Raw genomic sequence first — 57,671 nt, forward strand, 5'->3', positions numbered from 1 at the left:
CGCGGCCAGCACGGCCGCCGCCTTGTTCCGCGTCTCCTGCTCCTCGGCGGCCGGGTCGGAATCGGCGACGATGCCGGCGCCCGCGCCGACGTAGGCCACCCCGTCCTTCAGCAGGGCGGTCCGGATCGCGATGGCCATGTCCATGTCGCCGGCGAAGCCGAAGTAGCCGACCGTGCCGCCGTAGAGGCCGCGCCGCGTCGGCTCCAGCGAATCGATGATCTCCATGGCCCGGACCTTGGGCGCCCCGGAGAGCGTCCCGGCCGGGAACGTCGCGGCGAGCGCGTCGAACGCCGTCCGGTCCGCCCGCAGCTTGCCGACCACCGTGGACACGATGTGCATGACGTGGCTGTACCGCTCGATCCGGGCGAACTCCGGCACCTCGACGCTGCCCGGCTCGCAGACCCGGCCCAGGTCGTTGCGGCCCAGGTCGACCAGCATCACGTGCTCCGAACGTTCCTTCGGGTCGGCCAGCAGCTCGGCGGCGAGCGCGGCGTCCTGCTCCGGAGTCGCGCCGCGCCAGCGGGTGCCGGCGATCGGGTGCAGCAACGCCGTCCGGTTCGCGCTGACCTTGAGGTGCGCCTCCGGCGAGGAGCCGACGATGTCGAAGTCGTCGAAGCGGAGCAGGTACATGTACGGACTCGGGTTCGTCGCCCGCAGCACCCGGTAGATGTCCAGCGCGTTCGCGTCGGTGGGCCGCTCGAACCGCTGCGCGACCACGATCTGGAAGCACTCGCCGGCCCGGATCGCCTCCTTCGCCTCCTCGACCGCCTTCTGGTAGTCACCGGGCGCGGTCCGGCTGACCGGCTCGCCCGGTCCCGGCCGTTCCACCGTGGACACCATCGGCGGCGTGGGCCGCGACAGCGCGGTGGTCATCGCGTCCAGCCGGCCGACCGCGTGGTGGTACGCCGCGCGCCGGGCCGCGTCGTCCGCATCCCCGGCCAGCACCGCGTTCGCCACCAGCAGGGCCGAGCCGTCGTGGTGGTCGAGCACGACCAGGTCGGTGGCGAGCATCATGCCCAGCTCGGGCAGCGGCACGTCGACGTCCGCGGTGGACGGCAGCCGCTCGAACCGGCGGACCAGGTCGTAGCTCAGGTAGCCGACCATGCCACCGGTCAGCGGGGGCAGGTCGCCCTCGGCCGGGCCGTCGGCCAGCGCCGCCACCGTCTGCCGCAGCACCTCGACCGGGTCACCGCCGAGCGGCACCCCGGCCGGTGGGGTGCCCAGCCAGGTGGCCTCGCCGTCGCGCTCGATCAGGGTCGCCGCGCTGCGGACGCCGATGAACGAGTACCGCGACCAGGCGATGCCCTGCTCGGCCGACTCCAGCAGGAAGGTGCCGGGGCCACCGGCCAGCTTGGTGTAGACCCCGACCGGGGTCTCCCCGTCGGCGAGAAGTTTGCGGGTGACCGGAACGACCCGCCGCCCGCTTCGGACAAATCCCGCTTCATCCGGAAAGGTCGCCCCGCTGGTCACTGCCCCTCCACGGAAAGCTCGTCGGTGAAAACGGAAAGCTCGTCGGTGAAACAGGTGTGAGTGCCGGTGTGGCAGGCCGCCCCGGTCTGCTCCACGGTCAGCAGCAGCGCGTCCCCGTCACAGTCCAGCGCGACCGTCCGGACCCGCTGGGTGTGACCCGAGGTGGCGCCCTTCACCCAGTACTCCCGGCGGCTGCGGGACCAGTAGGTGGCCTTGCCGGTGGTCAACGTGCGATGCAGCGCCTCCTCGTCCATCCAGGCGAGCATCAGCACCTCACCGGTGCCGTGCTCCTGGACGATCGCGGCGACCAGACCGTCGGGGGTGCGCTTGAGCCGGGCGGCGATCGCCGCGTCCAGCGAAGTCTCTGCATCTGACACGCGACGATTCTCCCGCATCGCCGCGGAACCACGGGGAGGGCCCACGATCCGGTCACAGGGGATGTGCCGGACCGGCCGGGCAGGTACCGTCGGCGGGGCGCCGTTACCTGCCTTGATGCCCCGGCGCTCGCCGCCGGTGTGTCTGCGCAGCTCCAAGCCCCGGTGGCGCGCCTCGCGACGGGAGTGGTTTACCGATGGAGCCGACGTCCAGCCCCGACAGCCCCCGACCCGCGCCCGGACTCGCCCGTTTTTGGCAGGTTCGCCCGGACTCGGAGGCCGAATCGACCTACCTGCCCTCGGCCTACCTGCCACCGGCGGAGGAGTCGATGCGGGAAGCGGAGCCGGAACCGGAACCGGAGATGGTGTCGCTCGGCTCCCGCCGGGGCGCCGAGCCCGCCGAGCTCACCCTGCCGCCGCTCCCGGTCGACCTGCTGACCGGGTCATCCGTGCCGTTCGGCACGCCCCCGGCGTCCCCGGTCGCCTCGGCCCGCGGCCCGCACGGCCCCGGCGACGCCGACGGGTTCCGCAACGATCCGGGCGACCTGCCCGGCAGCGACCCGTTCGGGCTGAACCGGGCGGCCGGCCGCGGCCCCGGCCAGGGCAGAGGTGATCGTGGTAACCGTCCGCCGGCCCGTTCCCGGCACGGCGATTCTGATCACTCGGCCCCCTCGGACCACGAGCGCGAGCCTGGCCAGGACGTAGAGTCCCAGGGGCCCGAGGCCGAGACACCGGGACGGGAGACCTCTTTCGGGGGATTCCGGCTCGGCGGCACCGGGCGGTTCCTCTTCAGCGGCCGGGCCCCCGACGCGCATCCGGGCGTCAACGGGCACGCCGCCGAGGCGGACACTTCGGCCGCGGTGGAGACCGGGGTCGCCGGTCACGGCGACGTCCAGGTCATCGAGCCCGGCGACGCTCAGGTCGCCGAGCCACCGGCCGACGAGGAGTCCACCGGAGCCACCCCGGGGGACGAGCCGGCGGACGCGACGTCGCCGGAGGCCGGCCAGGACCCCGCCGAGGAGGCGGGACCACGCGACGAGAACGGACGTGAAGACATGAACGGACGGGCAGGAGCCCCCGGGTACGCACAGCCCGGCGACGTGCCGGGCCAGGAGGAGGCGCCCGTCGCGGACAGCCCGGCCGAGGAGAACGCGCCCGTCTCGGGCTGGGCGTCGGTCCCGGTGCAGCCGCCGACCTCGGGCGGCCCGGCCGGCCCGGTCTCCGGTGCACCCGTCTCCCCGGGGTACGCGCCGGCGCCGTACCTGGCGACCGACTTCACCCCGGACCACCCGGCCGTCACGCTCGACCACCCGGCCGCGACGCTCGACCATCAGGCCGCCATGCCGGACCTGCCCGAGCCGGTGGCCGACCCGGCCGCCTCGGCCGCACCGGTCTCCCCCGCGCAGCCCCTGGCCCAGGCCCTGCCGGCCCCGACCCCGCCGGCTCCGATCAGCGGCTCGGCCCCGGCCCCTGTCAGTGGTTCGGCTCCGGTCACCGGCTCCGCCCCGGTCAGCGGTTCGGCCGCCGTCCCCGCGCCGGATCTGGCCTACCCGATGCCGCCGATCCCGCAGATCCCGGCCACCCGGGCGCCGTCCGACCTGCCGGCCGCACCCGACACCGGGTTCGCGTTCGGCTCGCCGGCCACCACCGGTTACAGCCTGGGCCGCTCCGGCGAGGCCTTCGGGGTCGCCTCGGTCACCCCGGCCGGCCCGACCGCGCCGCAGGCCGGTTCGGTCACGCCGCCGCCGCTGGAGTTCCAGCCGTACCCGGAGTCCGGCCTGGCCGGCGTCTCCATCAGCAACCTCCGGCGTGGCCCGCTCGACGAGGAACCGCGCCCGGCCGCCCGCCGCTCGGCCAGCCTGGAGGATGCCGAGCCGGTCCGCCGCCGCGCCGCCGCGGACGACGACCTCTCCGCCGAACCGGCCGCCGAGGGCTCGGTCATCCGTCCCACGGTCTGGGACGAGGACGCCGCCCGGCACTTCCGCGCCGCCTGGCACGAGGTGAAGGCCGAGTTCGTCGACGACCCGGTGAACGCGCTGACCCGCGCCCACGACCTGCTCACCGACGCGGTCAACGAGCTCACCGAGGTCCTCCTGGCCGAACGCGACGACCTCGACCCGCTGCGCGGCACCGACACGCCGGACACGGAGAGCATGCGCATGGCCATGCGCGGCTACCGCGAGTTCCTGGACCGCATCCTCTCCCTGTAACGCGCCGGCGCAACGCAGAAGGCGGGCAGCCCCCGGCACGGGGCTGCCCGCCTTCTTGCTGCCCCACTCACCGCGGCACCGGCGAGCGAGGCCGGCGGGATCCCACCACCCGACGGCGGCAGAAGGTGGGCGGCGGGATCCCGAGCCATTCAAAGATCAAATACTTCATGTCCCCTCTGGCCCGTGGTCCGGGCCGTCGCTCCCGCGGGGACCCTTCCGGTCCTCGCAGGGCCGTGGCCGGCCCAGAACGCGAGGCCCTCCAGGGCGACCTCCGTGGGTGGTCCCGCTCAGAGCAACAAACCCGTCCACGCCGCCCACCGCCGGTGCCGCAGCGGCATTCGCGGCGAGCGCTGTTCGCGCGGGTGCCGCGGCCGGGAGTGGCTGCGGCCTCGCGCGGGTGCCGCGGCCCGGAACGGCTGCGGCCTCGCGCGGGATCAGGCGGCGCAGCGGCGGCAGAGGATGGGGTGGAGCAGGTGGGCGAGGTCGTGGCGGTCCGTCACGGGGCGGGGGAAGGCCAGGCGTGCGCTGCGTGTGCCCATCCGGACGAGGAAGCCGTAGCGGTCCAGCCGGACCACCCGGGGCTCGTCGCCGGGGTGCGCGTGCTGACCGAGCTGCCGGCGCACGTAGTCGCTCATCTCGGTCATGTGGTGGTCGGCCAGATCGGCGATCAGGTCGAACTCGACGGCGCGCAGCGGGTCGGGTGACGCCTCGGCGTAGTCGTCCGGGTCGATCCCGACGAGTTTCTCGTTGCGCTCGAAGCGCACCTCGGCGACGTCCATCCGGTACAGCGCCTGAGTCTCGCCGATGTCGAGCAGGTCCCCGCAGGCGTCGGTGTCGGCGTAGTCCAGTGCCGCGGCCCGTGCCTCGTCGCCGGTGAGGCGGGCGGCCCAGCCGGAGACCCAGACGCGACCGTTCGCCGGGGAGAACGACATCGGCGGCACGTCCCGGATGTCGAGAACGAGCGCGGTGTCGTCGTTGCCCGGCTGTGGCATGAGGGCCGTGGCGAGGGCTCCGTCGGCGGGCACGAGCAGCAGCGGGCGGCCTTGCGCGTCGGTCACGTGCCGGACCGGGAGCGGCCCGGGGTGGCACGCGACGTGGGCGACGGCGGGCAGGTGACCGGCGGCGAGAGTACGCGCGATCTCGGCGGGACTGGGTTGCATGACGAGCACCTCCGGGCACCGGTTAGGCTTACCTAAGTTAGGCAAGGCTAACCGTAACAGGAGATCCGGAGTGAACAACTCGCGACCCAAAGCCAAGCTCTCCCGGGCGCTCGGCATCCCCCTCACCCGCAAGTGCGTGAAGTACTTCGAGCGGCGCCCGTTCCCGCCGGGCGTGCACGGCCGGGGCCGGCGCAAGAGCTCGGACTACCAGGTCCGGCTGCTGGAGAAGCAGCGTCTGCGCCACCAGTACAACATCAGCGAGGTCCAGATGCGGGCCGCGTACGACGCCGCCCATCAGGCCGAGGGCAAGACCGGCGAGAACATGGTCACCCTGCTGGAGCGCCGGCTCGACGCGACCGTGTTCCGCGCCGGCTTCACGCGGACCATCTACCAGGCGCGCCAGCTGGTGGTGCACGGTCACTTCACGGTGGACGGCAAGAAGGTGGACCGGCCGGGCTACAAGCTGAAGCCGGGTCAGGTCATCGAGGTCAAGGAGACGTCCCGGCAGAAGCCGCCGTTCCAGATCGCGGCGACCGGCGCGCACCTCGACGGCCCGACCGCGCCGTACCTGTCGACCGTCCTCGAGGAGCTGCGCACCACCGTGATCCGGGTGCCGCTGCGCACCGAGGTCCCGGTGCTCTGCGACGAGCAGCTCGTCGTCGAGTACTACGCCCGCTGACCCGCTGACCCCGGAAGCCGCACGCCCGCTGACCCGCTGACCGGCTGGCTGACCGGCTGACCGACTGACGCCAGGGGGCCGCCACCCCCGAAGATCGCCGCCGGTGAGACGGCAGGCGATCTTTCGACGCCCGCGGGTTTTGCGGGCGGCGGAAGATCGCTTGCCGTCTCACCGGTTACAAGGCGATCTTCCGCGGAGCGAAGCGGAGCAATCTAGCCCTGCGTCTGTTCCAACCAGCTGGCGTAGAGCTTGGCGTAGACGGAATCCGGCTCCTGGAGGAGCCGGGCGTGCGGGCCGCGTTGCACGACGCGGCCCGCGTCCACCACGATCACCTCGTCCGCGGCCTCCGCGGTGGAGAGCCGGTGGGCGATCGCCACCGTCGTCCGGCCGCGGGTGACCAGGTCCAGCGCGTGCTGCAGCCGCACCTCGGTGGCCGGGTCGACCGCACTGGTCGCCTCGTCGAGCACCAGCAGGTCGGGGTCGGCCACGTAGGCCCGGACCAGCGCGACGAGCTGGCGTTCCCCGACGCTGAGGGCCTCGCCGCGCTCGCCGACCGGGGTGTCCAGCCCCTCGGCCAGCCCGCCCAGCCAGTCGGCGAGCCCGAGCTCGATGAACGCGGTGGTCAACTGCTCGTCGGTGAGCGACGGCTCGGCGAACCGGATGTTCTCCGCGATCGTCGCGTCGAACAGGAAGCCGTCCTGCGGGACCATCACCACCCGCGAGCGCAGTGACGAGAACCGCACCGAGGTCAGCGGCGTCCCGGAGAGCAGCACCTCGCCCCCGGCCGGGTCCATCAGCCGGGTGAGCAGCTTGGCGAACGTCGTCTTCCCGCTGCCGGTCTCCCCCACCACGGCATACTTCCGCCGCGCGGCCAATTCAAGATCCACATCCGCCAGTACGACCGGTCCGCCCGGATAGCGGAACGACACGTCGTCGAATCGCACCGAGAGCGGCCCCTCCGGCAGCGCCACGCCCCGGTCGTCGGGGTCGGCCACGTCCGGCTCGACGTCGAGCACGTCGAGGATGCGCCGCCAGCCGGCCACCGCGTTCTGCGCCTCGTTGAGCATGTCGGTGGCGATCTGCACCGGCTGGATGAAGAGCGTCACCAGGAACAGGAACGCGGTGAGCTGCCCGACGGTCAGGTCGCCGTCGACCCCGAGCAGGACACCGATCACGACCACACCGGCCAGGGCCAGGCCGGCCCCGATCTCGCCGCTGGAGAAACTGGTCACGCTCGTGCGCAGGGCCTTCTGCTGGGCGACCTGCAGATCCTCGATGGACGTGTCGAGCCGCTGCTGGGTCCGGCCCGAGACGCCGTACGCCCGGATGACCGTGGCCCCGACGACACTTTCCGCGATGGCGCCGAGCATCACCCCGGTCCGTTCGCGGGAGGCCTGGTAGACGGCGCGCAGCCGCTTCTGGAACAGCCGGATCACACCGACCGCCGGGCCGAACGCGATCAGCACGACCAGCGCCAGCTGCCAGGAGTAGACGAACATCACGGCGGCCGAGACCAGCAACTGCCCCGAGGCGAGCAGCAGCTGCACGCCGCCGAACTGCAGGAACTGCGAGATCTGGTCGACGTCGCTGGTCACCCGGGACACCATCGAGCCGCGCCGCTCGGACTGCTGGTGCAGCATCGACAGGTCGTGGATGTGCCGGAACGCCCGCGCCCGCAGCGCCGCCAGCGCCGTCTCGCTGACCGTGAACAGCCGGCGGGTCATCAGGTACCCGCAGAGCGTCGAGATCAGCAGCGCGCAGAGCGTGAACAGCACGATCTCGGTGACCACGCCCAGGTCGGGGCCGCCGGCCGCGCGGATGCCGTGGTCGATGCCCTGCTGCACGGCGATCGGCACGGCCACCCGCCCGGCCATCTGCAGCATGGCCAGCACGATCGTCCCGCCCAGCCCGGTCCGCAGCTCCGGCGACAGCGCCAGGCCCCGCCGCACGGTCGCCAGGGTGCCGTCACTCATGGGGCTGCTCCGCCTTCTCGTACGCCGTGACCAGGTCTTGATAGCCCCGGTGGAACGTCATCAGCTCGGCGTGCGTCCCGGTCGCCACCACCCGTCCGCGCTCCAGGTAGACCACCTCGTCGGCGAGCGCGATCGTGGCCCGCCGATACGCCACGACCAGGATCGACGCACCCGCGTCACCCCCGCGCAGCGCACCGAGGATGGCCGCTTCCACCCGCGGGTCGACGGCGCTGGTCGCGTCGTCGAGGACCAGCAGCCGCGGCTTGCCGGCCAGCGCCCGGGCCAGGGTGAGCCGCTGGCGCTGCCCGCCGGAGAGTGAGGTGCCACGCTCGCCGACCGCGGTGTCCAGCCCATCGGGCAGGTTCGCCACGAACCGGTCGGCCTGGGCCAGCGCGACCGCCTCGCGGATCGCGGCATCGTCCACCCCGGGCCGGTCCAGCGCGATGTTGCCGCGGGCGGTGTCGTCGAAGACGAACGGGATCTGCGGGACCAGGGCGGTGGTGCCGGCCAGCGCGGGAAGCGCGAGGTCGGGCAGTTTCACGCCGTCCAGCGCGACGCTGCCCGACTCCGGGTCGACCAGGCGCACGGCGAGCGAGGCGATCGTCGACTTGCCGGAACCGGTCGCTCCCACGAGCGCCACGGTCTTGCCGGCCGGGACGGTGAAACTCACCTCGTGCAGGACCTGCGGGCCGTCGCCGTACCGAAAATCGACCTGCTCGAAGCGCAACTCGGCCGGGCCGGAACCGGTCAGCGCACCCTGGCCGTAGGCGAGATCGCCCTCGGCGCCGAGCACCGCCTGCACCCGATCCCAGCCGGCCACGCTGCGCGGCAGCTCGGCGACGACCCAGCCGATCGCCCGCACCGGGAACGCCAGCACGGTGAACAGGAACGAGACGCTGACCAGCTCGGTCACGCCGATCGCGCCGGTCTCCAGACGCCACGCGCCGAGCAGCAGCACGGCGAGCGTGCCGAGGCTGGGCAGGCTGTCCATCAGCGGGTCGAACAGGCCGCGCAGCCGGCCGACCGAGATCAGTGAGTCGCGCAGCTCGTCGACGAAGACGCCGAAGCGGCGGGACTCGTCGGCCTCCCGGCCCATCGTCTTGACGACCAGGGCGCCGTCGAAGCTCTCGTGCGCGACGGCGCTGACCTTCGCCCGGTTCTGCTGCACCCTGATCTGGCGCGGCGACATGCGGCGCGAGTAGACCAGGTTCAGCCCGAACAGCGCGGGGAACAGCGTGGCGCCGACCAGCGCCAGCACCCAGTCGGTGGCGAAGAGCGAGATCAGCGCGCCGATCAGCATCACCACCGTGCCGACCGCGAACGGCAGCGGGGCGATCGGGCCCCAGGCCGCCTCGACGTCCGAGTTCGCGTTCGACAGCAGGGTGCCGGTGGCGTGCCGCTGGTGCCAGGCCGGCGGCAGCGACAGGTAGCGCCGGGTCACCGCGCTGCGGTAGCGCGCCTGCAGCCGGAACTGCATGTAGCCCGCGCCCAGCCGGCGCCCGAAGATGCTGGCCACGCGCAGGGCACTGATGCCGAGGAACGCCGCGGCGACCAGGCCCAGCTCGCCGGTGCTGACCCGATGCGCGGCGAAGGCGGGCACGACGATGTCGCCGATGACCCAGCCCACCACGTACGAGTTGGCGATGATGAGCAGCCCGAACAGACTGCTGCCGATGGTGCCGACGGTGAAGAGCCGTGGCTCGGTGCGGATCGCGTGGCCGAGCACCCGCAGACCCCGTCCCAGCACGTCGCGGCTGGCTCTGCTGCTCATTTCCTACCTGACTGGTAAGTGTTGACCGGCAATTCCGGCCTTACCGATCCCATCCTGCCGAACGAGCGGTCGCCACCCCCAGTGTTTACATTGTGGTGACGATTACACCGGACCGCACGCGGGCATAGGATCGGTCGATGAACGACTACGCCCGCCAGGAACGCCGACTGCTCGCCGACCTGCTGCTGCGTGAGGGCCCGGACGCGCCGACCCTGTGCACCGGCTGGACCACCCGGGACCTGGCCGCTCATCTCGTCGTCCGGGAACGCCGGCCGGACGCCGGCGCCGGCATGATCATCCCAGCGCTCCGCTCGTACGGGGAGCGGGTGCGCCTGGCCAAGGCCGCCATGCCGTACCCGGAGCTGATCGCCGAGCTGCGCCGGCCACCGGTGTGGAGCCCGATCAGCAGCCCGCTGACCGACGGCGTGATCAACACCATGGAGTTCTTCATCCACCACGAGGACGTGCGCCGCGCCGCGCCCGGATGGGAGCCGCGCCCGCTGCCGGCCGGTCACCAGGCCGCGCTCTGGCGCAGCGGCAAACTCACCTCCCGGATGGCGCTGCGCCGCGCCGGCGTGGCCGGCGAGGTGATCCCGGACGGGTTCCCGCCGGTGCGCAACGGCCCGGCCCCGGCCGTGCGGGTCAGTGGCGACGTCGGCGAGCTGGCGCTCTTCTTCTCCGGGCGGCAGCGCGTGGCCCGCGTCGAGATCGAGGGCGACCCGAGCACGGCCGAGCGGCTGCGCGGGGCCAAGCTCGGGTTCTGACGATTGGCCCCTTCAAAAGACACAAGATTGGCCCGGACGTACGGACCAATCGCGCTCTAGTTTCGTCACATGACCGCTCGACTCTCGGTGGCCCAGGGCACGGCGCTCTCGATCGGCGCTGTGCTGGGCACCGGCCTCATCTCCATGCCGGCGCTGGCCGCCGCGGCCGCGGGACCCGCCGCGCTGCTCGCGTGGCTCGCGCTGATCCTCCTCTCCGCACCCTTGGCCTGGACATTCGCCGCGCTCGGGGCGCGGTACCCGGACGGGGGCGGTGTGGCCACGTACGCGGGAATGGCCTTCGGTCGTCGTGCGGCCGCCGCCGTGGGCTGGTGCTTCTACTTCGCGGTGCCGCTGGGCACCCCGGTCGCGGCGTCCTTCGTCGGCGGGTACGTCGCGGGGGCGATCGGCGGGGGCAGGGTCACCGAGTTCCTGACCTTCCTCGGGGTGGTGGCCACGGCGTACGGGATGAACTGGTTCGGTCTTCGCATCTCCGGTCGGGTCCAACTGGTGCTGACCGGAACCCTGGCGGTGCTGCTGGTCGTGACCGTGATCGCCGCCCTGCCGCACCTGGAACGGTCGAACCTCACCCCGTTCCGGCCGCACGGCTGGTCCGGGGTCGGCGCCGCCGCCGCCATCCTGGTCTGGGGCTTCGCCGGGTGGGAGGCGTTGTCGTCGCTGTCCGCGGAGTACCGCGATCCGCGCCGGGACGTGCCCCGCGCCACCATGCTCGCGGTCGCCGTGGTCGGCGTGCTGTATCTGGCGGTCGCCGCGGTCAGCGTGCTCGCCCTCGGGCCGGCGCTGGCCCACAGCCGGGCGCCACTGGCCGACCTGCTGGCGATCGGGGTGGGCGGACCGGTCCGCGCGGTCACCGCGGTCGTCGCCGTGGTGCTGACGCTGGGTGCGGTCAACGCGTACTACGCGGGCACCAGCAGGCTCGGAGTGGCGCTGGCCCGGGACGGCGCACTGCCGGCCCGGGTGTTCGGGGGCCGGCGCCGCTCCCTCACCTTCATCTTCGTCACCAGCATCGGATGCACGCTCCTGCCACTGACCGTTTCCCAGGCGGCGCTGCTGGTCACGGGGTGTTTCACCCTGGTGTACGTGATCGGCACCGCCGCCGCGCTCCGCCTGCTGCCCCGGGGGTGGTCGCGGGTGGTGGCGGGGGTCGCGTTCGTGGCGGTGTGCGGGCTGCTGTGGCTGAACGGGTGGCCGGCGCTGCTCAGCCTCGGGTTCGCGGTGGGTGCTCTCGTCTACCAGGTCGTCGCTGACCGGTACGGCCGTAAGCGCCCTCACCTCCCGGCCGAACCCATCCCGGTCACCGTCTGAGCCCCGACCCGGCCGCCGGTCGAGCCGCGGCACGCCGGCTGGTCAAGCCCCGCAGGCCGGCCGCCGGTCGAGCCGCGGCACGCCGGCTGGTCAAGCCCCGCAGGCCGGCCACCACCGCCGGGCCCGCGCGGGCCGGGCCGATCGCCACTCCGCCTGCTCGCGGGCTGCCGCATCGGGCAGGAGTCGTCCATGCCGGCGCGGGGGCGACGGGCGGCTCACGACGTACGCGCCAACGGGGTCGATCAGAGGTTTCGCGCCAGAATGGAGAGGCCCTCGTCGATGCGGGAGGGGTCGACGGCGCCGAAGCCGAGGACCAGGCCGTGTCGGTCGCCGCCGTAGTGGGAGAGGTCGTCCAGCGGCCACCCGAGGCTGCCCGACAGATCCGGGATCCTGGACCGGGACAGGGCGGTCACGTGCAGTCCCGCCGCCGACGGAACCACGTTCAGCTGCGGCAGCTTCCCCAGCCCGGCGACGATCCGCTCGTACCGGGCGGCGTACTCCCGGCGGGCCCGCCGCACGTGCCGGGCCAGTTCACCTTCGTCGATGAACCGGGCCAGGGCCGCCTGCATGGCCACGTGACCGTGCCCGTCGCCGAGCTGCCGGGCCGCCGCCATCGCGGGGCGCAGGCCGGGTGGGGTGAGGACGAAGCCGGTCCGGATCGTCGGCAGCATGCTCTTCGAGAACGTTCCCACGTAGAGCACCCGTTCGCTCCGGTCGAGGGCTCGCAACGGTTCCAGCGGACGGCTGCCGAAGCGGAACTCGCTGTCGTAGTCGTCCTCGACGATCGCCGTCTGCCGCCGGCGCGCCCAGTCGAGGAGTTGCCGCCGCCGGTCGAGGCTGAGCACCGGCCCGAGCGGGAACTGGTGCGACGGCGTGACGTAGACGATCCGCGCGTGGGCCGGCAGCGCGTCCACGATCAGGCCTTCGCCGTCGACCGGTACGCCGGCGATCCGCGCCCCCAGGGACGCGAACAGTGCCCGGGCCGGCGGGTATCCGGGTTCCTCCACCGCGACCGTGTCGCCGGGACGCAGCAGCACCCGCCCGATCAGGTCGAACGCGTGCTGCGCCCCGTTGGTGACCAGCACGTCGCCGGCGGTGGCGTGGACCGCGCGGGCGTATCCGAGGTAACGCGCGATGGCGGCCCGCAGCGCCGGATGCCCGTACGGGTCGGCGTACGTCCCCGGCCCGTTCGCCCGTAACCGCAGCTCGGCCCCGACCATCCGGCGCCACGTGTCGAACGGGAACAGTCCGGCGTCGGGGATGCCGACCCGGAAGTCGTACTTCGGGGCGGGCGTGTTCCCGCTGGTCGGCTCGGGTCCGAAGTCCCAACCGGCGCGGGGGCGCAGCGGGTCCGGCACCGATCGTGGCTGCTGCCGGGGCGTGCGTGTCTCGGCGACGAACGTCCCGGAGCCGACGCGCGCGGTCAGGTGGCCTTCGGCGACGAGCCGTTCGTACGCCCCGGCCACACTGCCCCGGGAGACCCCGAGGTCGGCGGCGAGTGCCCGGCTGGCCGGCAGCCGATGCCCGGCCTGCAGGCGGCCGTCGGCGATGGCGGTGCGCAACGCCCGGTACACCGCCGCGGTGCTGCCACTCTCGATCACCAGATCCACGGTCCCGACGGTATAGACAATCCAGGATGCCCGTCGAACGTCACTCCATGGTTACTCTCAGGTACGAGGTATCGACTTCGATGTTCAGGGGGATGACATGAGGATCCGACGTGGCGGGTTCCGCGTAGCGATGGTGCTGCTCGTGGCGGCGAGTGCGATCGGCTTGGTGTCCGGTCCGGCCGCCGCGGCGACCGGGGGTGACGTGTCGCTGCTGACCAACCCCGCGGTGTCGCTGCTGGTGTCCCTACTCTGACCGGGCCCGCAGTTCGGCCCGGGAGATGAACGCGTCCGCACCGACCGTCCGCGTGCAGGCGTAGGCTCCCGCGACCGTACCGTCCGCCAGGCATTCGCCGTCGCTCTTCCCCGCCGTCCACGCGGTCAGGAAGGCGGCGGCGAAGGCGTCCCCGGCCCCGTTCGTGTCGACGATCGGGGCGCCCGGGTCGGCCGCGTCCCGGTGCGTCACCCCGTCCCGGGTGTACAGATCCGCCCCGCCGGCGCCGTGTGTCACCACGACCCGGGAGGCGCGGCCCTCGGCCAGGATCCGCTCGGCGGCACCGCTTCTCAGATCCACGCCACTGACGAACACCACGTCCGCGCCGACGGCAAAATCCCGGTGGTACGGATTCTCCCCGTCCCAGTCGTGCAGATCGGTCGACACGGTCACCCCGGCCGCGCGCAGCGACGGCAGCAGGTGCCGGGCCCAGTCCATGATCGTCACGTGCACGTGGCGGACCTCGGCCGGCAGCGGAAGATACATCGCTGAAGGCAACCGGTAGCCGGGCACGTCCCGCCCGTCGTACAGGGAAAGCCTCCGCCCGTCCGGGCTCATCAGATTGACCGCTCGCCTGGTCCCGGCCGGAGCCGGCGCGACGCGCAGCGGGATCCCCCACCGGTCGAACGCGGCGACCACCCGCCGCCCCGGGTCGTCGTCCCCGACCGTGTCGACGACCTGCACCGATGCCCCGAGCGCGCGCAGGCCGAGGGCCACGCACGTGCCGGTGTGCGAGACGTGGTCCTCGATCGGGCCGCGGGGCCGGGCCGAGTCGGCCCCGAGCACCGGAAGGCCCGCCACCGGGACCACCGTGTCGACACCCGTCCCGCCGATCACCAGGAAAACCACGGTAACAACGTAGCGACTAGGATTGCGTTCAGTTTCAGGGGCGCTCTAGCCGTGTGACCGCCAAGTCATTACTGTGCGGTAACAACGACGTTACGTCCCCCCGTTGCGGTTTTAAGGCGGCGCCTGATGGCTCTCGAGGTTCCCTACCGGTCGATCCCGGACATGCTGTTCCAGCGCGTGGCCAAGACGCCGGACGCGCAGGCCCTCGCCGGGCCCGGCGCGGACGACACCGGCATGAGCTGGCTGACCTGGCGGCAGGTGGGCGAGCGGGCCAAGGCGATCGGGGCCGGCCTGCGGGAGCTCGGCGTCGGCCTGGAGGACCGGGTCGCGATCCTGTCCAGCACCCGCCTGGAGTGGATCCTGGCCGACCTCGGCATCAACGTCGCCGGTGCCGCGGCCACCACGGTCTACCCGACCACCGAGCCGGAGGACACCGCGTTCATCATCGCGGACTCCGGTTCCAAGGTGCTGATCGCGGAGAACCCGAAGCAGGCGCTGAAGATCGCCGGCACGCCGACCGCGCTGACCAAGGTGGTGCTGATCGACGGCGCGGCCGACGCCGGCGCCACCCCGCCGCAGATCACGCTGGCCGACCTGGAGCAGCTCGGCGCCGCCGCTCTGCAGCGTGAGCCGAGCCTGATCGACGACGTGATCGCCCAGCTCGGTCCGGACAATGTCGCCACCCTGATCTACACGTCGGGCACCACCGGCCGCCCCAAGGGCGTCGAGCTGCTGCACCGCGGCTGGACGTGGGAGGGCGTCGCACAGGACCACCTGGGCCTGTTCTCCCCCACCGACCTGCACTACCTGTGGCTGCCGATGTCGCACGCGTTCGGCAAGACGCTGCTCTGCGGCATCCTGCACGTCGGCGTCCCGACCTATGTCGACGGCCGCGTCGACAAGCTGATCGACCTGCTCGCGGTGATCCGGCCGACGCTGATGTGCGCCCCGCCGCGCATCTTCGAGAAGGTCTACAACAAGACCGTGACCAGCGGCCTCTCCGGCACCGGCCTGAAGCCGAAGATCTTCTCCTGGGCGGTCGCCACCGGTAAGAAGAAGGTCGCCTTCGAGCAGGCCGGCAAGCCCGTCCCGGCCGCCCTCAAGGCGCAGTACGCGGTGGCCGAGCGCCTGGTCTTCAAGAAGCTGCAGGACAAGCTCGGCGGCAACCTGCGCGTGCTGGTCAGCGGTTCGGCAGCGCTCAGCCGCGACATCGCCGAGTTCTTCGCCGCGGCGAACCTGCCGATCCTGGAGGGCTACGGCATGACCGAGGCCTCCGCGGCGAACTTCGTGAACCGCCGCGGCCGCCTCAAGATCGGCACGGTCGGCGAGGCGATCGGCGACCTCGAGGTCCGCATCGACACCGACGGCGAGGTGCTGCTGCGCGGCGCGCCCGTCATGCGCGGCTACCACAACCTGCCCGAGGCGACCGCGGAGGCGTTCACCGAGGACGGCTTCCTGCGCACCGGCGACATCGGCGAGCTCGACGCCGACGGTTTCCTCAAGATCACCGATCGTAAGAAGGATCTGGTCAAGACGTCCGGCGGCAAGTTCATCGCGCCGAGCGCGATCGAGGGCGCGTTCAAGGCCGTCTGCCCGTACACGTCACAGGCGATCGTTGTCGGACAGTCCCGCAACTTCGTCACCATGCTGATCACGCTCGACGAGGACGCGATCGCGAGCTGGGCCGCCGACGGCCCGCTGGCCGGCAAGAGCTACGCCGAGATCGTCGCCGCGCCGGAGACGCACGCGCTGGTCGAGGGCTACCTCGCCGAGCTGAACGCCAAGCTCAACCGCTGGGAGACGGTCAAGAAGTTCACGATCCTCCCCCGCGACCTGAGCATCGAGGCCGGCGAGGTCACGCCGTCCATGAAGATCAAGCGCCGCAGCGTCGAGACCAACTTCGCCGACCAGATCGAGAAGATGTACGAGGGCTCGCTCGCCCAGATCTGATCACTTTCCGCCAGTCAGGCCGCTTCCGGTGACGGAGGCGGCCTTTCTGCTGCTCAAGATCAAGAGCTTCATTGCCTGTCTCCGCCGGGGTACCGGCCGTCGCTCCCGCGGGGACCCTTCCGGCCCGAGCAGGGCGCGGGGCGCCCAGAACGCTCAGGCCGCAAGGGCGGCCTCCGTGGGTGGGCACGGCCGGACCGCAAAACCCGTGGACGGGTTCGCGGGCCGGGCGACGGACCCGTCCACAGCGCCCCTGGTCCCGAGACGGGCTGCTCGTGCGGCGAACCGCAGCCCGGCCGCGGTCAACCGGCATACGGTTCGGGGTGACGAGGAGGTCCACATGCCGATCCGCACCATCACCGTCCCGGTCAAGGACCTGGACGCCGCCAAAGCCCTGTACACCCGGCTGCTCGGCACCGAGCCGTACACCGACGCCCCATTCTACGTCGGCTTCCGTCCCGACGACGGCCCCGAACTGGGCCTGGACCCGCACGGTGACGTGGCCGCCGGCCCGGTCGTCTTCTGGCACGTCGACGACATCGAAGCCGAGATCGCGGCCCACCTCGCCGCCGGAGCCACCGAGGAACACGCCGTCCGTGACGTGGGTGGCCCGTTGATCGCCACGCTGCGCGACGGCGACGGCAACCGCTTCGGCCTCTACCAGGCCCCCGCGACCTGAGCACGTGGCCCGAGGCCGCACCGTGGTTGCGGGTCCGGGCTGGTTCTCATGGGCGTTGTTCGTGCTTCATGACGCCCATGCGAACCAGCCGAGGGGCGGGGCGCGCCGCCTGCGCGACCACGCGCCCACCTCGCGGGCTCCGACGGGCGGGACGCTGCGGGCGGGGTGACCTCACCACAGGTTTTGTGCCCGGACCGGGACCACCCACGGAGGCCGCCCTTGCGGGCCTCGCGTTCCGGGCCGGCCACGGCCCTGCGAGGACCGGAAGGGTCCCCGCGGGAGCGACGGCCGGGACCACAGCGGAGCGGGGCAATGAAGATCTTTATCGGTCAGTGACGAAGTCAGGCGATGACGGCGGGGGTCCGCCAGGCGGGGCGCGCGGCGCGGTCGAGGTCGTGGCGCACCGAGGCGATCCGCCGGACCGCCTCGACGAGATCGTCCGCCGGCAGCGTGAACGGCAGGCGGAGAAAACGCTCCAATGTCCCGTCGAGTCCGAATCGCGGCCCCGGCGCGAGCCGCACCCCGACGTCCTCGGCGGCCCGGGACAGCGCGCTGGAGATCGGCCCGTCGAGCTCGGCCCAGAGCGTCACCCCACCGCCGGGGATGAAGAACCGCCACTCCGGCAGCTGCTCGCGCAACGCCGTGACCAGCGCATCTCGCCGGAATCGCAGTTGGGCCCGGCGTGCCGCGACGATCGACGGCGCCTGCTGCAGCAGTTGCACGGCGACGAGTTGTTCCAGCACCGGGCTGGCCATGTCGACGCCGACCCGGATCGCCGCCAGCCGCTGGACCAGGGGCGCCGAGGCGCGGACCCAGCCGATGCGGAGGCCACCCCAGTACGGCTTGCTCATCCCGCCGATCGACAGCACCCGCGAGTGCCGATCAAAAACGGCCACGGGCGGGGGCATGTCGGGGTCGTCGAGCGGCAGGTCCACGAAGGATTCGTCGACGACGAGCTCGGAGCCGCTGGCGTGTGCGGTGGCGACCATCCGCTCGCGCAGCTCGGCCGGCATCAGGTGGCCGGTCGGGTTCTGGAACTCGGTGATCATGTAGGCGAGCCGTGGCCGGGTCTGTCGCAGCGCGCCGAGCAGCAGTTCCGCGTCCCAGCCGGTGGCGGTGTCCAGGCCGTGGGTGCTGATCCGGGCGCGGCGGGCGGAGAGCGCGGCGAGCGCGTTCGGATAGGTCGGCGTCTCCACGAGCACCGGCGCGCCGACCGGGACGGTGAGGCGGAGCACCAGGTCGAGCGCCTGCTGGGTGCCGCTGGTGACGAGGATCTGCTCGGCCGAGGTCAGCACGCCCCGGTTCGTGTAGATCTCGGCGACCTTCGCGCGTAGCTCGGGCAGGCCGGTCGGGTGGTACCCGGCACTACCCAGGTAGCGCGGGAGCTCCTCGGCGGCGGCGCGGGCGGCCGGCACCAGCTCGACCGGCGCGGCGGACGCGGCGCAACCGAGGTCGATCATGTCGAGGTCGTCGTCCGGGGTCCAGAGCCCGGAGGTGGCGACGCGGTGGCCGTGGGGCAGCGTGGTCCAGCTGCCGGCGCCGCGGCGACTGGTCAGGTGACCACTCTCGCGCAGCGCGCGGTACGCCGCCGACACCGTCGTCCGGCTCACGCCCAGCGACTCGGCCAGCTCCCGTTCCGCCGGCAACCGCACGCCGAGCGCGAGTCGCCCGTCGGCGAGCAGCCCGCGCACCGCGGCACCCAGCGCGGCGTAGTCGGGGCTGCGGTGCCGCCCCGGCAACGAGTGCCACCGGCCGAGCAGCCGGGCCAATTGGTCCCCTCGCACCGACGTAGTCATAGCCACCTCCCGAGGATTGGCACTTTAACACCGTCGAATTGGCCTTCAGAGTGGCATCATGAGCCTGGTTCGTCGCATCACGCAACTCCTCGCCGGTCTGGTCCTCTACGGCGCCAGCATCGCCTTGATGATCGAATCCGGGCTGGGCCTGAACCCATGGGACGTCTTCCACCAGGGAATTTCCGACGTGACCGGGATCAGCTTCGGCTGGACCGTGGTGCTGGTCGGCGTCCCGGTGCTGCTGCTGTGGATCCCGCTGCGCCAGAAACCGGGCGTCGGCACGGTGGCCAATCTGGTGCTCGTCGGCTTCTCCGCGGACGCGGCGCTGGCCCTGCTGCCGACCGGCCAGACGATTCCGGCGCGGGTCGGCTACCTGGTCGGCGGAATCCTGCTGAACGGTTTCGCGACCGGGCTCTACATCGGCAGCCGGATGGGCTCGGGCCCGCGCGACGGCCTGATGACCGGGGTGAACGCGCGCTTCCCCCGGCTGTCGATCCGGGTCGTCCGGACCGGCATCGAGCTGCTCGTTCTCGGCGCGGGATTCCTGCTGGGCGGCACGGTCGGGGTCGGCACGATCGCGTACGCGCTGGCCATCGGGCCGCTGGTGCACCTGTTCCTGCCGAAGCTGACCGTTCCCGATCGCCGGCCGGTCCCGGTGCCCGCCCACTGAGACAGGCCGACCCCGATGTGTGGCCTATGCGGTCATCGAAGGTGAAGATCCCGTTTTGCCCGCAGCCATGATCTGGTGATCATCCGGACACATTTTCTTCCCCGGCATGACAACCACACGGCATCATTGCGGCATGGGGGCCGGCGGCTGGAACTGGAACGACGCGTGGATCTTCGTCTCCGCGGTGATCGCTGAGCGCCTGGAACGCGACCGGGCGCTGCACGCGGCACTACCCGTGTCCGGGGCGACGCTCGCCGACCTGCTGGCCGCGGCCGACTTCCTGCACCACAGCGTGCCGAGCCGCGACGAGCTGGAGGAGTCGATCCGCCGCCTCCAGGGTGCCGGGCTGATCACCGTCGAGGACGACATCGTCGAGGTCGCCCCGGCCGGTGAACAGCTCTGGCGGACCCGCCCGTTCAGCGGCCTCTCCTCCGCGGTGATGACCCTGCAGGCGCAGCTGAACCGCGGCGCCCAGCCCGGTTACACCGACTGGGTCCTGGACGAGACCGCGTACACGGCCGCCGTCCGCGAGTACAGCCTGCGCCTCGCCGACGGCCGGTAAGAGCCTCAGCGAACGGGATTGCCGGCGTCCCGCAGAGACTGCTTGACCTCGCCGATCGTCAGGTCACCGAAGTGGAAGACGCTGGCGGCCAGCACCGCGTCGGCCCCGGCCCGGACCGCGGGCGGGAAGTGCTCGACCGCACCGGCACCCCCGCTGGCGATGACCGGGATGTCCACCACGGCCCGCACCGCGCGGATCAGCTCCAGGTCGAAGCCGGCCTTGGTCCCGTCGGCGTCCATCGAGTTCAGCAGGATCTCGCCCGCGCCCAGCGATGCCACCCGCTCGGCCCACTCGACCGCGTCGAGCCCGGCACTGCGCCGCCCGCCGTGCGTGGTCACCTCCCACCCGGAGGGCCGGCCGGCAGCGCGGCGCACGTCGAGCGAGAGCACCAGCACCTGGTTCCCGAACCGCTCGGCGATCTCACTGATGAGCGACGGGCTGCTGATCGCGGCGGTGTTCACGCCCACCTTGTCCGCGCCGGCCCGCAGGAGCACGTCCACGTTGTCCACCGAGCGGACACCGCCGCCGACGGTGAGCGGGATGAAAACCGATTCCGCAGTACGCCGGACGACGTCCAGCATCGTGCCGCGGTCGTCGGAGGACGCGGTCACGTCGAGGAACGTCAGCTCGTCGGCGCCCGCCGCGTCGTAGGCGGCGGCCAGCTCGACCGGGTCGCCCGCGTCCCGGAGGTCGACGAAGTTGACCCCTTTCACCACCCGCCCGGCATCCACGTCCAGGCAGGGGATCACACGCACCGCGACCGTCATGCACTCACCCTAACGACCGGGACGCGCCGGAAAGAGACCAGTCCCACGAGCACGCCGGTGACGACCAGCACCCCGCCGGCGACGTCGATCGCGTGCACCGGCTCGCCGAGGACGATCGCCGCCGACGCGATGCCGAAGAACGGGACGAGCATCGAGAACGGGGCGACGGTGGCCGCGCCGTGCCGGCGGATCAGGTGACCCCACACCCCGAACCCGGCGAGCGTGGAGAGCACCGGGATGTAGAACAGCGCCAGGATCGCTTCGGTGTCGATGCCTCGCAGCGCGGCGAGGTCCGCGGACGGGCCGTCGATCAGCAGCGTCAGCACGATCAGCGGGCCGGTGGCGAGCGCGCTGACCCAGACCATGAAGTTCAGCGTGTCCGGCGGGGAGGCCTTGCGGGTGGCCACGTTCGACAGGCCCCACGCCACCGCCGCGCCGATGACCAGCAGGAACGCGGGCAGTCCAGCACCCGTGCGGGTAGCGACCAGCGCGACCCCGGCGGCGGCGAGAGCCAGCCCGCCGATCTGCACGAGACGTGGCCGTTCGCGCAGGAACAGGGTGGCGAAGAGCATCGTGAAGATCGCCTGGCTCTGCAGGACCAGGGAACTGAGCCCGGCCGGCATGCCGGCCGCCATCCCGGCGAAGAGCAGCGAGAACTTGACCACACCGAGGATCAGCGCGACGGCCGCGACCCAGCGCCACGGGACCTGCGGGCGGCCCACGAACAGCATCGCCGGGAACGCGGCCAGGCCGAAGCGCAGTGCGGAGAAGAGCAGGGGCGGGAAGTGGTCCAGCCCGGTCTCGATGACGACGAAGTTGACGCCCCAGACCGCCGCGACGGCGACGGCCAGGGCGATGTCACGCGGCCTCATGGCTCCCAGCCTGGCGGGCGAGAACCGTTAAGCACCAGCGACAATTACTTCATCGTCCGTGTAGCCGGACTACTTCTTCAGGGCCTCCAGCGCCTCGCGGACCGTGAACGCGCCCGCGTAGAGCGCCTTGCCCGCGATCACGCCCTCCACGCCGACCGGCTCCAGCGTCGCCAGGGCACGCAGGTCGTCCAGGGTGGAGACGCCGCCGCTGGCGATCACCGGCTTGTCGGTGGCGGCGCACACCTCGCGCAGCAGGTCCAGGTTCGGGCCGCGCATGGTGCCGTCCTTGGTGATGTCGGTGACCACATACCGCGCGGCACCGGCCTTGTCGAGGCGGGCGAGCACCTCGTACAGGTCGCCGCCGTCCTTGGTCCAGCCGCGGGCGGCCAGGGTGCGGCCGCGGACGTCCAGGCCGATCGCGACGCGGTCCCCGTACTCCGCGCAGATCCGGTCGCACCACTCCGGGTCCTCCAGGGCGGCGGTGCCGATGTTGACCCGCTGCGCGCCGGTGGCCAGCGCCCTGGTCAGCGACTCGTCGTCGCGGATGCCGCCGGAGAGCTCCACCTTGACGTCCAGGCGGCGGACCACGTCGGCGAGCAGCTCGGCGTTCGACCCGCGGCCGAACGCGGCGTCCAGGTCGACCAGGTGGATCCACTCGGCACCGTCGTTCTGCCAGGCCAGGGCAGCTTCCAGCGGGTCGCCGTAGGCGGTCTCCGAGCCGGCGGCGCCCTGGACCAGGCGGACGGCCTGGCCGTCGGCGACGTCGACGGCGGGCAACAGTTGCAAAGTCACGATATCTCCCAGTTTACGGCGGCTTCGCGGCCGCCGGCACGACTACTTGCGGCGGCCGAGCACCACGACCACGAGAGCCGGGGCGGCCAGGACGAGCAGGACGGTGAGCAGGATGCGCAGCGCCGTCTCCGGAATGAACAGCCAGACGGCGGCGATGGCGATCAGTGGGACGATCACGATGCCGAGCCGCTGCCGCCGGCTGCGATGGTAGAGACGGCCGTCGCTGCTCAGCCGCGGCGGCGTGAGCTTCCGCACGAGAGCGCGGCGACGCTGCCGCCGGGCCACCCGCCGGGCCCGGACGGCCTTCTCCTTTTGGAGGACGGCAAGCCGTTCGGCCCGCCGCCGCGCACGCTCCTTGCTCATCAGAGCGTGGCGACCCAGTTGGTCAGCAGCTTGAATCCGGCATCAGCCGATTTCTCCGGATGGAACTGCGCGGTGCTGAGGGCGCCCCGCTCCACGACCGCGGCGAACGGCTCGTCATGCGCGGCGGTGGTCACGGCGGCATCCAGCAAAAGATCAAGATCCCTTGCCGCGTACGAGTGAACGAAGTAGAACCGCGTCCCCGGACCGGCCCCGGCCAGCAGCTTCGACCCGGCCGGCACCTCGACGGTGTTCCACCCCATGTGCGGGATCCGCCGGGCGTGCAGCCGCGTGACCGAACCCGGCAGCAGCCCCAGCCCCTTCGTCTCCACGCCGTGCTCGACCCCGGACTCGAACATGATCTGCATCCCCACGCAGATGCCCAGCACGGGCCGACCGGCGGCGACCCGCTCGGCGATCACCGGGCCGGCGTCGAGCTCGTTGATGCCGGCCATGCACGCCGCATAGGCCCCGACGCCGGGCACGACCAGGCCGTCGGCGTCCGCCGCCTGGCGAAGATCGCTGGTCACCGTCACGTCGACGCCGGTCCGCGCGACTGCCCGCTCGGCGCTGCGCAGATTCCCCGACCCGTAGTCGAGGATCACCACGTTCGCCGGCATGTCAGAGCAGGCCCTTGGTCGAGGGCAGCGCACCGGCGTTGCGCGGGTCGATCTCGACGGCCTCGCGCAGTGCCCGGGAGAACGCCTTGAACTGCGCCTCCACCACGTGGTGGGCGTCCGGGTGGCCGCCGGGGCGGCACGCCCGCAGCACGTCCACGTGCAGGGTCACCTTGGCCGCGTGGCCGAACGCCTCGAAGATGTGCCGGGTCATGCTGGTCGCGTAGACCGGCCCGATGTACGGCGTGAGCAGCGGCTCGTCGTGCACCACGTACGGCCGGCCGGAGAGGTCGACGGCCGCGCGGACGAGCACCTCGTCCATCGGGATGGTCGCCGACCCGTACCGCCGGATGCCTCGCTTGTCGCCGAGCGCCTGCGCGAAGGCCTCGCCCAGCGCGATGGCGGTGTCCTCCATCGTGTGGTGCGAGTCGATCTCCAGGTCGCCCTCGGTGCGGACCAGCAGGTCGAAGCCGCCGTGCTTGGCGAGCTGGTTGAGCATGTGGTCGTAGAAGCCGACGCCGGTGCTCAGGTCGCCCTTGCCGGTGCCGTCCAGGTCGATCTCGACGAGCACCTTGGTCTCGTTGGTGACGCGGTCAATCCGCCCGGTCCTACTCACGACAGGATCTCCTCAGCGGCGTTCAGGAATGCGGTGGTCTCGGACTCGGTGCCGGCGGTGACCCGCAGCCAGCCGGCCAGGCCGACGTCGCGGATCAGCACGCCCCGGTCGAGGAAGGCCTGCCACGCGGCCTTCTGATCTCGGGAAACAGCGAACAGCACGAAGTTCGCGTCGCTGTCGGCGACCTTCACCCCGCGCCCGCGCAGCACGTCGACGATCCGATCGCGCTGCTCCTTGATCGCCTCGACGGTGGTGAGCAGCGACTCCCGGTGCACGACAGCGGCCCGGGCGGCGGCCTGGCTGATCGCCGACAGGTGGTACGGCAGGCGGACCAGCTGGACCGCGTCGATCACGGCCGGGTCGGCGGCCAGGTAGCCCAGGCGGCCGCCGGCGAAACCGAACGCCTTGCTCATGGTCCGGCTCACGACCAGCCGCGGGTGGCCGGGCAGCAGGGTCAGCGCGCTCGGAGTGCCGGGGCGGGCGAATTCCGTGTACGCCTCGTCGACGACGACCATCCCGCGCGCCTCCGCGAGGATCGCGTCGACGACCGCCGGGTCCAGTGCAGTGCCCGTCGGGTTGTTCGGCGAGCAGACGAAGACCAGGTCAGGGTCGTGTTCCTTGATTGCCGCGACCGCTTTGTCCGGGTCCAATCCGAAATCGGGATCGCGTAGCGCGCCGATCCACTCGGTGCCCGTCCCCTGCGCGAGGAGCGGATGCATCGAGTACGAGGGCCCGAAGCCCAATGCTGACCGGCCCGGCCCGCCGAACGCCTGGAGCAGCTGCTGCTGCACCTCGTTCGACCCGTTCGCGGCCCACACGTTCGCCGTGGTCAGGCCATGCCCGAGATAGGCCGCGAGCTCGGTGCGCAGGGCGATCACGTCGCGGTCGGGATAGCGGTTGAGGTCGCGCAGCTCGGCCTGCACGGCCTTGCCGATCGCCTCGACCACGTCCTCCGGCACCGGGTACGAATTCTCGTTCGTGTTCAGCCGCACCGGCACGTCGATCTGCGGAGCGCCATAGGGCGACTTGCCGCGCAGATCGTCCCGGATCGGCAGCTCGTCGATGGTCGTCATGCGGGGAACCTCGCTTGGACAGCCTGACCGTGCGCGGGCAGATCCTCGGCGTTGGCCAGGGCCACCACGTGACCGGCGACGTCGCGCAGCGCCGCCTCGTCGTACTCAACCACGTGGATGCCCCGCAGAAACGACTGCACCGACAGGCCGGACGAGTGCCGGGCGCAGCCCGCGGTCGGCAGCACGTGGTTGGAGCCGGCCGCATAGTCCCCCAGCGACACCGGCGACCACGCGCCCACGAAGATCGCCCCGGCGTTGCGGACCCGCATGGCCAGCGCCCGCGCGTCCCGCGTCTGGATCTCCAGGTGCTCGGCCGCATAGGCGTCCACGACGGCGAGCCCCTGCTCCAGGTCGTCGACCAGCACGATGCCGGACTGCTCCCCGGTCAGCGAGGTGCGCACCCGCTCCTCGTGCTTGGTCGCGGGGACCTGCACGGCCAGCTCGGCCTCGACCGCGTCGGCGAGCGCCGCCGAGTCGGTGACCAGCACACTCGCGGCCAGCGGGTCGTGCTCGGCCTGGCTGATCAGGTCGGCGGCGACGTGCCGCGGGTCGGCGGTCTCGTCGGCCAGGACGGCGATCTCGGTCGGGCCGGCCTCGGCGTCGATCCCGACCCGGCCCTGGAGCAGCCGCTTGGCCGCGGTGACCCAGATGTTGCCCGGCCCGGTGATCACGTCGACCGGCTCGCAGCGGTCGCTCTCGTCCACGCCGTCGGACCCGTAGCCCAGCATGGCGATCGCCTGCGCGCCGCCCACGCCGTAGACCTCGGTCACGCCGAGCAGCGCGCACGCGGCCAGCACCCGGGAGTCGGGCAGGCCGTTGTTGGAGGCCTGTGGCGGCGACGCCACCACCAGGCCCTCGACGCCGGCCTCCTGCGCGGGCACCACGTTCATCACCACGGTGGACGGGTAGACGGCGAGACCGCCGGGCACGTAGAGCCCGACCCGGCCGACCGGGACCCAGCGCTCGGTCACCGTGCCGCCGTCGACCACCTGGGTCGTCACGTCGGCGCGGCGCTGGTCGGCGTGCACCTTCCGGGTCCGCCGGATGGCCTCGACCAGGGCGGCCCGGACCTCCGGCTCGAGGGTCTCGGCGGCGGCCGCGATGGCCTCGGCCGGCACCCGCAGGCGCTCCAGCGTCACGCCGTCGAAGCGCTCGGTCGCCTCGCGGATCGCGCTGAACCCATGCTCATGGACCGCCTCGACAACGGGACGAATCCTCTCGACGGCAACGGAGACGTCGAGCTGGGCACGGGGCAGCAGACCGCGCGGGTCCCGGCGGGAGCCGCGCAGGTCGATCCGATTCAGCACGGGGAACAGTCTAAGCGGCACCTCCGACAAGCCCGCGCCCGCGATCACCCGGCCCAGGCGTTGAGACACGCCGGGTTGACCAAGGTCAGCGGACCGTTAGGCTGAACGCGTGAGCGATCGGCTGCCGGTCTTCCCGCTGAGCACGGTGCTCTTCCCCGGGCTGGTGCTGCCCCTGCACATCTTCGAGGAGCGTTATCGCGCCCTCGTGCGGGAGTTGCAGGCCCGTCCGGCAGAGCCGCCGGCCGAGTTCGGCGTGGTCACCCTCCGGCACGGGAGTGAGGTGGCGCCCGAGCCCGGCGAGGGGCCGGCCCCGGCGCCCGAGCCGGTCGGCACCGCCGAGCTGTTCGAGGTGGGGTGCACCGCCGAGCTGCGGCACGTCACCGAGCTGCCGGACGGGCGGTTCGACGTGATGACCGTCGGCCGGCGACGGTTCCGGGTCCTCGACGTCGCCCAGGGCGAGGAGCCGTGGCTGACCGCCCAGGTCGAGTGGCTGCCCGACGAGGAGCCGCCGGACGGGGCGGCCACCCTGCTCAAGCCGCGGGTGCTGGCCGCCTTCCAGACCTACCTGCAGCTGCTGCGGCCGAGCGCGGACATCCTCGACCAGATGCCGGACGACCCGACCGTGCTCTCCCACCTGGTCGCCGCGACCGCCCAGCTCACCCTGGAGGAGCGGCACGCGTTGCTGGCCGCGCCGGACACGGTGGCCCGGCTCCGCGCCGAGCTGCGGTTGCTCAACCGCGAGGCTGGTCTGCTGGCCCGGGTGCGGGCGGTGCCGGTGCCGCTGTCGGATCTGGCCCGGCCGGCCAGCCCGAACTGAACGGCGGCGCCTCCAGGCTGTCGTCGTACTGCCCGTGGTTGGGACCGTAACCGGGCTGCGCGCCCGGCTGGTCCAGGTCGGGGTCGTTGGACCACCCGGCGAGCAGGGTCAGCACGATCGCGGCGACGAACGCCGGAACCAGCGTCGGGCCGACCGAGTGCAGGGCCGGCGGCGCCAGGTAGGTGGCGCCCTGGGTGGCCGACTGGCGCCACTGCTCGTACGCGTCCTTGCCGATCAGCTCACCGAGCGGGACGGCCACCCACTTCACCGCGGCGTAGGCCCCGGCGACCACTCCCAGCAGCAGCGCCGGCCCCCGGTCACGGCGCAGGATCAGCCACCCGGCCAGCGCCACGAGCAGGCCGAAGCCGAGGCCGAGCAGGGTCAGCCAGCCATCGGCGGCAATGTACTGCTCCGGGGACGGGTCGTTGACCACGATGCCGTTCGCGCCGGCGTCGATCACCGGCACGGTCGGCGACACCGCGTGCCAGAGCAGCCCGAACGGGGCGCCGAGCACGGTGACCACCGCGGCGCTGCCGAACGCGACAGCGATCGTCCGCCGCGGCGAACGGCGGCTGCCCTGCTGGAGCCGCCACCATGACGGACCGGCCGCCGGCTTGTCGAAAACCACCGGCTGCGGGGTGACGGGCTCCTCAGGTTGCACCCTCTGATCCTTCCAGATCCGCCCGCGGGTCAGGCGACAGCCGCCGGACCGAGGATCATCTTCAGGTCGGCCCGCAGCGCGGGGGTGGCCGCCACCCGGGCCGCGACCAGCCGGACGACCGTGGTCCGCTTGCCGTTCTGCAGGTGGACGTGCACCTCGGTGTCGCCCGGGTGGCCGGAGAGGATGTCCTTGAGCTCGTCGACCAGCGGCGGGGTGACCCGGGTGATCGGCATGGTCAGGACGACCGGCTTGCTGTCCGGGTTGTGGGTGACGTCCGGGATGGACATGTCCATCGCCATGATCCGCGGGGTGTCGTCACGCCGGTCGACCCGGCCCTTGACGACGACGATCGCGTCCTCGGCGATGTACTGGCCGATCACCTCGTACGTGTTGGGGAAGAACAGCGTCTCGACGCCACCGGCGAGGTCCTCGACGGTGGCCGACGCCCACGCCCGGCCCTGCTTGGTGATCCGCCGCTGGACGCCGGTGAGGATGCCGGCGATCGTGACGATCTGCCCGTCCTGGACCGAGCCGTCCTCGTTGAGCGCGGCGATGCTGATGTCCGCGTTGCTCTGCAGCACCTGCTCCAGGCCGGCGAGCGGGTGGTCGGAGACGTAGAGGCCGAGCATCTCGCGCTCGAAGGTGAGCTTGTCGCGCTTGTCCCACTCGCTGTCCGGGATGGTGGGCATCGCCACCGTCGCCGAGGATCCCCCGGCGGTGTCGCCGAACGCGCCGAACAGGTCGAACTGGCCGGCCGCCTCGTTGCGCTTCACCCCGGCGTACGCGTCGATCGCCTCGGCGTGCACGGCGAGCAGCCCCTTGCGGCTGTGCCCCATCGAGTCGAACGCACCGGCCTTGATCAGTGATTCGATGGTCCGCTTGTTGCAGGCCACCGCGTCCACCTTCGACAGGAAGTCGTAGAAGTCGGTGTACTCGCTCTTCTCCTTGCGGCAGCGCGCGATCGCCTCGACCACGTTGCCACCGACGTTGCGGACGGCGCCCAGGCCGAACCGGATGTCCTTGCCGACCGGGGTGAACGGGCCGGCCGACTGGTTCACGTCCGGCGGGAGCACCTGGATGCCCATGCGACGGCACTCGGCCAGGTAGACGGCCATCTTGTCCTTGTCGTCGCCGACACTGGTGAGCAGACCGGCCATGTACTCGGCGGGGTAGTGCGCCTTGAGGTAGGCCGTCCAGTAGGACACCAGCCCGTACGCCGCGGAGTGGGCCTTGTTGAACGCGTACCCCGCGAAGGGGACCAGCACGTCCCACACCGCCTGGATCGCCTCGTCGGAGTACCCGTGCTCGCGGCAGCCGTCGCGGAACGGGATGAACTCCTTGTCGAGGATCTCCTTCTTCTTCTTACCCATCGCGCGGCGCAGCAGGTCGGCCTGGCCGAGCGAGTAACCGGCGAGGATCTGCGCGGCGCGCTGCACCTGCTCCTGGTAGACGATCAGGCCGTACGTCGGCTCGAGGATCTCCCGCAGCGGCTCCTCCAGCTCCGGGTGGATCGGGGTGATCTCCTGCAGCTTGTTCTTGCGCAGCGCGTAGTTGGTGTGCGAGTCGACGCCCATCGGGCCCGGACGGTACAGCGCCAGGACGGCGGAGATGTCCTCGAAGTTGTCCGGCTTCATCAGGCGCAGCAGTGAGCGCATCGGGCCGCCGTCGAGCTGGAACACGCCCAGCGTGTCACCGCGGGCCAGCAGCTCGTAGGCCGCCTTGTCGTCCAGCGGCAGCGCCAGCAGGTCCAGCGGCGCACCGTGGTTGAGCTCGATGTTCTTGTTCGCGTCGTCGATGATCGTCAGGTTCCGCAGGCCCAGGAAGTCCATCTTCAGCAGGCCGAGCCCCTCACAGGTGGGGTAGTCGAACTGCGTGATGATGACGCCGTCGGAGGCGCGCCGCATCAGCGGGATGTGGTCGATGATCGGCTCGGCGGACATGATGACGCCGGCGGCGTGGACACCGGTCTGCCGGATCAGGCCCTCGATGCCGCGCGCGGTGTCGATCACCTTCTTGACGTCCGGGTCGGTCTCGTAGAGCGAGCGGATCTCGCCGGCCTCGTTGTAGCGCTTGTCCTCTTTGTTGAAGATGCCGCCCAGCGAGATGCCCTTGCCCATGACGTCCGGCGGCATCGCCTTGGTGATCTTGTCGCCGACCGCGAACGGGTAACCCAGCACACGGGCCGAGTCCTTGATCGCGGCCTTGGCCTTGATCGTGCCGAACGTGGCGATCTGGGCGACCTTGTCCTCGCCCCAGCGCTCGGTCACGTAGCGGATGACCTCACCGCGCCGGCGCTCGTCGAAGTCGATGTCGACGTCGGGCATCGAGACACGCTCGGGGTTGAGGAACCGCTCGAAGATCAGCCCGTGCTGGATCGGGTCGAGGTCGGTGATGGCCATCGCGTACGCGATCAGCGAACCCGCCGCGGAACCACGCCCCGGGCCGACCGCGATGCCGTTGTCCTTCGCCCACTGGATGAAGTCGGCCACGACGAGGAAGTACGCCGGGAAGCCCATCTGGATGATGACGCCCAGCTCGTACTCCGCCTGGGCGACGTGCGTCTCCGGGATGCCGTCCGGGAAACGCTTGCGCAGGCCCTCGAACGCGACGTGCCGGAAGTACTCCTCCTCGGAATACCCCTCCGGGATGGGGAAGCGGGGCATCAGGTTCTTGAACGTGAACATCCCGTCGATGTCCACCCGCGAGGCCACCAGCAGGGTGTTCCGGCAGCCCTCCTGCCACGCCTCGGACGAGTCGACGGCACGCATCTGGTCGGCCGACTTCACGAAGTAGCCGTTGCCGTCGAAGCGGAACCGGTTCGGGTCGGCGATGTTGCTGCCGGTCTGCACGCACAGCAGCACGTCGTGCGCGGCGGACTGCTCCTCGTACGTGTAATGCGAGTCGTTGGTGACCAGCGGCGGGATGTTCAGCTTCCTGCTGATCTCCAGCAGGCCGTCCCGGACCCGCTTCTCGATGTCCAGACCGTGGTCCATGATCTCGAGGAAGTAGTTCTCCGGGCCGAGCGCTTCCTGGTACATCGCGGCGGACTTGAGCGCCTCGTCGAACTGGCCCAGCCGCAGCCGGGTCTGCACCGCGCCGGACGGGCAGCCGGTGGTGCCCATGATCCCCTCGGCGTGCTCCGCGATGATGTCGAAGTCCATCCGCGGGTACTTACCGAGCTGACCCTCGATCGAGGCCCGCGAGTTCAGCCGGAACAGGTTCTTCAGGCCGACCGCGTTGCGCGCCCACATGGTCATGTGGGTGTACGCACCGTTACCGGAGATGTCGTCCGACTTCTGTTCCGGGCGGCCCCACTTGATGCGGGTCTTGTTCAGCCGCGACTCCGGGGCGACGTAGGCCTCGACGCCGATCAGCGGGGTGATGCCGGCGTCCTTGGACTGCCGATACATCTCGTACGCCCCGTGCATGTTGCCGTGGTCGGTGATCGCCGCGGCCGGCATGCCGAGCCGTTTCGCCTCCCCGATGAGTTCCTTGACCCGGGCCGCTCCGTCGAGCATCGAATACTCGGTGTGTACGTGCAGATGCACGAACGAGTCGGACACCCGGGACCCCCTCATCGTTGGCAGCGCCCCGGAAGCGTACTACTCGGCGAAGGGCTCCAACATCGTCGACGCGGCCCGCAACCATGCCTGCCTGGTCTCCGGTTGCAGATCCCCGTACTCGATCGAGGAGCCGACCTCCAGCGCCGGGTCGTACGGCACCACGGCGACCGCGCGGGTCCGCGTCGCGAAGTGCTTCTTGAAGTCCTCCAGGAGCGGCAGCGTGCCCGGCGACGGACAGGAGATCAACGTCACGGCGTTCGCCACCATGTCGCCCATCCCGCTCTCCTCGAGGACGTCGAGCATCCAGTCCGCGGTGAAGGCGGCGTCCTCCCGGGGGACCGTGGTGATCACCAGTTGGTCGGCCGAGCGCATCACCGTCTGCCAGTTGACGCTCTCCACGTTGTTGCCGGTGTCCACGCAGATCACGTCGTGGGTCCGCCGGAGCAGGTCCATCACCCGGCGCACGGTGGCCTGGTCCAGCCGCTGGGCGAAACGCGGGTTCTCCTCGCCGGCCAGCACGTCGTAGGAGCCGTCGGAGGCGTGCCGCAGGTACGCGTCGAGCTCCTGCAGCAGCGCGTCGCCGTGCAGGTTCTCGATCCGCATCAGGTCGGCGAGCAGGTGCTTGATCGTCCGCGCGTGGCGGGCGCTGCCGGCCCGCAGGCCGAGCGTGCCGCGCAGCTCGTTGTCGTCCCAGGCGAGCACGCCGCGGCCTCGGACGCTGCCGATGGTGGCCGCGGCCAGCACGGTCGCGGTGGTCTTGTGCACACCGCCCTTGGGGTTGGCGAACGCCAGCACCCGGGGCTGGCCGAGCTTGCGGCGCATCACCCCGACCGCGCGTTCCACGCCGTCGTCGGTGCGGGACTGCCGCCACTCGAGCCGGGCGCCGGAGGCGGCCGGGTCCAGCCGGGGCTGGACCGGCGCGTCCAACCGGGGCTGGACCGGCGCGTCCAACCGGGACTGGACGGCCGGGGAGGCCGACGCGACCGGGATCGGCTGGGCCACCGGCACGGGCGGCGGCGACACCGGCCGCGGCGCGACCGGCGGGGCGGCCGGGGGCGCATACGCCTGCGGGTAGGCCGGCGGCTGCTGGGCATACCCGTTGGGCTGGGGATAACCGTTGGGCTGCGGGGCCGGAGGCGGATAGCTCGGGGCGGGCGGGTAGGCACCGCGCTGCGGCAACGGCGACGACGGCTGCTGCGGCGGTGGTGGCGCAACCGGCGGCTGCGGAGACCGCGGGGCCGGGTCGAAGTAGCTGGTCTGCTGCTGCGCTTGCTCGGGGCGGGCCTGCCAACGCGGGTCCAGCGGGTTGATCGGGCGCTGCGGCATCATGCGCTGCGGCTCGGCGGCCGGCGGGCGAGCGTCCGGGCGCTGCCCGTCGTAGCCCCGGCCCTCCAGCGGATTGGCCGGGCGGGCCGGCCCACGGGTGGGCGGCGCCTGCTGGCCCCACTGCTGCGGGACCGCGGCCGGATCCGCCTTCGGCTCCTCGGCGGGTTCCTCGGCACGGTGACCATGCCGGGCACGGTCCAGCAGAGCCCGCCAGCGCGGGGCTGGTTCCGCAGGCCGGCCCCAGCCGGTCTCGGTCCCGTCCACGGCTTGTCCCTTCTGCGCCTACCCGACGTCGTGTTCCGGCGAGGGGTTCTCGCCAAGACAGGCTACGGACGAGAACCCTATTCGGGCCACCGACCGAGTGCCCATCCCCCTGTCGTTCTTGATCACATGGCGGCACGCCGGTCGTGCACGTGCATCCACCCGAACGTTCCTTCAGACGGAAAAACTAACGTTCCGGTTCAGCGACGGACGCCGCGGCGGACCCGCCGGACGTGGCGTGAGCTGTGGCCATCTCCGTCTCCGAGGGTACGCCGGCCGAGGCCGGCGCCGGAGCGGCGGCGGAGGCCGCCGGCGAGACCCCGCCACTCGGTGAGGCAGAAGTCACAGTGGCCCCGATCGACGACGGTAACCGCGGCGGGGAGGCGGTCGCAACGCCCGGGACGGCGGTCGGCACCGGCGTCACGGACGGCTCCGCGGACACCGTGCCGTTCTCCTCCGGCAGCGGCGGGCGGAACTCCGTCCGGTCCAGGCTGCGCACCTCCGGCGCGGGGTCGACGGCCCGGACCCCGGGGCGCGACGCGATGTCGTCCAGGGTCACGGGGGCGGCGCGGATCACGGCCGCGAAGACACAGGAACAGCCTTCCCGGTACGCCGCGGCCTCGCGCGCCGCCGTCCGGGCGGCATTCGCATACGTCTGCCGGAGTCGCTGCTCGCGCTGCCCCTGGCCGGTCAGCGACCGTTCCAGCCGGGAGTAGTCGGCCTGCTCCTGATCACGGACCAGCGCGGCGTTCAGCATCCCGGCGGTCACGTCCCCGGGCATGGTGTAGACCGGGATCAGCGACACCTGGGTGCGCGCGTCCGGCAACGGCACCCGGGCGTAGACCTGAGCCACCACCGCGTCCGCCAGGATCGCCGGCAACTGCCCCGGCCCCGTGTACTTCGCGAGGCTGACCAGCGCCCACGTCTCCCCGGCGGCCGGGCCGGACGGGTCGCTGAGCATGGCCAGTTCACGCCGCGCGGCGTCGACGTAACCGCCGACGGTCTGGCCCTCGACCACACCGACCCGTACGACGTCGCCCGGGTCGGTGTCGTCCGAGCCACCCGGGCCGCCGGCGACAGCGACGGCGACCACCAGCGTCGCGGTGGCCGCCAGGGCCACCGCGGTCATCAACTGCAACCGGAGCGAGCCGCCCCCGAACCTGCCGAGGACCGCTCGCAGACGATGCGCGCGTGTCACACGACGTCTCCCCAGTCAGCAGGTCAGCCGGCGTCCTGCAGGACGTCCAGCGCGTAGGTCAGGTCAGCAGGGTAGTCGCTGACGAACCGGACCTCATCGTGCGTCCGGGGATGAAGAAAGGCCAGTTCGCGGGCGTGCAACCACTGCCGGTTCAGCTTCAGCCGGGCCGCCAGGGTCGGATCCGCGCCGTAGGTGAGATCGCCCACGCACGGGTGCCGCATCGCCGAGAAGTGCACCCGGATCTGGTGGGTGCGCCCGGTCTCCAGCCGCACGTCGACCAGGCTGGCCGAGCGGAACGCCTCCACCGTGTCGTAGTGCGTGACGCTCGGCTTGCCGCCGGACATCACCGCGAACTTGTAGTCGGCCGTCGGATGCCGGTCGATCGGGGCGTCGATCGTGCCCCGCAGCGGATCCAGGTGGCCCTGCACCACGGCGTGGTAGCGCTTCTCCACCTCGCGCTCCTTGAAGGCCCGCTTCAGCACGCTGTAGGCCATCTCGGACTTGGCCACCACCATCAGCCCGGTGGTGCCGACGTCGAGGCGGTGCACGATGCCCTGGCGCTCGGCGGCGCCACTGGTCGCCACGTTCTGCCCCATCGCGGCCAGGCCGCTGACCACGGTCGGGCCGGTCCAGCCCGGGCTCGGGTGCGCGGCCACGCCGACCGGCTTGTCCACCACGACGATGTCGTCGTCGCTGTAGATCACGCTCAGCCCGTGCACCGGCTCGGCCACCAGCACCGGCGCGCTCACCGGCGGGGGCAGGGTCACCTCGAGCCACGAACCCGCGGCGACCTTGTCCGATTTCGGTCGCGGAATCCCGTCGACCAGCGCGTTGCCGTCCTCGACGAGAGTCGCCGCCGCCGTCCGGGAAAGCCCGAACAAGCGGGAAACCGCCTGGTCCAGCCGCATCCCGTCCAACCCGTCCGGCACCGGGAGAGATCGCGTGTCGCTCATGCAGGTTCTTCCGTTCCGGCCGTGGTGTCCGATTCCGCCTTGTGACTCTTCCCCTTCAGGCGGCTGCCGTCACGCTGCCGCCCGGTCAGTTCCAGGAGAACCGCGAGGCACACGCCGACGGTCAGGCAACTGTCCGCGATATTGAAGACCGCAAACCTTTCCCCGTACGGCGCGAAAGCGCTGATCATGTCGACCACGTGCCCCTGGAACGGGCCCGGAGCGCGGAACAGCCGGTCGGTCAGGTTCCCCAGCGCCCCGCCGAGCACGAGGCCGAGCGCGACCGCCCACGGCACCGAGCGCAGCTTCGTCGCCATCCAGGCGATCCAGCCGATCACCACGAGCGTGATGAGCGGGAAGATCCAGGTGTACGCGCTGCCGAAGCTGAACGCCGCGCCACTGTTGCGCAGCAGCGACAGATAGATCAGGCCACCGAGGATCTTCTTCGGCTCGTTCGGGTCGAGATTCTCGGTGGAGAGGTGCTTCACCCACTGGTCGAGCGCCAGCGCGATGAGCGCGGTGGCGCCCAGCACCGCCACGGCGCGCGGGGCGAACCGCGAGGCCTTTTCGGCGTTCAGCGTCTTTCCTCCAACTGCTTGCAAGAGACACAGAGAGTCGCGGACGGGAACGCGGCCAGTCGCTCCACCGGAATCTGGTTACCGCACCGCTCGCACCAACCGTAGTTGCCCGTCCCGAGCCGATCGATGGCACGCTCCACCTGTGTGATCCGCTCGAGCAGGTTGTTGGCCAGCGTGATCTCCTGCTCCCGCTCGAACGTCTTGGTGCCGGTGTCGGCCTGGTCGTCCCCGGCCGAGTCGGCGAGCCGCTCGCGCGAGAGCTCGGTGATCTCACTGAGCGCATGATCGTACTCGGCCTGCAGGTCGGTCAGCCGGGTCACCAGCGCCACCCGGATCTCCTCGGTCTCCGCCGCGCTGCGCGCCCGCCCGTCGGTCGATCCGGCCCGCGTCTCGGTTGCCTTGGCCATCGTCGCTCCCTCGGCCGCGCCCGGCGCGGCGATCAGCGGTCCTCGGAACCGGGGCGGCCCACCCTTCCCGGCCGGCCCGCCGGTTCCCTGTCTTCCCCCGTGCTTGCCCCGGGCGATCTCACCGGCACCCGCCCGGGCAGGCGCTCCGGCGCCGCCGTAGATCTTGCCCCACCTGCACAAACGACGCGGCGGGAAACTCACCGCACACTCGGCGAGGTTGGCAAGGATACGGAACGTGAGATGCCTCGACAACCGCTCGGGTTCTCAGCTACCGACATACCGGCACGAACACACCGCCCGCCCGTCGGATACCCGACGATACACCCCACGTCACCCCGACATCACCAGGTGTCACACACCGCACCATCCTCCCTCCAAGCCCCGCCCGGCTGAGCCGGCTCAGGCAGCGAACAGCCGCCCGGCCGAACCGGCTCAGCCGGCGAGCAGACGGGTGAGGCGGGACTCGACCTCGGCCGGTGGCGCGTCGACGGTGAACACCTTGTCCCGGCTGGTGGCCCCGATCCGCAGGGCGACATCCGCGGCCCGCACACCCAGCGCGTCCGCCAGCGCACGCCGGACCGCCTCGGTCGCCCGACCGTCCACCGCCGGTGCGCCCACCGCGACGATCAGCGCCGGTCCGTGCGGCCCGGGATAGGTTCCGCCGACCCGCGTCCGCCCGGCCCCCGGCCGGACCCGCACCGCCACCGAAACCCCGGAAGTCCGTCCCCGATCACCCACGCTCGCCGTCCTCCCCGCCCTGCTTCCCCACCCCGCACCGGCTCGCCACCGCCCGGCCCGCGAACTCCGCCCCGCCCGAGCACCCCGCGTGGTCCCGGTCCCGGCTGGTTCCGGTGGGCGTTGTTCGTCTCTCATGACGCCCACCACAACCGGCCGGGAAGCCGCGCGGGCCCGGCGGCGCGGCCGACGACGCGGTCAGCCACGCCCTCGACGACGTGGTCAGCGGCGGGCGTCGACGCCGAGGAGGCGGTCCACCGGACGGCACAGGCCGCACGGGCTGAAGCCCAGCTCCACGGCCTCGGCGGCCGGGAGGGACTCGGTGAGCCGGCCGACCAGGTGCGGGCAGTCGGCCATGTGGTACCTCGGACGGCCGTCGACCACGAGCACATCGGTGTCGAGCCGCGCCACCCGGACCGCGTCCGTGGGCCGCACCGACTGCGGCAGGGGCTCGTCGTCGGGATCGTCCGCGTCCGGCTCGCCGAACTCGTCCCCGAGCACGGCATCCGCCCCCGCCGGGTCGACGCCCGAGCCCTGCACCGGGAAGGCAGCACCCCCGGCCCGGGTTCCGGAAGCACTGTCCGGTGAGGCGCCAGGGCCGGCGGTCGCGCTACCCGCGAAGGACTCCGCGGAGCCGGCGGCGGGCTCACGGGACGCGCGTTCGGAGGAGGACGCCTCGCGGGACACGGGCTCGTGAGCGGACTCACGGAGAGCCGGATCGGGGGCGGACGCACGGGAAGTGGGCTCGGGGACGGCCCGCTCAGGGGAGACGGGCTCGGACGGGCGGCGCCAGGCCTGCTCGTCACCGGGCTCGCCGCGGCGGGCCGCTCCGATGGTCGACGAGGCGGCCTGGTAATCCGCCTCGGCGCGCGGCGAAACGACGGATTCGTCCGGCTGATGTGTTCCCGCGGCACGCGCGCCTTCCCCCGTACGGGAAAGGTCGTCGTTTTGCCCTTGATCTGTAACCGGGTCTTTTCCGTATACCTCGTCAGCGGCGGGGAAGCCGATCGGGTCGGTCCGTCCCGCCGCGGCGGAGCGGTCGCGCGCGAAGGAGGCGGAGGACCCGGAATCGGCTGCGAACGCGGCGCCGGCCGGGGCAGAATCGTGGGCGTCGGGCGCCCCCGCGGTGCGGCGCGGAGCGGGACCGGGCGGGACGGCATCGTCGTCCAGCGGGTCGACCGGCTCCGGCGCGTCCGCGCGGTGCTGCCGGGCCGCGGCTCGCTGCCGCAGCCCGATGACAAGAACGACCGCGACCAGCAGGTTGGCCACGATCGAGGCTATGAGAAGACTGCTCGACCCACGGATCAGGCCGATCGCGAGGCACACCACCGCGACGAGGATGAGCGGGAAACTAGCAGGAATCATGGCTCATCCTCGTCGAGGTGCGGGGGCTGAGGTCAGCGACCCGATTCGATAGCGTTGCGGGCGCCGTAGGACCCGGCCAGCCCGGCCGCGGCGAGACCACCGGAGCCACCGACCGAGCGGCTCGCGTCAGCGCGCGCCATCTCGGCCTCCAGGCCCTGGCCACGGCCGTCGAGGTCGCGCAGCTGGCTCTCCAGGTAGGCCTTGAGGCGCGTGCGGTACTCCCGCTCGAACTGCTTCAGCTCCTCGATGTGCTTCTGCAGCGCGGTCCGCTTGGCGTCCAGGCCGCCCATGGCCTCCTGGTGCCGCTGACGCGCGTCGCGCTCGAGGGCGTCGGCCTTGGCCCGGGCCTCCCGGGTGACCTCCTCCGCCTTGGAACGGGCGTCGGAGAGCAGCTTGTCGGCCTCGCGGCGAGCGTCGGACACGTGGTCGTCGGCGGTGCGCTGGGCCATCATCAGCACCCGGAGAGCCTGCTGCTCACCGTCGGCACCGGTCGGGCCGGCACCGGGGCCGGGGCCCTGGGTCCGCACCTGCTCCAACTCGGCCTGCATCTGCCGGGCCGCCTGCTCGGCGGAGGTCTTGTCCCGCTGGACACGGTCCAGCTGGGCCTTGAGGTCGTTGAGCTCGGCCGCGAGGCGAGGATCGGCGCTCGGGCCGGCTGGCGCGCCACCCCGACCGCCGCGCTCCACCTGGGCGCGCAGCTCGTTGTTCTCCTCGATCAGACGGGCGAGCTCGCGCTCGACCTCGTCAAGGAAGGCGTCGACCTCCTCCTCGTCATACCCCCGCTTGCCGATCGGGGGCTTCTTGAAGGCGACGTTATGCACGTCGGCCGGGGTCAGCGGCATCGAAACTCCTCGGGTCAGTCGCGGCCGCGGTTGGGGCTGCTGTCTAGCTGTAGTTCAGGATGAGATTACGTAGCACTAACTCCATGAGCACGAACAGGATAACCAGCAGCACGATGGAAGCCAGGTCCAAACTCACGTTACCAATGCGCAGCGGTGGGATCACACGCCTCAACGCCTTGAGGGGTGGATCCGTGACGCTCCACACCAATTCGAGTGTGGCGGACGCGCCCCGGCCGGGTTGCCAACGACGTCCGTACTGGAGCACCGCTCCCAGGACGAACCTGCCCAGCAGCAGCAGGAAGAAGAAATACACCAGCAGATAGAGAATCTGGAACACGATCGACAGCACGTTGGGCGGATCCCTCGTTCGGGTCAACTCTGAGTGAAGAAGCCGCCCTCAGCGATCTTGGCCTTGTCCTCCGCGGTGACCTGGACATTCGCCGGTGAGAGCAGGAAAACCCGGTTGGTCACGCGCTCGATCGTACCCCGCAGGCCGAACGCCAGCCCGGCGGCGAAGTCGACCAGACGGCGGGCGTCCGACTCGTCCATCTCGGTGAGGTTGATGATGACCGGCACACCGTCGCGGAAGTGCTCGCCGATCGTCCGCGCCTCCCGGTACGTCGTGGGGTGCAGCGTGGTGATCTGGTACCGCTGCTCGTCCTCGATCGGCCGGTGCTGGACCGGCGGCTGGTGCACCGGCTGCGGGGCGAGCGCCAGGTTCTCCCGGGTGGAGTAGGTCATCGCCGAGGACTGCTCGGGCGCGGGCGAGGGGCGGGTGATGGAGCGGACGCTGCTGCCCCGCTCGATCCGGTCGTCGTCGTCCCGGTCCAGGTCGGCGCGTACCGAGGAGACGCGCTCGCTGAGCCGGGCGGAACGCTCGGACCGGTCCCGCTCCGGACGGTCCCGCTCGGGGCGCGACCGGGGCACCGGCCGCTCCTCCTCCACCTCGTCGTCGTCGAAGCCGTCGGAGTAACCGTCGCGCGCCGAGTAACGGTGATCACGGTCGTGGTCGCGGCCACCGCGGGACGACCGGTAGGGGCGCTCCTGCTGGTATCCGCGCTCCTCGTAGTCGTCGCGCTCGTCCTCCTCCTCGGCCAGGCCCAGCCAGACGGCCGCCTTCCGGAAAGTACTCATGTGCCCCCACCTCCGTCCGCTCCTGCGGCCCGCGCCCCCTCATGGCGTGCCGCGCCCCCCTTGGCGAGCCGGACATCAGGTCCGATCAGGACCCGTGACCCGCTGCGACGCTGCGTCGTCGGACGCAACGGCCGCCGGGCGGTGGCGCGTCGCGTAAAACAACACCTGTGTAGTTTGCTGCCCGCCGCAAGGCTACCGCAGCGAGTTTCGCATCCCGAGTAAAGATGTACCGATCCGTACGTGTGTCGCCCCATGCCGGATCGCCGCTTCCAGGTCCCCGCTCATGCCTGCCGAGACCGTCGTCGCACCGGGGTGCGTCGCGACCAACTGACCAGCCAGTTCGGCCAGTCGCGCGAAGGCCCGGCCAGGGTCCTCGCCGAGCGGGGCCACGGCCATCAACCCACCCAGCCGCAGACCGTCCGAAGAGGCCACGGCGTCGGATACCCGCCAGAGATCGTCACCAATCACGCCGCCGCGCGCCGGGTCACCGTCCAGACTCACCTGGACCAGCACCTCGAGCGGCTCGTCGCGGGCGGCGGCCAGGGCGGCCCGGTCCAGCGCCGTGACCAGACGGAGCGAGTCGGCGGACTCGACCACATCGGCGTACGCGCAAACCGACTTCGCCTTGTTCCTCTGCAGTTGGCCGACGAAGTGCCAGCGCAGGCGCACGCCCGCGGCCCGCACCTCGGCGGCTTTCCCGGAGGCGTCCTGATCCCGGTTCTCGCCGACGTCGGTCACGCCGAGACCGGCGAGCAACAGCACGTCACTCGCCGGGTACGTCTTCGTCACCGCGGTCAGCGTGACCGAATCCGGTCGGCGTCCGGCCGCGTCGCAAGCCTGCGCGATCCGCTCACGCACCTGCTGGAGATTGGCGGCGAGCTCAGCCCGCCGCTTCTCGTCAGTTCCCATGGTCCATCAGTGTGGTCAGGAACCGTTCTTCAGGAAGTCCGGCACGTCCACGTCGTCGAAGAGCACGTGCTTGCGCGGCGCCGGGGTCGGCGGGGTGACCGGCGGCGTGATCGCCGGCAGCGGCGCCGAGGTGGTCACGGCCGGCGGCGGGTTCTGCTTGCGCACGGGCTCGGCCGGCTTGTAGGACGGCGACCCCCCGTCGAAGCCCGCGGCGATCACGGTCACCCGCACCTCGTCGCCGAGCGCGTCGTCGATCACCGCGCCGAAGATGATGTTCGCGTCCGGGTGGGCCGCGTCGGTGACCAGCTGCGCCGCGTCGTTGATCTCGAACAGACCCAGGTCGGAACCGCCGGCGATGGAGAGCAGCACGCCGCGCGCGCCGTCCATGCTCTGCTCCAGCAGCGGGCTGGAGATGGCCCGCTCGGCCGCCTCGACCGCGCGATTGTCGCCCCGCGCGCTGCCGATGCCCATGAGCGCGCTGCCCGCGTTGCTCATGACGCTCTTCACGTCGGCGAAGTCCAGGTTGATCAGACCCGGCGTGGTGATCAGGTCGGTGATGCCCTGGACACCGGAGAGCAGCACCTGGTCGGCCTGGCGGAACGCGTCCATCATGCTGATGCCGCGGTCGCCGAGCGCCAGCAGCCGGTCGTTCGGGATCACGATCAGCGTGTCGCACTGGTTGCGCAGCTCTTCGATGCCGGCCTCGGCCTGGACCTGACGCCGCTTGCCCTCGAACGAGAACGGGCGGGTCACCACGCCGATGGTCAGCGCGCCGAGCTTGCGGGCGATGTTCGCCACCACCGGGGCGCCGCCGGTGCCGGTGCCGCCACCCTCGCCACAGGTGACGAAGACCATGTCGGCCCCCTTGAGGACCTCCTCGATCTCGTCACGGTGGTCCTCGGCGGCGTTCTTGCCGACGTCGGGCTGGGCGCCGGCCCCGAGGCCGCGGGTCAGCTCCCGGCCGACGTCGAGCTTGACGTCGGCGTCGCTCATCAGCAGAGCCTGGGCATCGGTGTTGATCGCGATGAACTCGACGCCTTTGAGCCCAACCTCGATCATGCGGTTCACGGCGTTCACGCCGCCGCCGCCGATGCCTACGACCTTGATAACCGCAAGGTAGTTGTGCGGAGGTGTCATCGGGCTCAGCCTTCCCTTCGGGGTTGGCGGACGTCGAGGGCCCCTGCGGTTCCGAGGGGGATCCGCACTTCGACGTCCACTGCCGTACAAGGGAGGGCGAGGAAACCCTCACCCTCTACTAGAGGTTTAGAGTTATGTCAACCACTCAAACCTCTCGACGCAACGTATGCGGACATCGCGCCCGGACCAAAGAACCCGGGCGGCGTGTCGCGTCCGCTTACGTGGCGACTATGCGACTGACCCGTAACCTCGGACGAAAAATTCCGTTCGTACGTTTTTGTCGGTTTAGTAACTAGTTACCGGATAGTCACGATCTTGGGGGCGCTCACGTCGATCTCGGTCGCCTTGCGCTTCAGCAGCGCGGTGGCGACCTCGCTCTTCAACGGGCTCTCGGTGTCGTCGCCCCAGATCACCACCCGCTTGTCCCGCAACTCCAGCCGGATCGCCACCGGTGAGGTCACCGACACCGCCGCCAACTGCTCCCGCAACTCGTCGCTGAGCGCGGCGAGCACCTTCAGCGCCGACCCGGTGTTCGCGTCGCCCGGCCCCGGCGACGTCAGCCGCGCCAGCGGCACCCCCGCCGGCGCGGCGGCGACCTGGCGGAACGGCACCCCCGAGTCGTCGATCAGGGTGAACTGGCCGCCGAGCGGCACCGCGGCGACCGCGACCCGCTCGACCACCTCGATCCGCACCGTGGACGGCCAGCTGCGGGTGACCGTCACCTTGTCGATCGCGGCCAGCCCGCGGACCCGCGCGCCGACCTGATCCAGGTCGACCCGGGCCAGCGGGCGCTGCTCCGGCACCGCGGCCGCGGCCCGCACCTGCGCCGGATCGACCGTCTGGGTGCCGATCACCTCGACCGTCTTCACGCCGAACACCGCCGTGCCGTAGACCACCCACGCCACGGCGCCGGCGAGCAGCAGCACGCCGGCGGCGACCAGCCAGGGCAGAGCGGCCCGGAGCTTGCGCTGCCGGGCCCGGGCCATGAACCGGCGCGCGGACGGCGGCACTGCGTCGGTGTCCGCCCGCACCAGGCGCCAGTTACGTGTCCCCGTCCCCCCGCCCGCCACGGATCAGCCCGCGAGGCCCGGAGTGAGGTCCGCCTCGGCCAGCGCGGCCAGCAGCTCGTCACCCATCAGCGAGATCGGGGGCGCGCCCATCGTCACCACGACGTCGCCGGGACGGCTGCGCCGCACCACCTCGGCCGGCACGTCCTCCCAGTCCGGCACGAAGACCTTGCGGTCGGCGGGCAGCTCGATCGCGGCGGTCAGGGCGAGACCGCCCTCACCCGGCCCGCGCGTCTCCCCCGGGCCGAAGACCTCCATGATGATCGCCTGGTCGGCCAGAGCCAGGCCCTCGGCCAGCTCGGCCTGCAGATCACGGGTCCGGTACACCCGGTACGGCTGGAAGACCACGATCAGGCGGCCGTCACCGGCCACCTCGCGCAGCGTGCGCAGCGCGGCCAGGACCGAGGTCGGGTGGTACGCATACTCGTCGTAGACCCGGACGCCGGCGGCGATGCCCTTGCGCTCGAAGCGGCGGCGCACCCCCGGGAACGACTCCAGCGCCTCGACGATCTTCTCCAGCGACAGACCCAGCTTCAGCGCGGTCAGCACCGTGGCGGCACTGTTCAGGCCCATGTGCTTACCGGGCAGCGCCAGCTTGAACTCGCCCAGATCCTCGCCGTGCAGGGTCGCCCGGTAGCGCACGCCGCTGACGGTCGAGACCACGTCACTGATGCGCAGGTCGGCGTCGGCGGCCTCGCCGTACGTGTAAACGGTTTTGCCCTGGGCCCTGAGCCCCGCGATCAGCTCACCGGTTCCCGGGCCGTCGGCGCACGTCACCACGAAGCCGTCGGCGAGACCGCCGAACTCCAGGAACCCGGCCTTGAGCGTCTCCAGGTCACCCCAGTTGTTGAGGTGATCACCCTCGATGTTCGTGATGATCGCGACGTGCGGCCGGTAGATCAGGAACGACCGGTCGTGCTCGTCGGCCTCGGCGACGAAGTGCGGGCCGCTGCCGTGGTGGCCGTTGGAACCGGCCGCGGAGAGCTCGCCCCCGATCACGAACGACGGGTCCTGCCCGGCGTGCTGCAGGATCACCGTCATGATCGACGTGGTGGTGGTCTTGCCGTGCGTGCCGGCCACCGCGATCGTCTGGCGGCCGGTCATCGCCGCGGCGAGCGCCTCCGAACGGTGCAGCACCCGCAGCCCGCGCCGGCGCGCCTCGACCATCTCCACGTGATCCCTCGGGATCGCGGTGGAGTAGACGACCGTGTCGACGCCGTCCAGATTCGAGGCCTCGTGAGCCATGTGCACCGTGCCGCCGAGCGCGCGCATCCCGGCCAGGGCCGGCCACTCGCGCAGCTCACTGCCGGAGACCGGGATGCCCCGGGTCAGCAGGAGCCGGGCCAGGCCGGCCATGCCGACGCCACCGATCCCGATCAGATGCACACTGCCCAGATCCTCGGCGGTCATCTCACCGGCCGGCGTCAACTCCGCCGTGTTCACCACAAAGCTCCCTCAGTAACTGGCTGGAAGAATTTCACCGGTCCACCGCCTCCAGGACGAACCGCAGCAGTTGCTCGTCACCGTCGCGCCGCCCGTACCCCGCCGCGGCGTGGCCCATCGCGGCCAGCCGCGGCCGGTCACGCGCCAGCGGGATGATGTTGCGCTCGATCCACTCCGGGGTCAGCTCGCTGTTGTCGACCAGCATGCCGCCGCCCGCCTCCACCACCGGAATCGCGTTGCGACGCTGCTCCTGGTTGCTGAACGGGTACGGCACGTAGATCGCGGGCATGCCGAGCGCCGTCGTCTCGGCGACCGTGATCGCCCCGCCGCGGCAGAGCATCAGGTCGGCGGCAGCGTATCCGAGCTGCATGTCCGACAGGTAGGGCACAACGACATAGGGCACGGGCAGGTCGTTCGGCACCTCGAACGGGTCGTTGCGCCCGCCCTGCACGTGCAGCACCTGGATGCCGGCGTGGGCCAGCCGCTTGGCCGCCGCGGCCACCGCCAGGTTGATCGTGCGCGCACCGGAGGAGCCACCGGAGACGAACAGCACCGGCAGGTCCGGCCGCAGGCCGAAGTGGTACAGCGCCTGCGGGCGCAGGGCCGGACGGTCCATCTGGGTGATGCCGGTGCGCAGCGGGACACCGACCAGGCGCGCGTTGCGCAGCGACTCGGCCTGCTCCAGCTGGTGCGGGAAACCGACGGCGACCCGCTTGGTGAACTTCATGCCCATCCGGTTCGCCACGCCCGGCGGCACGTTCACCTCGTGCACCACGATCGGCATCTCCCGGCGCCAGGCGGCCAGGTAGGCCGGGACCGACACATACCCCCCGAAGCCGACCACCACCTCGGCGCCGACCTCGTCGATGATCTCGCCGGCCGCGTGAGTCGACTTGTACATCCGGTCCGGGGTGCGCAGCAGGTCGACATTGAGCGCGCGGGGCAGCTGGAACGCCGGGATCACCCGCAGGTCGTAGCCGGCCGCCGGGATGAGCTGGTTCTCCATCCCCTTCGGGCTGCCCAGCGTGGTGATCCGGATCTGCGGGAAGTGCCGGCGTAGGGCATCGGCGAAAGCGAGCAGCGGATAGATGTGTCCGCCGGTGCCTCCCCCGGCGAGCACGACGGACCGCAGCTGCACCATCACCTTCTCCTTTCCCGTCCGACCGCCCCGCCCGCCACCGGAGAAGCGGACTAGCGACGATCCTTCCCCGCGCTGACCGGCGTCTCACGCTGTTGTCCCGGCCGCCGCGGCGGGGGAACCGGCGGTAGCGGGGCCCAGACTAGTCGCACCCATCGAGGCGTCGGACGGGCGTTCAGGGCCCGGGCCGCATCCGGTTCCGCGCGGGCGAACGAGGCCAGCATCCCGATCGCCGCCATGGCCACGATCAGAGCACTACCACCTGCGGAGATGAACGGTAACGGAAGGCCGGTGATCGGCAGCAGGCCGACCACCCCACCCATGTTGATCACGGCCTGGGCGACCAGCCAGGTGGTGATCGCGGCGGCGGCGAGACGGCGGAACGGGTCGGCCGAGCGGCGCGCGATCCGGAAACCGGTGAACGCCAGCACCGCGAAGAGCGCCAGCACCACCGAACAGCCGACCACGCCCAGCTCCTCGGCGACGATCGCGTAGATGAAGTCGTTCTCCGCCTCCGGCACCCAGCCCCACTTCAGCGCGCCCTTGCCCAGGCCGACCCCGAACCAGCCGCCCTCGAAGATCGCCGAACGGCCCTGGATCAGCTGGTAGCAGACGTCGACGTCGCACTTGTCGAGCGGAGTGAGGAACGCGGTGAGCCGGGCGACCCGGTAGTTCTCCGCACCGGTGGTACCCGAGCCGGCCCCCCGCGAGGCGGCCGCGATCAGCAGGCCGATGCCGGTCAGGCCGAGCACGCCGAGCGCGCTGAACACCCGCATCCGCACGCCGGCCGCCCAGAGCAGGCCGATGATCAGGGCCAGCAGCACCAGCATGGTGCCGACGTCGTTGTAGCCGACCAGGACGAAGAGCAGGCCGATCACGGGGAAGAGCGGCATCGCCAGCTCACGCCAGTGGCCCAGAGCCGGGCCCTTGCGGGCGATCACGTCCGCGCCCCACAGGACCAGCCCCAGCTTCGCCAGCTCGGACGGCTGGACACTGACCCCACCGACGGCGAGCGAGAGGAGACTGACCGAGACCGGGCCGACCGGTTTGCTCTGCTGCGCGCCGATGTTCAGGATCATGACGGCCAGGTTCTGGAACGTCAGCAGCACGACGGAGACGCCGAGCACGTACTTGCCCAGGGCGCGCAGGGTGATCGCCGGCAGGCGCTGACAGATCCAGAAGGCGATCAGGCCGAGCAGGGCGTAGACCGCCTGGCTGGAGATGGCCGAGAACGCGTTGCCGTTGGCCGCGTACGCCTTCACGCTGGTCGCCGAGAAGACCATGGTCAGGCCGATCAGCAGGAGCAGACCGGCGCTGGCGATCAGCAGGTAGTAGGACGAGAGGGGGCGGGCCAGCAGCCCGTGCACGGCGGGCAGCAACTGCCGGCTCAGTGACGGGCGGGCCGTCTGATTACGGTCGTCCGCCATGCCCCCATCATCGTCCGGGCGACACGCCGTGGACGTTTACGTCAATGGCGTGTCGCCTGAGACTTAGCCCATCTCTAGTACGCGCACACGACCGCCCCGGTCCCCGGGGTCGCCAGCGCCTGGTTGAACGTGAGCACCCACGAGTTGGGCGGCGAGGGCAGGCTGCCGACGAGTTTCGCCCCGGCGGTCACGTCCCCCGCGGCCAGGCTGTACCCACCGCCGATGGGGGTGCCCGAGGACACGCAGGCGATCGGGTAGGCGGTGGCCCCGGTGGGCAACGGGGTGGTCAGCGCGTTCAGCGACGGGGCGGGGCCGCGCGAGCCGGCCGGCCCGGGTGATCCCTGTGGCCCCGGGCTGCCCTGTGGCCCCGGGCTGCCCTGCGGTCCCGGCGATCCTTGCGGTCCCGGGCTGCCCTGCGGTCCCGGGCTGCCCTGCGGTCCCGGCGATCCCTGTGGCCCCGGGCTGCCCTGGGGTCCCGGCGAGCCTTGCGGGCCGGCTGAGCCCGGGGCGCCGGGCAGGCCGGCCGAGCCCATCGGGCCGGGCAGGCCGCCCCCGCCCTTCGGGCCGGCCGGGCCGGTCTGGTTCCAGGAGTACAGCGACTCCCCCGAGCGGCACTTCTTGGTGCTCGACGCCACCCAGCGCACCGCGCCGGTCTTCCGGGTCACACAGACCTTGTAGGCCACGGGCGCGGACGTCGCCGACGTGGTCGACGCCGTGCGGCCGGAGCCCGCCGCCAGCGTGGCGCTCGCCGCCAGAACCGCCCCGACGGCGCTGACCGTGGCCAGCAGGACACGTGTCCTCATTGACGTTCCATCCTCACGGGTCTCGAGTAGTCGGCCCCAGCCTAGGAACAACCCGGACATTTCACCGCGCATATCGAGGCATGCCGAAAAGGGGGCCGCCGCCCACCGGCGACCACCCCCTCGAGAAGACCAGCGCGGCCCGCCTACCCCATGACCGCCAGATGGTCGGAGTAGAACAGCCCGAGACCGATCGCGCAGCAGATGCCCGCGATGATCCAGAACCGGACCACGATGTTGACCTCCGACCACCCCGCCAGTTCGAAGTGGTGCTGCAGCGGCGACATCCGGAACACCCGTTTCCCGGTCGTCTTGAACGAGATGATCTGGATCACCACCGACATCGTGATGATGACGAACAGACCGCCGATGATCACCGACAGCAGCGTGGTCCGGGTGGCCACGGCCAGGCCGCCGATCAGGCCGCCGAGGCCGAGCGCCCCGGTGTCGCCCATGAAGATCCGCGCCGGGTTGGTGTTCCACCACAGGAAGCCGACCAGCGCGGCCGCCGCGGCCGCCGCGATCAGCGCCACTTCCAGCGGGTCACGGACCTGATAGCAGTGGGCCTCGGTGAGCGCGCTGGTGGTCCGGTAGTCGTCGTCGCCGCACCAGTGCCGGTACTGCCAGAAGCCGATCAGCGAGTACGCCCCGAGGACCAGGATCGACGAGCCGGTGGCCAGGCCGTCCAGGCCGTCGGTGAGGTTCACGCCGTTGGACATCGCCATGATCACGAAGACGAAGACCATGACGGCGCCGACCTTGCCGACGTCGAGCCAGCTCACGTCCCGGATGAACGAGATCTTCTCGCTGGCCACGGTCTGGCCGTTGGTGCTGGGGAAGTAGAGCGCGGCGATGCCGAAGGCGGTGCCGACCAGCAGCTGGCCGAGCAGCTTGCCCTTGGCGCTGAGCCCGTCGGAGTTGCGCTTGCGGATCTTCAGGAAGTCGTCCATGAAGCCGACCGCGCCGCAGAACACCAGCAGCCCGAGCAGGACCAGGGCGGTCATGGTGGGCCGCTCCTGGGCGATCTGCCGCTCGGGGAGCGTGGTCAGGGCGAGGTGCCCGGCGACGTACGCGAAGACCGTGGCCAGGATGAACGCCACGCCACCCATCGTGGGGGTGCCGCGCTTGCCCAGGTGGGTCTGCGGGCCGATGGTCCGGATCGGCTGGCCGGCCTTCAACGCCGAGAAGACCTTGATGGCGAGGGGCGTGCCGAAGAGCGAGATGAGAAAGGCGACCGCAGCCGCGACGATGACTGCCCTCACGTGGGCTGAACCTCCTCGGGCCGCCGCAGCCAATCGGCGACGTCCCATGTGCGGTACCGGGAACCCTTGACCAGCACGACGTCGTCGGCGCGCAGGTCGTCCTGGAGAATCTCGATCGCGGCGGCCTGGTCGGCGGCGAGGTGCGCGGTGCCCCTCCAACCGCTCACCTCCGCGGCCCCGTCCAGAATCGGGCGGGCGTTCTCCGCCACCGCGATCAGCCGGTCCACGCCGAGCTCGGCGGCGAGCCGGCCCACCTCGGCGTGCCCGGGCACCTCGTGCTCACCGAGTTCGGCCATGTAGCCGAGCACCGCGGTGGTGCGCTTGCCGGCGCCCATCGCGGCCAGCGCGTGCAGGGCGGCCGCGGTGGAGGACGGGTTGGCGTTGTAGGAGTCGTCGACGACGGTCACGCCGTCGGCGCGCTCGAACACGTCCATCCGCCGTCCGGAGACGATGCCGACCTCACCGAGCGCGGTGACCAGGTCCGCGAAGGCCATGCCGGCGGTCAGCGCGACCGCCGCGGCGGCGAGGGTGTTCGCCACCTGGTGCCGTCCGGCCACCCCGAGCCGGACATCTCCACGATCAAGACCATTCCTGAGTACGTACGAAGCCCGCCCCGCCCCGTCCACGGAAACGTCCTCGGCCCGCAGCCCCGCGCCCTCGGCCTCCCCCACGAGCAGCACCCGCGCCCCGGTCCGCGACGCCATCGCCGCCACCAGTGGGTCGTCGGCGTTGAGCACGGCCACCCCGGTCGCCGGCAGCGCCTCGACCAGTTCCCCCTTGGCCAGCGCGGTCCCCTCGACCGAGCCGAACTCGCCGATGTGCGCGGCTCCCACGTTGAGGACCACGCCGATCGACGGCCGCGCGATGCCGGTCAGGTACCGGATGTGCCCGATGCCGCGGGCGCCCATCTCCAGCACCAGGAAGCGGGTCTTCTCGTCGGCCTGCAGCACCGTGTAGGGGAAGCCCAGCTCGTTGTTGAGTGATCCGGCCGGCGCCACGGTCGGCCCGAGCCGGGACAGCAGCTGCCCGATGTAGTCCTTGGTCGTGGTCTTGCCGGACGAGCCGGTCAGCCCGACCACGGTCAGCTCAGGCAGCCGCTCGAGGGCCTCCTGGGCAAGCTTGGCCAGGGCCGCGAGCTGGTCCTCGACGACGACTCCGGGCACGCCCGCGTCGCGGGTGCCGAGCACTCCGGCCGCCCCGGCCTCGACGACCTCGGGGCCGAACTCGTGCCCGTCCACCTTCTCGCCGGCGAACGCCACGAACAGGCCACCGGGGCCGACCTTGCGGGAGTCGTACTCCACCCCGCCGGTGACCAGCTCCGTGCCGTCACTGTTGACGAGCGTGCCACCGGTGATCGTGGCGATCTCGCCGAGCGTCAAGGCGATCATGAACGTCCCTCCGGGGCCGACAGTGCGGCGGCCAGCTCGATCCGGTCGTCGAACGGCAGCACCTGGCCGTTCACTTCCTGGCCCTGCTCGTTGCCCTTGCCCAGGACGGCGATCACGTCGCCGGGGGCGGCCAGCCGGACCGCCTCGTCGATCGCGGCGCGCCGCCCGGCGACCTCGACCACCTTGGCCGCGGTGCGGGCGTCCTCGGCGCCACGGCGCACGGCCTCGCGTACGGCGGAAGGGTCTTCGGTCCTGGGGTTGTCGTCGGTCACGATGACCAGGTCGGAGCCGTGCGCCGCGGCCTCACCCATCAGCGGGCGCTTGCCCTTGTCCCGGTCGCCACCGGCCCCGATGACGCAGATCAGCTGACCGCCGCGGGCGGTGGCCAGCTCGCGGAGCGCGGCGAGGGCGGCGACGATCGCGTTCGGTTTGTGCGCGTAGTCGACGACGCCGAGCACCTCGCTCGCCGCTTCGACCTGCTCCAGCCGCCCGGGCACGCCCCGGCACTCCCGGACTCCGCGGCCGGCCGTCGCGGGGTCGATCCCGACCGCGACCAGCAGCGCGATGGCGAGCAGCGCGTTGGCGACGTTGTGCAGGCCGGGCAGTGCGACGCCGGTCTCGACGGTCACGCCGTCCGGGCCGTGCGCGGTGAAGAGCTGCCCGAACGCGGACGGGCGGACGCCGGACGCCCACCAGGTCGCCTCGGGGTTCCCGGCAGCGGAATAGGTGATGACCCCGGGTTCGAAGAGCGACATGACCGAGGAGTCGTCGAAGTTCAGAACCTTCGCTTCGCTGCGCTCGTCGAACAGGCGCGCCTTGGCCGCGAAGTACTCCTCCGAGGTCGGGTGGAAGTCGAGGTGGTCCTGGCCGAAGTTGGTGTACCCGCCGGCGGCGAAGCGGATGCCGTCGGCCCGGCCCATCACCAGCGCGTGGCTGGAGACCTCCATGACCACCGCGCCGACACCGCGCTCGACCCCGGCGGCAAGGATCGCCTGCAGGTCGGGCGCCTCCGGCGTGGTCCGCACGCTCTTCACGACGAAGTCGCCGAGCCGGGTCTCCACCGTGCCGACCAGCCCGGTCACCGTCCCGGCGGCCCGTAGACCCGCCTCCACCAGGTACGACGTGGAGGTCTTGCCCGCCGTCCCGGTGATGCCGATCATCGTGAGCCGCCGCGACGGCTCGCCGTAGATCGCCGCCGCGGCCGCGCCGAGCACCGCCCGCGGGTCGTCGGCGACGAGCACCGGCAACCCGGCGGCGAGCGCGGCCTCGCGCCCGGCCGGGTTGGTCAGCACCGCCACCGCCCCGGCTCTGGCCGCGTCGGCGACGAACTCGGCGCCGTGCCGGTTCGCGCCGGGCAGCGCCGCGTATAGGTCCCCTGGGCGCACCGCGCCACTACTGTGCGTGACCCCGGTGACGTCTCTGTCATCACCGTGGAGTGTTGCCGGGAGCAGCTCAGCGAGCCGCGTCAGCGGAAACGACGCCACGGTCTCGGGTCGTGGAATGCCGGACACGGCGTCAGACCCTACCCGGTACTCCACGCGTTCCCGTCAACGCCATGCGTCCCGGCTTCATCCACGGATCTTGAGGGTCGGCGCTTTGGTGGTGGACGGTGGCACTAAGTAATGGGTCAGGGTGTAGGACATGATCTGGGAGAAGGCCGGGGCGGCCACCTCGCCGCCGGTGCCCTTCGGGACGTCCATCGCGACCGCGACGACGTAACGGGGGCTCTCGGCCGGCGCCATGCCCACGAACGAGCTCGCGTTGTGGTCGGTGTACCGCCCGTCCACGACGAGTGCGCCGGTGCCGGTCTTGCCGGCCACGCGGTAACCGGGCACCTGCGCCTTGACCCCGGTGCCCTCGTCCTCGACCACGGCCTCCATCAGGGTCCGCAACTCGGAGGCGACCTTGGCGTCGAGCACCCGGTGCGTCTCGGGGGCGGCGGCCGGGGTCTCCGTGCCGTCGGTCCCGGAGACGGTCGACTTGATCAGGTGCGGCTGGATGTAGACGCCGTCGTTGGCGATCGCGCCGTAACCGCCCGCCATCTGCACCATGGTCGCCGAGACGCTGAGCCCGATCGGTACCGACCCGTAGGCCGAGCCGCTCCAGTCCTCCGGCTTCAGCAGCAGCCCGCTCGCCTCGCCCGGCATGCCCTCGCCGGTCGCCTTGCCCAGCCCGAACTTCTGCTGGTACTCGTAGATCCGGTCCTTGCCCAGCATGTCGCCGATCCGGATGGTCCCGACGTTGGACGAGTAGGCCAGGATCCCGGCGATGGTCAGCTTGTCGCCCTTCTTCACCTGCTCGTGGTCCCGGAAGGGGGTGCCGCCCTTGTCGATCGCCGGAGCGACGGTCACCGTCGAGTCCGGGGTGATCAGGCCCTCCTGCAGCGCCGCCCCGATCATGAACGGCTTGTGACTGGAGCCCGGGTCGGTGACCACCGCGGTCGGCACGTCGATCCGCTGCGAGAAGTCGTAGTCCTGCCCCTTCGCCGCGTTGTAGGCGGGGTAGCTGGCCTGCGCGATCACCTCACCGGTCCGCGCGTCCAGGACCACCGCGCCGGCGACCTTGGCGTTGTTCTTCTTCGCCTCGTCGTCCAGCACGTGCTGCGCCTTCCACTGCACCAGCTGGTCGATGGTCAGCTTGAGCGAGTTGCCGGGCTTGGCCGGCGTCTCCTGCTCGTAGCCCCCGGCGATCGGCACGTTGAGGCTGCCCGCGCCGGTCTCGAAGACCCGCTTGCCGTCGGTGCCGTGCAGCAGGTCGTCGTAGCGCGCCTCGAGGCCCTCCAGCCCGTGCTGGTTGTCCCCGGTGAAGCCGATCAGGTTGGCCGCCAGGTCCTTGCCGGGGACGTCCCGCCGCTCGTCGCTGTGCGTGTAGATGCCGTCCAGCTTCAGCTTCTCGATCTGAGAGGCGACCGAGATGTCCACACCGCGCTTGAGGTAGCGGAACTTCAGCCAGGTCCCGCCGATCATCTGCTTGCGCTGCATGTACCCCGCCAGCTCGGACGGGGCGACGCCGAGCAACGGCGCCAGCTTCGCGGCCGTCTCCGGGATCTTCTTCTGCAGCTTCGCGTTCTCCGGGTCGGCGTAGACGTACCGCGCCTCGACGCTGTTGGCCAGCACCGCGCCGTCACGGTCCATGATGCTGCCGCGCGGCGCCGGCAGCTCCACCGTACTCAGCCGCTTCTCCCGCAGCTTGACCAGGCTCGCCACCTCCGACGGCGACGTGCCCACCTGCAGCACGACCAGCCGGACCCCGATCATCACGAACAGGGAGAGGGCGAGCACCGTGCCGAGTCGCAGCCGGCGGGTGCTGTTGGCCAGCTTCGGCGGCTCGGCGGGCACCGGCCGAGGCCGGCGCGCCGGCCCCCGGCGGGACTTCTCGGTCACCGTCCGCCGTGGCCGGTCTTCCGGCTTGGGGGTACGTCGTGAGGACGCGGCCCGGGGCGGGACGGTGTCACGGCGTACGCGGGAATCGGTCTTCTCCGCCGCGGCCCGGGCCCTCTTCTGCGGTTCGCGCTTCTGCGGCTCCCGCTTCTCGGTGCGCTCGCGTTCCCGGCCGGGAGTCTCGCGCGGTTCGGCCTCGCGGGGTTCCGCGGTGCGTGCGGCGCGCTGGCGCACCCGCTGCCCCTCGCCGCCCTCGACCACCTGCAGCGCCGGCCGGAACGGGTCGGCGGTGCGACCGGTCCGTGGGGTGCGGCCCCGCTCGGCCACCGTGCGGCCGCGCGGCGTGTAGGCCCGGGCCTCACCGATGCCGGAGAAACCGCGCCGTTCCGGACGCTCGGGCTCGTCGTTCCCCTCGGCAGGAACGGCACGAGACGTTCCGCGCCGGGGCGGAGTGCCCCGGCGCGGTGTCTCGTCGTCGGCTCGCGGCGACACGGCTTACTGCCCCGTTCCCACAGCGTTCTGGTCAGCGGTGGTCTGACCGGTCGGGTTCTGACCGGTCGGGTTCTGACCCGCCGGGTTCTGACCCGCCGGGTTCTGACCGGTCGGGTTCTGACCCGCCGGGTTCTGACCGGTGGTGGTGCTCTGCGACGCCGGTGCGCCGGTGCCGTCCGTGGTCAGCGACTCCTGGGCGGTGACCGAGGTCTGGCCCTTGCCCGGCGTGAGCGGCCGGATGATCGTGCCGTCCGGCAGCTTGATGATCGCCGGGTTCTCGGCCGGGACCAGACCCAGCCGGCGCGCGGCCGCGGCCAGGCTGCCCGGGCTGGAGACCTGGATCAGCTGCTGGTCGAGCTCCTGCTGCTGCTCGTCCAGGCTGGCCTGGTTCTTGCGCAGCGCGTCGAGCTGGAACGACTGCTCCATGGTCTTGGTGTTGATCAGCAGGATGCCGACCACCCCGGCCAGCACCAGCACGATCAGGCCGGCCGCGAAGGTCGGCTTCGGCGCCCGGATCGGCAGCGGCGGTGCGACCCGCAGGCGCGGCAGGACCGGGGCGGGCGACTCGGCGGTGTCCAGCCGCTTCGCCGCGGTGCCCTCGATGCGCACCTCGATCTCGCCCTCGACCCGCACGCCGGCCCGGCCGGCTCCACTCGTGCCCACGTCGCTCCGCATCCCGGATCGGCGCGTGTCGGCACTACGAGTACGCGAATCAGCACTCCGCGTGTTCTTGGTTCCCTCGGTCCGCGTGCCGGATTGGCGCACCCCCCGGGCGCCACTCCTTCCGGTTCCGGCATCGCGGCTCGTCGCGCGTCCCCGCTCCCCGGCAGTGGACCGCGGTTGCGTCCCACGGCCCCCCGACCGCGGCGCTTCCGTACGCTCGCTCATGCTTCCCCCTCCCCCTCTTGGTCCGGCCCCGGGCGTCGCCGCCCCTTGCCCCCGCCTTCCGCAGTCGCCCGGGCCCGTTCGCGGCCGGTTCCGGACGACTGGTTCGCCCTGTTACCCCGTTCGTCGATCCGTTCCACCGCCCGCAGCTTCACCGAAGCCGCGCGCGGGTTCTCCGCCACCTCCGCCTCGCTCGGCAGTTCCGACCCCCGGGTCAGCAGCCGCAGCGTCGGACCGGTACCGGGCAGCTCGACCGGCAGGTCGATCGGCCCCGTGCTGCGCGCCCTCGCGGTGAGAGCGCGTTTGACGATCCGGTCCTCCAGAGATTGATAACTCATCACCACAAGTCGCCCGCCGGGCGACAACGCGTCCAATGCGGCCGGAATCGCCGACTCGAGCACGTCAAGCTCGCCGTTGACCTCAATGCGTAGTGCCTGGAAAGACCTTTTCGCGGGATTTCCACCCGTTCGCCGCGCGGCGGCCGGAATAGCGTCTTTAATGAGCTCCGCCAGCCGCGCCGTCGACACGATCCGGGCCTTCGCCCGCTCCCGCACGATCGACGAGACGACCCGCGGGGCGAATTTCTCCTCCCCGTACTGCCGGAGGATGCGGACCAGCTCGCCCGGCTCGTACGTGTTGACGACCTCCTCCGCGGTGATGCCGCGGGACTGGTCCATCCGCATGTCGAGCGGGGCGTCCTGTGCGTACGCAAAACCCCGGTCCGCCTCGTCGAGCTGCAACGAGGACACGCCGAGGTCGAACAGGCCACTGTCGATCGCCGGGAACCCCAGCTCGTCGAGAACCCGCGGCAGCTCGTGATAGACCGCGTGCACCAGGTGGAGACGCTCGGCGAACCGGGCCAGCCGGTGCCGTGCGTGAGCGAGCGCCTCGGTGTCCCGGTCCAGTCCGATCAGGACGGCGTCCGGAAAACGCTCCAGGACCGCCTCGGCGTGGCCACCCAGGCCCAGCGTGAAGTCGACGTGCACCGCGCCGGGCCGGGCCAGAGCCGGACCGAGCAGCTCGAGGCAGCGCTCCAGCAGCACCGGAACGTGCGCGCCGCGCGGCTCCCCCATGTCGACCCCCACTTGACCCACCCGTTCGCGTATCACTCGGTTGTTACCCGTAAAGCCGTCCGTCCGGCTCTGATGTCGTCCGGCCCGGCGCCCGTCCGTACCGCCAGATCCCCATCCGCTCTGTCCGGCCCCGGTGAGCCCGGATCCGGACACGCGCCTGGCGCCGGGGAAGAGGCGCCAGGAGCGGGAGCGGCTGGAGATCTCGCAGTACGGCAGCAGTGGCGTCCGGACCGCACTCCCAGCGGCCCACCGAGTGCCACGCCCTACAGTCCGCCGGGCAGCACCCCCTCCTCGATGTCGGCGAAGTCTTCCTCGCTCGCCGAGAGGTAGTCGTCCCAGGACTGCTTGTCCCAGATCTCGACCCTGGTGCTGGCCCCGATCACCACGAGATCCCGGCCGAGACTCGCGTACTCCCGCAGGTGTGCGGGGATGGTGACCCGGCCCTGCTTGTCGGGGACCTCGTCGTGCGCGCTGGCGAAGAACACCCGGCTGTAAGCCCGGGCGGCCTTGTTGGTCACCGGCGCCTCACGCAGCTGGCCCGCGATGCGCTGGAACTCCGGCATCGGGAACACGTACAGACAGCGCTCCTGCCCCTTCGTGATCACGACACCTCCCGCCAGCTCGTCGCGGAACTTCGCCGGGAGGATCAGCCGGCCCTTCTCGTCCAGCCGAGGGGTGTGCGTGCCGAGGAACATCGGCCCCCACCCCCTTGCCGGGACAACCGGTCCTTCGCTTCCTTCGCGGAGGAAACGGGCCGACTGTCAACTCGGGCCGGCAGGCTCTCGGTCGTTGTTCCTCGGTCCTGCCACTGCGCCCCACTCTACTCCACTTCCCTCCACCTGCAACCCGAAAGCGGCTGCTCGCGAACTGTTTTCGCGGACGTAATCCCAGTTCACAGGGGGTGGGTCGAAGTGGAGGGGT

Annotated in this window: 52 protein-coding genes (1 of these 52 running past the window's edge); 10 read left to right on the top strand and 42 right to left on the bottom strand. The window is 71.6% G+C overall.

Features of this window, described 5'->3' with window-relative positions; genetic code table 11:
* Together ACH442_RS01500 and hisI are read right to left on the bottom strand one after the other, a co-directional pair.
* A protein-coding gene (locus ACH442_RS01500; protein ID WP_396120586.1) for an anthranilate synthase component I crosses the window boundary here: on the bottom strand, positions 1–1,470 show its 5' portion. 36 nt of this gene lie to the left of the window's left edge; 1,470 of the gene's 1,506 nt are visible here — the first part of the coding sequence; the start codon lies at positions 1,468–1,470; its stop codon lies off the left edge, out of view.
* Complete coding sequence (gene hisI / locus ACH442_RS01505; RefSeq protein ID WP_396120587.1) at positions 1,467–1,847, bottom strand: phosphoribosyl-AMP cyclohydrolase; 381 nt, start codon at positions 1,845–1,847, stop codon at positions 1,467–1,469. The genes ACH442_RS01500 and hisI overlap by 4 nt, the downstream gene beginning before the upstream one ends.
* Before the next feature lie 326 nt (positions 1,848–2,173).
* Between hisI and ACH442_RS01510 the strand changes: the two genes are divergently transcribed.
* Entirely contained in the window at positions 2,174–4,054 is a 1,881-nt protein-coding gene (locus ACH442_RS01510; RefSeq protein WP_396120588.1) for a hypothetical protein, read from the top strand.
* A 434-nt stretch (positions 4,055–4,488) separates the two neighbouring features.
* Here the strand turns inward: ACH442_RS01510 and ACH442_RS01515 are convergent, their stop codons facing one another.
* Positions 4,489–5,214: a DUF2470 domain-containing protein gene (locus ACH442_RS01515; RefSeq protein WP_396120589.1), complete on the bottom strand. Its 726-nt coding sequence runs from the start codon at positions 5,212–5,214 to the stop codon at positions 4,489–4,491.
* 70 nt (positions 5,215–5,284) lie between these two features.
* Here ACH442_RS01515 and rpsD point away from each other — a divergent pair, with 70 nt between their 5' ends.
* Entirely contained in the window at positions 5,285–5,893 is a 609-nt protein-coding gene (gene rpsD, locus ACH442_RS01520) for a 30S ribosomal protein S4 (RefSeq protein WP_396120590.1), read from the top strand.
* Positions 5,894–6,105: 212 nt separating this feature from the next.
* On the opposite strand, the gene ACH442_RS01525 is transcribed toward rpsD, so the two are convergent.
* Together ACH442_RS01525 and ACH442_RS01530 are read right to left on the bottom strand one after the other, a co-directional pair.
* A complete protein-coding gene (locus ACH442_RS01525) occupies positions 6,106–7,866 on the bottom strand; it encodes an ABC transporter ATP-binding protein (protein ID WP_396120591.1) in 1,761 nt (586 codons plus the stop codon).
* The gene (locus ACH442_RS01530) at positions 7,859–9,637 is read right to left on the bottom strand and encodes an ABC transporter ATP-binding protein (RefSeq protein WP_396120592.1); all 1,779 of its coding nucleotides are present in this window, start codon (positions 9,635–9,637) and stop codon (positions 7,859–7,861) included. Before ACH442_RS01530 ends, ACH442_RS01525 begins: the two co-directional genes overlap by 8 nt.
* Positions 9,638–9,774: 137 nt before the next feature.
* On the opposite strand from ACH442_RS01530, the gene ACH442_RS01535 reads away from it, so the two are divergent.
* On the top strand, positions 9,775–10,401 hold the full coding sequence (locus ACH442_RS01535; protein ID WP_396120593.1) for a TIGR03085 family metal-binding protein: 627 nt from the start codon (positions 9,775–9,777) through the stop codon (positions 10,399–10,401).
* Between the two features lie 69 nt (positions 10,402–10,470).
* Positions 10,471–11,724, top strand: coding sequence for an APC family permease (locus ACH442_RS01540; RefSeq protein WP_396120594.1), 1,254 nt, complete (start codon positions 10,471–10,473; stop codon positions 11,722–11,724).
* A gap of 242 nt (positions 11,725–11,966) precedes the next feature.
* On the opposite strand, the gene ACH442_RS01545 is transcribed toward ACH442_RS01540, so the two are convergent.
* On the bottom strand, positions 11,967–13,334 hold the full coding sequence (locus ACH442_RS01545; protein WP_396120595.1) for a PLP-dependent aminotransferase family protein: 1,368 nt from the start codon (positions 13,332–13,334) through the stop codon (positions 11,967–11,969).
* A 97-nt stretch (positions 13,335–13,431) separates the two neighbouring features.
* On the opposite strand from ACH442_RS01545, the gene ACH442_RS01550 reads away from it, so the two are divergent.
* Entirely contained in the window at positions 13,432–13,587 is a 156-nt protein-coding gene (locus ACH442_RS01550; RefSeq protein WP_396120596.1) for a hypothetical protein, read from the top strand.
* On the opposite strand, the gene ACH442_RS01555 is transcribed toward ACH442_RS01550, so the two are convergent.
* On the bottom strand, positions 13,579–14,454 hold the full coding sequence (locus tag ACH442_RS01555) for a carbohydrate kinase family protein (protein WP_396120597.1): 876 nt from the start codon (positions 14,452–14,454) through the stop codon (positions 13,579–13,581). The two genes, ACH442_RS01550 and ACH442_RS01555, sit on opposite strands and share 9 nt — an antisense overlap.
* A 126-nt stretch (positions 14,455–14,580) precedes the next feature.
* Between ACH442_RS01555 and ACH442_RS01560 the strand changes: the two genes are divergently transcribed.
* Entirely contained in the window at positions 14,581–16,404 is a 1,824-nt protein-coding gene (locus tag ACH442_RS01560; RefSeq protein WP_396120598.1) for an AMP-dependent synthetase/ligase, read from the top strand.
* Positions 16,405–16,741: 337 nt separating this feature from the next.
* On the top strand, positions 16,742–17,080 hold the full coding sequence (locus ACH442_RS01565; protein ID WP_396120599.1) for a VOC family protein: 339 nt from the start codon (positions 16,742–16,744) through the stop codon (positions 17,078–17,080).
* Positions 17,081–17,421: 341 nt separating this feature from the next.
* On the opposite strand, the gene ACH442_RS01570 is transcribed toward ACH442_RS01565, so the two are convergent.
* Positions 17,422–18,876 (bottom strand): PLP-dependent aminotransferase family protein, encoded by a 1,455-nt coding sequence (locus ACH442_RS01570; protein WP_396120600.1) that lies wholly within the window; start codon positions 18,874–18,876, stop codon positions 17,422–17,424.
* A 58-nt stretch (positions 18,877–18,934) separates the two neighbouring features.
* On the opposite strand from ACH442_RS01570, the gene ACH442_RS01575 reads away from it, so the two are divergent.
* Entirely contained in the window at positions 18,935–19,546 is a 612-nt protein-coding gene (locus ACH442_RS01575) for a YitT family protein (protein WP_396120601.1), read from the top strand.
* 106 nt (positions 19,547–19,652) lie between these two features.
* A complete protein-coding gene (locus ACH442_RS01580; protein WP_396120602.1) occupies positions 19,653–20,108 on the top strand; it encodes a hypothetical protein in 456 nt (151 codons plus the stop codon).
* Positions 20,109–20,113: 5 nt separating this feature from the next.
* Here ACH442_RS01580 and hisF read toward each other — a convergent pair whose 3' ends face one another.
* The 8 genes from hisF to hisD all read right to left on the bottom strand — a co-directional run bounded on the left by hisF (position 20,114) and on the right by hisD (position 26,512).
* Positions 20,114–20,875, bottom strand: coding sequence for an imidazole glycerol phosphate synthase subunit HisF (gene hisF, locus ACH442_RS01585; RefSeq protein WP_396120603.1), 762 nt, complete (start codon positions 20,873–20,875; stop codon positions 20,114–20,116).
* On the bottom strand, positions 20,872–21,747 hold the full coding sequence (locus ACH442_RS01590; RefSeq protein ID WP_396120604.1) for an EamA family transporter: 876 nt from the start codon (positions 21,745–21,747) through the stop codon (positions 20,872–20,874). The genes hisF and ACH442_RS01590 overlap by 4 nt, the downstream gene beginning before the upstream one ends.
* 69 nt (positions 21,748–21,816) lie before the next feature.
* Positions 21,817–22,539, bottom strand: coding sequence for a bifunctional 1-(5-phosphoribosyl)-5-((5-phosphoribosylamino)methylideneamino)imidazole-4-carboxamide isomerase/phosphoribosylanthranilate isomerase PriA (gene priA / locus ACH442_RS01595; protein WP_396120605.1), 723 nt, complete (start codon positions 22,537–22,539; stop codon positions 21,817–21,819).
* Between the two features lie 42 nt (positions 22,540–22,581).
* Positions 22,582–22,902 carry a hypothetical protein gene (locus ACH442_RS01600; protein ID WP_396120606.1) on the bottom strand — a complete coding sequence of 107 codons (321 nt, stop codon included), beginning with the start codon at positions 22,900–22,902 and terminating at the stop codon, positions 22,582–22,584.
* Positions 22,902–23,519 (bottom strand): imidazole glycerol phosphate synthase subunit HisH, encoded by a 618-nt coding sequence (hisH, locus tag ACH442_RS01605; protein WP_396120607.1) that lies wholly within the window; start codon positions 23,517–23,519, stop codon positions 22,902–22,904. The genes ACH442_RS01600 and hisH overlap by 1 nt, the downstream gene beginning before the upstream one ends.
* 1 nt (position 23,520) lies before the next feature.
* Positions 23,521–24,132 (bottom strand): imidazoleglycerol-phosphate dehydratase HisB, encoded by a 612-nt coding sequence (hisB, locus tag ACH442_RS01610; RefSeq protein WP_396120608.1) that lies wholly within the window; start codon positions 24,130–24,132, stop codon positions 23,521–23,523.
* Positions 24,129–25,205, bottom strand: a complete 1,077-nt coding sequence (locus ACH442_RS01615) for a histidinol-phosphate transaminase (RefSeq protein WP_396120609.1) — start codon at positions 25,203–25,205, stop codon at positions 24,129–24,131. Before ACH442_RS01615 ends, hisB begins: the two co-directional genes overlap by 4 nt.
* Complete coding sequence (hisD, locus tag ACH442_RS01620; RefSeq protein WP_396120610.1) at positions 25,202–26,512, bottom strand: histidinol dehydrogenase; 1,311 nt, start codon at positions 26,510–26,512, stop codon at positions 25,202–25,204. The genes ACH442_RS01615 and hisD overlap by 4 nt, the downstream gene beginning before the upstream one ends.
* A 109-nt stretch (positions 26,513–26,621) precedes the next feature.
* Between hisD and ACH442_RS01625 the strand changes: the two genes are divergently transcribed.
* A complete protein-coding gene (locus tag ACH442_RS01625; protein ID WP_396120611.1) occupies positions 26,622–27,329 on the top strand; it encodes an LON peptidase substrate-binding domain-containing protein in 708 nt (235 codons plus the stop codon).
* Here the strand turns inward: ACH442_RS01625 and ACH442_RS01630 are convergent.
* From ACH442_RS01630 to mraZ, 26 genes are all read right to left on the bottom strand, one after another.
* Positions 27,244–27,990, bottom strand: a complete 747-nt coding sequence (locus tag ACH442_RS01630; protein ID WP_396120612.1) for a hypothetical protein — start codon at positions 27,988–27,990, stop codon at positions 27,244–27,246. The genes ACH442_RS01625 and ACH442_RS01630 overlap by 86 nt on opposite strands.
* A 29-nt stretch (positions 27,991–28,019) precedes the next feature.
* Positions 28,020–31,553 (bottom strand): DNA polymerase III subunit alpha, encoded by a 3,534-nt coding sequence (gene dnaE / locus ACH442_RS01635; RefSeq protein ID WP_396120613.1) that lies wholly within the window; start codon positions 31,551–31,553, stop codon positions 28,020–28,022.
* A gap of 39 nt (positions 31,554–31,592) precedes the next feature.
* Entirely contained in the window at positions 31,593–33,143 is a 1,551-nt protein-coding gene (locus ACH442_RS01640; protein ID WP_396120614.1) for an AAA family ATPase, read from the bottom strand.
* Positions 33,144–33,327: 184 nt separating this feature from the next.
* Complete coding sequence (locus ACH442_RS01645) at positions 33,328–34,338, bottom strand: hypothetical protein (protein WP_396120615.1); 1,011 nt, start codon at positions 34,336–34,338, stop codon at positions 33,328–33,330.
* A 23-nt stretch (positions 34,339–34,361) separates the two neighbouring features.
* Positions 34,362–35,291, bottom strand: coding sequence for an RluA family pseudouridine synthase (locus ACH442_RS01650; protein ID WP_396120616.1), 930 nt, complete (start codon positions 35,289–35,291; stop codon positions 34,362–34,364).
* Complete coding sequence (lspA, locus tag ACH442_RS01655) at positions 35,288–35,890, bottom strand: signal peptidase II (protein ID WP_396120617.1); 603 nt, start codon at positions 35,888–35,890, stop codon at positions 35,288–35,290. Before lspA ends, ACH442_RS01650 begins: the two co-directional genes overlap by 4 nt.
* The gene (locus tag ACH442_RS01660) at positions 35,863–36,273 is read right to left on the bottom strand and encodes a TraR/DksA family transcriptional regulator (protein WP_396120618.1); all 411 of its coding nucleotides are present in this window, start codon (positions 36,271–36,273) and stop codon (positions 35,863–35,865) included. Before ACH442_RS01660 ends, lspA begins: the two co-directional genes overlap by 28 nt.
* Before the next feature lie 432 nt (positions 36,274–36,705).
* The gene (locus ACH442_RS01665; RefSeq protein ID WP_396120619.1) at positions 36,706–37,011 is read right to left on the bottom strand and encodes a DUF167 domain-containing protein; all 306 of its coding nucleotides are present in this window, start codon (positions 37,009–37,011) and stop codon (positions 36,706–36,708) included.
* Between the two features lie 219 nt (positions 37,012–37,230).
* On the bottom strand, positions 37,231–38,373 hold the full coding sequence (locus ACH442_RS01670) for a hypothetical protein (protein ID WP_396120620.1): 1,143 nt from the start codon (positions 38,371–38,373) through the stop codon (positions 37,231–37,233).
* A gap of 32 nt (positions 38,374–38,405) precedes the next feature.
* On the bottom strand, positions 38,406–39,215 hold the full coding sequence (locus ACH442_RS01675; protein ID WP_396120621.1) for a DivIVA domain-containing protein: 810 nt from the start codon (positions 39,213–39,215) through the stop codon (positions 38,406–38,408).
* 43 nt (positions 39,216–39,258) lie between these two features.
* Positions 39,259–39,564, bottom strand: a complete 306-nt coding sequence (locus ACH442_RS01680; RefSeq protein ID WP_203738756.1) for a YggT family protein — start codon at positions 39,562–39,564, stop codon at positions 39,259–39,261.
* A gap of 23 nt (positions 39,565–39,587) precedes the next feature.
* Positions 39,588–40,349 (bottom strand): cell division protein SepF, encoded by a 762-nt coding sequence (locus ACH442_RS01685; protein WP_396120622.1) that lies wholly within the window; start codon positions 40,347–40,349, stop codon positions 39,588–39,590.
* Positions 40,350–40,541: 192 nt separating this feature from the next.
* Positions 40,542–41,258, bottom strand: coding sequence for a YggS family pyridoxal phosphate-dependent enzyme (locus tag ACH442_RS01690; RefSeq protein ID WP_396120623.1), 717 nt, complete (start codon positions 41,256–41,258; stop codon positions 40,542–40,544).
* A gap of 15 nt (positions 41,259–41,273) precedes the next feature.
* On the bottom strand, positions 41,274–42,395 hold the full coding sequence (ftsZ, locus tag ACH442_RS01695) for a cell division protein FtsZ (protein WP_396120624.1): 1,122 nt from the start codon (positions 42,393–42,395) through the stop codon (positions 41,274–41,276).
* Between the two features lie 296 nt (positions 42,396–42,691).
* Positions 42,692–43,426 (bottom strand): cell division protein FtsQ/DivIB, encoded by a 735-nt coding sequence (locus ACH442_RS01700; RefSeq protein WP_396120625.1) that lies wholly within the window; start codon positions 43,424–43,426, stop codon positions 42,692–42,694.
* Positions 43,427–43,468: 42 nt separating this feature from the next.
* The gene (murC, locus tag ACH442_RS01705) at positions 43,469–44,905 is read right to left on the bottom strand and encodes a UDP-N-acetylmuramate--L-alanine ligase (RefSeq protein ID WP_396120626.1); all 1,437 of its coding nucleotides are present in this window, start codon (positions 44,903–44,905) and stop codon (positions 43,469–43,471) included.
* Between the two features lie 34 nt (positions 44,906–44,939).
* Positions 44,940–46,046, bottom strand: coding sequence for an undecaprenyldiphospho-muramoylpentapeptide beta-N-acetylglucosaminyltransferase (murG, locus tag ACH442_RS01710; protein ID WP_396120627.1), 1,107 nt, complete (start codon positions 46,044–46,046; stop codon positions 44,940–44,942).
* Positions 46,047–46,096: 50 nt separating this feature from the next.
* Complete coding sequence (locus ACH442_RS01715) at positions 46,097–47,470, bottom strand: FtsW/RodA/SpoVE family cell cycle protein (RefSeq protein ID WP_396120628.1); 1,374 nt, start codon at positions 47,468–47,470, stop codon at positions 46,097–46,099.
* 74 nt (positions 47,471–47,544) lie between these two features.
* Entirely contained in the window at positions 47,545–48,273 is a 729-nt protein-coding gene (locus tag ACH442_RS01720) for a hypothetical protein (protein ID WP_396120629.1), read from the bottom strand.
* A gap of 143 nt (positions 48,274–48,416) precedes the next feature.
* The gene (gene mraY / locus ACH442_RS01725) at positions 48,417–49,532 is read right to left on the bottom strand and encodes a phospho-N-acetylmuramoyl-pentapeptide-transferase (protein ID WP_396120630.1); all 1,116 of its coding nucleotides are present in this window, start codon (positions 49,530–49,532) and stop codon (positions 48,417–48,419) included.
* On the bottom strand, positions 49,529–50,920 hold the full coding sequence (gene murF / locus ACH442_RS01730; RefSeq protein ID WP_396120631.1) for a UDP-N-acetylmuramoyl-tripeptide--D-alanyl-D-alanine ligase: 1,392 nt from the start codon (positions 50,918–50,920) through the stop codon (positions 49,529–49,531). The genes mraY and murF overlap by 4 nt, the downstream gene beginning before the upstream one ends.
* The gene (locus ACH442_RS01735) at positions 50,917–52,431 is read right to left on the bottom strand and encodes a UDP-N-acetylmuramoyl-L-alanyl-D-glutamate--2,6-diaminopimelate ligase (protein ID WP_396120632.1); all 1,515 of its coding nucleotides are present in this window, start codon (positions 52,429–52,431) and stop codon (positions 50,917–50,919) included. Before ACH442_RS01735 ends, murF begins: the two co-directional genes overlap by 4 nt.
* Before the next feature lie 57 nt (positions 52,432–52,488).
* Complete coding sequence (locus ACH442_RS01740) at positions 52,489–54,792, bottom strand: penicillin-binding transpeptidase domain-containing protein (protein ID WP_396120633.1); 2,304 nt, start codon at positions 54,790–54,792, stop codon at positions 52,489–52,491.
* Positions 54,793–54,795: 3 nt separating this feature from the next.
* Entirely contained in the window at positions 54,796–55,455 is a 660-nt protein-coding gene (locus ACH442_RS01745) for a hypothetical protein (protein ID WP_396120634.1), read from the bottom strand.
* Positions 55,456–55,676: 221 nt separating this feature from the next.
* Positions 55,677–56,762, bottom strand: coding sequence for a 16S rRNA (cytosine(1402)-N(4))-methyltransferase RsmH (gene rsmH / locus ACH442_RS01750; RefSeq protein WP_396120635.1), 1,086 nt, complete (start codon positions 56,760–56,762; stop codon positions 55,677–55,679).
* Positions 56,763–57,013: 251 nt separating this feature from the next.
* Entirely contained in the window at positions 57,014–57,445 is a 432-nt protein-coding gene (gene mraZ, locus ACH442_RS01755) for a division/cell wall cluster transcriptional repressor MraZ (RefSeq protein WP_092546898.1), read from the bottom strand.
* Positions 57,446–57,671: the final 226 nt, after the last annotated feature.

The sequence above is a fragment of the Actinoplanes sp. NPDC020271 genome, assembly GCF_044388125.1.
GTDB lineage: Bacteria > Actinomycetota > Actinomycetes > Mycobacteriales > Micromonosporaceae > Actinoplanes.

Bases quoted from the DNA above. Each gene is read 5' to 3' on its own strand.
- ACH442_RS01560 (WP_396120598.1), top strand. From the start codon at position 14,581: ATGGCTCTCGAGGTTCCCTACCGGTCGATCCCGGACATGCTGTTCCAG.
- ACH442_RS01575 (WP_396120601.1), top strand. From the start codon at position 18,935: ATGAGCCTGGTTCGTCGCATCACGCAACTCCTCGCCGGTCTGGTCCTC.
- mraZ (WP_092546898.1), bottom strand. From the start codon at position 57,445: ATGTTCCTCGGCACGCACACCCCTCGGCTGGACGAGAAGGGCCGGCTG.
- murF (WP_396120631.1), bottom strand. From the start codon at position 50,920: ATGATCGCCTTGACGCTCGGCGAGATCGCCACGATCACCGGTGGCACG.
- ACH442_RS01715 (WP_396120628.1), bottom strand. From the start codon at position 47,470: ATGGCGGACGACCGTAATCAGACGGCCCGCCCGTCACTGAGCCGGCAG.
- ACH442_RS01590 (WP_396120604.1), bottom strand. From the start codon at position 21,747: ATGAGGCCGCGTGACATCGCCCTGGCCGTCGCCGTCGCGGCGGTCTGG.
- ACH442_RS01675 (WP_396120621.1), bottom strand. From the start codon at position 39,215: ATGCCGCTGACCCCGGCCGACGTGCATAACGTCGCCTTCAAGAAGCCC.
- ACH442_RS01515 (WP_396120589.1), bottom strand. From the start codon at position 5,214: ATGCAACCCAGTCCCGCCGAGATCGCGCGTACTCTCGCCGCCGGTCAC.
- ACH442_RS01510 (WP_396120588.1), top strand. From the start codon at position 2,174: ATGCGGGAAGCGGAGCCGGAACCGGAACCGGAGATGGTGTCGCTCGGC.
- ACH442_RS01615 (WP_396120609.1), bottom strand. From the start codon at position 25,205: ATGACGACCATCGACGAGCTGCCGATCCGGGACGATCTGCGCGGCAAG.
- ACH442_RS01540 (WP_396120594.1), top strand. From the start codon at position 10,471: ATGACCGCTCGACTCTCGGTGGCCCAGGGCACGGCGCTCTCGATCGGC.
- ACH442_RS01600 (WP_396120606.1), bottom strand. From the start codon at position 22,902: ATGAGCAAGGAGCGTGCGCGGCGGCGGGCCGAACGGCTTGCCGTCCTC.
- ACH442_RS01650 (WP_396120616.1), bottom strand. From the start codon at position 35,291: ATGAGCGACACGCGATCTCTCCCGGTGCCGGACGGGTTGGACGGGATG.
- ACH442_RS01660 (WP_396120618.1), bottom strand. From the start codon at position 36,273: ATGGCCAAGGCAACCGAGACGCGGGCCGGATCGACCGACGGGCGGGCG.
- ACH442_RS01535 (WP_396120593.1), top strand. From the start codon at position 9,775: ATGAACGACTACGCCCGCCAGGAACGCCGACTGCTCGCCGACCTGCTG.
- hisF (WP_396120603.1), bottom strand. From the start codon at position 20,875: ATGACGGTCGCGGTGCGTGTGATCCCCTGCCTGGACGTGGATGCCGGG.
- ACH442_RS01565 (WP_396120599.1), top strand. From the start codon at position 16,742: ATGCCGATCCGCACCATCACCGTCCCGGTCAAGGACCTGGACGCCGCC.
- ACH442_RS01530 (WP_396120592.1), bottom strand. From the start codon at position 9,637: ATGAGCAGCAGAGCCAGCCGCGACGTGCTGGGACGGGGTCTGCGGGTG.
- ACH442_RS01550 (WP_396120596.1), top strand. From the start codon at position 13,432: ATGAGGATCCGACGTGGCGGGTTCCGCGTAGCGATGGTGCTGCTCGTG.
- ACH442_RS01690 (WP_396120623.1), bottom strand. From the start codon at position 41,258: ATGGGAACTGACGAGAAGCGGCGGGCTGAGCTCGCCGCCAATCTCCAG.
- hisH (WP_396120607.1), bottom strand. From the start codon at position 23,519: ATGCCGGCGAACGTGGTGATCCTCGACTACGGGTCGGGGAATCTGCGC.
- ACH442_RS01670 (WP_396120620.1), bottom strand. From the start codon at position 38,373: ATGATTCCTGCTAGTTTCCCGCTCATCCTCGTCGCGGTGGTGTGCCTC.
- ACH442_RS01525 (WP_396120591.1), bottom strand. From the start codon at position 7,866: ATGAGTGACGGCACCCTGGCGACCGTGCGGCGGGGCCTGGCGCTGTCG.
- murG (WP_396120627.1), bottom strand. From the start codon at position 46,046: ATGGTGCAGCTGCGGTCCGTCGTGCTCGCCGGGGGAGGCACCGGCGGA.
- ACH442_RS01685 (WP_396120622.1), bottom strand. From the start codon at position 40,349: ATGAGTACTTTCCGGAAGGCGGCCGTCTGGCTGGGCCTGGCCGAGGAG.
- ACH442_RS01570 (WP_396120600.1), bottom strand. From the start codon at position 18,876: ATGACTACGTCGGTGCGAGGGGACCAATTGGCCCGGCTGCTCGGCCGG.
- ftsZ (WP_396120624.1), bottom strand. From the start codon at position 42,395: ATGACACCTCCGCACAACTACCTTGCGGTTATCAAGGTCGTAGGCATC.
- ACH442_RS01580 (WP_396120602.1), top strand. From the start codon at position 19,653: ATGACAACCACACGGCATCATTGCGGCATGGGGGCCGGCGGCTGGAAC.
- ACH442_RS01720 (WP_396120629.1), bottom strand. From the start codon at position 48,273: ATGAGGACACGTGTCCTGCTGGCCACGGTCAGCGCCGTCGGGGCGGTT.